Source organism: Streptomyces sp. NBC_01485, from assembly GCF_036227125.1.
Lineage (GTDB): Bacteria > Actinomycetota > Actinomycetes > Streptomycetales > Streptomycetaceae > Streptomyces.
In genome coordinates, this window is the sequence record NZ_CP109435.1 from 860,234 (window position 1) to 917,492 (window position 57,259).

The 57,259-nt window shown below is 71.3% G+C and carries 51 protein-coding genes (2 of these 51 cut by a window edge); 21 read left to right on the forward strand and 30 right to left on the reverse strand.

Annotated elements, in window-relative coordinates:
* The 3 genes from OG352_RS03520 to OG352_RS03530 form a co-directional block, all read left to right on the forward strand.
* Positions 1–1,090, forward strand: the end of a protein-coding gene (locus OG352_RS03520) for a vWA domain-containing protein (RefSeq protein WP_443072145.1). Its footprint begins 2,579 nt before the window's first position; the window shows 1,090 of its 3,669 coding nt (coding positions 2,580–3,669); its start codon lies beyond the left edge, outside the window; its stop codon occupies positions 1,088–1,090.
* Between the two features lie 26 nt (positions 1,091–1,116).
* On the forward strand, positions 1,117–2,907 hold the full coding sequence (locus OG352_RS03525) for a hypothetical protein (protein WP_329223695.1): 1,791 nt from the start codon (positions 1,117–1,119) through the stop codon (positions 2,905–2,907).
* 153 nt (positions 2,908–3,060) lie between these two features.
* Positions 3,061–3,612 carry a DinB family protein gene (locus OG352_RS03530; RefSeq protein WP_329214200.1) on the forward strand — a complete coding sequence of 184 codons (552 nt, stop codon included), beginning with the start codon at positions 3,061–3,063 and terminating at the stop codon, positions 3,610–3,612.
* 344 nt (positions 3,613–3,956) lie between these two features.
* On the opposite strand, the gene OG352_RS03535 is transcribed toward OG352_RS03530, so the two are convergent.
* From OG352_RS03535 to OG352_RS03550, 4 genes are all read right to left on the reverse strand, one after another.
* Positions 3,957–5,384 carry a cytochrome gene (locus tag OG352_RS03535; RefSeq protein ID WP_329214202.1) on the reverse strand — a complete coding sequence of 476 codons (1,428 nt, stop codon included), beginning with the start codon at positions 5,382–5,384 and terminating at the stop codon, positions 3,957–3,959.
* Between the two features lie 335 nt (positions 5,385–5,719).
* A complete protein-coding gene (locus tag OG352_RS03540) occupies positions 5,720–6,988 on the reverse strand; it encodes a DUF3533 domain-containing protein (RefSeq protein WP_329214205.1) in 1,269 nt (422 codons plus the stop codon).
* Positions 6,989–7,219: 231 nt separating this feature from the next.
* On the reverse strand, positions 7,220–8,647 hold the full coding sequence (locus OG352_RS03545; protein WP_329214207.1) for a DEAD/DEAH box helicase: 1,428 nt from the start codon (positions 8,645–8,647) through the stop codon (positions 7,220–7,222).
* 222 nt (positions 8,648–8,869) lie between these two features.
* The gene (locus tag OG352_RS03550; protein ID WP_062705208.1) at positions 8,870–9,073 is read right to left on the reverse strand and encodes a cold-shock protein; all 204 of its coding nucleotides are present in this window, start codon (positions 9,071–9,073) and stop codon (positions 8,870–8,872) included.
* Positions 9,074–9,529: 456 nt separating this feature from the next.
* Here OG352_RS03550 and OG352_RS03555 point away from each other — a divergent pair, with 456 nt between their 5' ends.
* Positions 9,530–9,745 carry a DUF4177 domain-containing protein gene (locus OG352_RS03555; protein ID WP_329214210.1) on the forward strand — a complete coding sequence of 72 codons (216 nt, stop codon included), beginning with the start codon at positions 9,530–9,532 and terminating at the stop codon, positions 9,743–9,745.
* 444 nt (positions 9,746–10,189) lie between these two features.
* Here the strand turns inward: OG352_RS03555 and hypE are convergent, their stop codons facing one another.
* The 17 genes from hypE to OG352_RS03635 form a co-directional block, all read right to left on the reverse strand.
* Positions 10,190–11,272, reverse strand: coding sequence for a hydrogenase expression/formation protein HypE (hypE, locus tag OG352_RS03560; protein WP_329214212.1), 1,083 nt, complete (start codon positions 11,270–11,272; stop codon positions 10,190–10,192).
* Complete coding sequence (hypD, locus tag OG352_RS03565) at positions 11,265–12,395, reverse strand: hydrogenase formation protein HypD (RefSeq protein ID WP_329214214.1); 1,131 nt, start codon at positions 12,393–12,395, stop codon at positions 11,265–11,267. The genes hypE and hypD overlap by 8 nt, the downstream gene beginning before the upstream one ends.
* 316 nt (positions 12,396–12,711) lie before the next feature.
* Positions 12,712–13,017: a HypC/HybG/HupF family hydrogenase formation chaperone gene (locus tag OG352_RS03570; protein WP_329214216.1), complete on the reverse strand. Its 306-nt coding sequence runs from the start codon at positions 13,015–13,017 to the stop codon at positions 12,712–12,714.
* Between the two features lie 31 nt (positions 13,018–13,048).
* Entirely contained in the window at positions 13,049–15,478 is a 2,430-nt protein-coding gene (gene hypF, locus OG352_RS03575) for a carbamoyltransferase HypF (RefSeq protein WP_329214218.1), read from the reverse strand.
* 14 nt (positions 15,479–15,492) lie between these two features.
* Positions 15,493–16,269 carry a hydrogenase nickel incorporation protein HypB gene (gene hypB, locus OG352_RS03580; RefSeq protein WP_329214220.1) on the reverse strand — a complete coding sequence of 259 codons (777 nt, stop codon included), beginning with the start codon at positions 16,267–16,269 and terminating at the stop codon, positions 15,493–15,495.
* A gap of 3 nt (positions 16,270–16,272) precedes the next feature.
* Positions 16,273–16,671, reverse strand: coding sequence for a hydrogenase maturation nickel metallochaperone HypA/HybF (locus OG352_RS03585; RefSeq protein ID WP_329214222.1), 399 nt, complete (start codon positions 16,669–16,671; stop codon positions 16,273–16,275).
* Positions 16,672–16,817: 146 nt separating this feature from the next.
* Positions 16,818–16,922, reverse strand: coding sequence for a DUF6893 family small protein (locus tag OG352_RS39900; RefSeq protein ID WP_371271353.1), 105 nt, complete (start codon positions 16,920–16,922; stop codon positions 16,818–16,820).
* An 11-nt stretch (positions 16,923–16,933) separates the two neighbouring features.
* Positions 16,934–17,509: a hydrogenase maturation protease gene (locus OG352_RS03590; protein ID WP_329214224.1), complete on the reverse strand. Its 576-nt coding sequence runs from the start codon at positions 17,507–17,509 to the stop codon at positions 16,934–16,936.
* Positions 17,506–18,972, reverse strand: a complete 1,467-nt coding sequence (locus OG352_RS03595; RefSeq protein ID WP_329214226.1) for a hypothetical protein — start codon at positions 18,970–18,972, stop codon at positions 17,506–17,508. The genes OG352_RS03590 and OG352_RS03595 overlap by 4 nt, the downstream gene beginning before the upstream one ends.
* A complete protein-coding gene (locus OG352_RS03600; protein ID WP_329214228.1) occupies positions 18,969–19,661 on the reverse strand; it encodes a DUF6084 family protein in 693 nt (230 codons plus the stop codon). The genes OG352_RS03595 and OG352_RS03600 overlap by 4 nt, the downstream gene beginning before the upstream one ends.
* A complete protein-coding gene (locus OG352_RS03605) occupies positions 19,658–20,323 on the reverse strand; it encodes a DUF5947 family protein (protein WP_329214230.1) in 666 nt (221 codons plus the stop codon). The genes OG352_RS03600 and OG352_RS03605 overlap by 4 nt, the downstream gene beginning before the upstream one ends.
* Complete coding sequence (locus OG352_RS03610) at positions 20,320–20,853, reverse strand: hypothetical protein (protein ID WP_329214232.1); 534 nt, start codon at positions 20,851–20,853, stop codon at positions 20,320–20,322. The genes OG352_RS03605 and OG352_RS03610 overlap by 4 nt, the downstream gene beginning before the upstream one ends.
* The gene (locus tag OG352_RS03615) at positions 20,850–22,634 is read right to left on the reverse strand and encodes a nickel-dependent hydrogenase large subunit (protein WP_329214235.1); all 1,785 of its coding nucleotides are present in this window, start codon (positions 22,632–22,634) and stop codon (positions 20,850–20,852) included. The genes OG352_RS03610 and OG352_RS03615 overlap by 4 nt, the downstream gene beginning before the upstream one ends.
* A gap of 90 nt (positions 22,635–22,724) precedes the next feature.
* Positions 22,725–23,798 (reverse strand): hydrogenase expression protein HypE, encoded by a 1,074-nt coding sequence (locus OG352_RS03620; protein ID WP_329214238.1) that lies wholly within the window; start codon positions 23,796–23,798, stop codon positions 22,725–22,727.
* Between the two features lie 63 nt (positions 23,799–23,861).
* Entirely contained in the window at positions 23,862–25,679 is a 1,818-nt protein-coding gene (locus tag OG352_RS03625; RefSeq protein WP_329223697.1) for a hydrogenase maturation protein, read from the reverse strand.
* Between the two features lie 212 nt (positions 25,680–25,891).
* Positions 25,892–26,149 (reverse strand): hypothetical protein, encoded by a 258-nt coding sequence (locus OG352_RS03630; RefSeq protein ID WP_329214240.1) that lies wholly within the window; start codon positions 26,147–26,149, stop codon positions 25,892–25,894.
* Positions 26,136–26,417 (reverse strand): DUF6400 family protein, encoded by a 282-nt coding sequence (locus tag OG352_RS03635; protein ID WP_329214242.1) that lies wholly within the window; start codon positions 26,415–26,417, stop codon positions 26,136–26,138. The genes OG352_RS03630 and OG352_RS03635 overlap by 14 nt, the downstream gene beginning before the upstream one ends.
* Before the next feature lie 275 nt (positions 26,418–26,692).
* On the opposite strand from OG352_RS03635, the gene OG352_RS03640 reads away from it, so the two are divergent.
* Genes OG352_RS03640 through OG352_RS03655 form a run of 4 tightly spaced genes read left to right on the forward strand, consistent with a single transcriptional unit; the run spans position 26,693 to position 32,865 of the window.
* On the forward strand, positions 26,693–28,375 hold the full coding sequence (locus tag OG352_RS03640; protein WP_329214244.1) for a phosphorylase family protein: 1,683 nt from the start codon (positions 26,693–26,695) through the stop codon (positions 28,373–28,375).
* Positions 28,376–28,384: 9 nt separating this feature from the next.
* Entirely contained in the window at positions 28,385–31,405 is a 3,021-nt protein-coding gene (locus OG352_RS03645; protein ID WP_329214246.1) for a DEAD/DEAH box helicase, read from the forward strand.
* Positions 31,402–32,616: a hypothetical protein gene (locus OG352_RS03650; protein ID WP_329214248.1), complete on the forward strand. Its 1,215-nt coding sequence runs from the start codon at positions 31,402–31,404 to the stop codon at positions 32,614–32,616. The genes OG352_RS03645 and OG352_RS03650 overlap by 4 nt, the downstream gene beginning before the upstream one ends.
* 60 nt (positions 32,617–32,676) lie before the next feature.
* Positions 32,677–32,865, forward strand: a complete 189-nt coding sequence (locus OG352_RS03655) for a hypothetical protein (RefSeq protein ID WP_329214250.1) — start codon at positions 32,677–32,679, stop codon at positions 32,863–32,865.
* A 52-nt stretch (positions 32,866–32,917) separates the two neighbouring features.
* On the opposite strand, the gene OG352_RS03660 is transcribed toward OG352_RS03655, so the two are convergent.
* A complete protein-coding gene (locus tag OG352_RS03660; protein ID WP_329214252.1) occupies positions 32,918–33,340 on the reverse strand; it encodes a YjbQ family protein in 423 nt (140 codons plus the stop codon).
* A gap of 123 nt (positions 33,341–33,463) precedes the next feature.
* On the opposite strand from OG352_RS03660, the gene OG352_RS03665 reads away from it, so the two are divergent.
* From OG352_RS03665 to OG352_RS03685, 5 genes are all read left to right on the forward strand, one after another.
* Positions 33,464–33,547, forward strand: a complete 84-nt coding sequence (locus OG352_RS03665; RefSeq protein ID WP_329223698.1) for a putative leader peptide — start codon at positions 33,464–33,466, stop codon at positions 33,545–33,547.
* A 164-nt stretch (positions 33,548–33,711) separates the two neighbouring features.
* Positions 33,712–34,659 carry an ABC transporter permease gene (locus tag OG352_RS03670; RefSeq protein ID WP_329214254.1) on the forward strand — a complete coding sequence of 316 codons (948 nt, stop codon included), beginning with the start codon at positions 33,712–33,714 and terminating at the stop codon, positions 34,657–34,659.
* Positions 34,632–35,582 carry an ABC transporter ATP-binding protein gene (locus OG352_RS03675; protein WP_443072146.1) on the forward strand — a complete coding sequence of 317 codons (951 nt, stop codon included), beginning with the start codon at positions 34,632–34,634 and terminating at the stop codon, positions 35,580–35,582. Before OG352_RS03670 ends, OG352_RS03675 begins: the two co-directional genes overlap by 28 nt.
* Before the next feature lie 174 nt (positions 35,583–35,756).
* Complete coding sequence (locus tag OG352_RS03680) at positions 35,757–36,788, forward strand: ABC transporter substrate-binding protein (protein WP_329214256.1); 1,032 nt, start codon at positions 35,757–35,759, stop codon at positions 36,786–36,788.
* A gap of 64 nt (positions 36,789–36,852) precedes the next feature.
* Positions 36,853–37,929 carry an NAD(P)-binding domain-containing protein gene (locus OG352_RS03685; protein ID WP_329214258.1) on the forward strand — a complete coding sequence of 359 codons (1,077 nt, stop codon included), beginning with the start codon at positions 36,853–36,855 and terminating at the stop codon, positions 37,927–37,929.
* Positions 37,930–37,942: 13 nt separating this feature from the next.
* Here OG352_RS03685 and mltG read toward each other — a convergent pair whose 3' ends face one another.
* The gene (mltG, locus tag OG352_RS03690; RefSeq protein ID WP_329214260.1) at positions 37,943–38,809 is read right to left on the reverse strand and encodes an endolytic transglycosylase MltG; all 867 of its coding nucleotides are present in this window, start codon (positions 38,807–38,809) and stop codon (positions 37,943–37,945) included.
* A gap of 53 nt (positions 38,810–38,862) precedes the next feature.
* Positions 38,863–40,665, reverse strand: a complete 1,803-nt coding sequence (locus OG352_RS03695; RefSeq protein ID WP_329214262.1) for an ABC transporter ATP-binding protein — start codon at positions 40,663–40,665, stop codon at positions 38,863–38,865.
* 94 nt (positions 40,666–40,759) lie between these two features.
* Between OG352_RS03695 and OG352_RS03700 the strand changes: the two genes are divergently transcribed.
* Positions 40,760–41,245, forward strand: a complete 486-nt coding sequence (locus OG352_RS03700) for a MarR family winged helix-turn-helix transcriptional regulator (RefSeq protein ID WP_329214264.1) — start codon at positions 40,760–40,762, stop codon at positions 41,243–41,245.
* A 78-nt stretch (positions 41,246–41,323) separates the two neighbouring features.
* Here the strand turns inward: OG352_RS03700 and OG352_RS03705 are convergent, their stop codons facing one another.
* The 3 genes from OG352_RS03705 to OG352_RS03715 all read right to left on the reverse strand — a co-directional run bounded on the left by OG352_RS03705 (position 41,324) and on the right by OG352_RS03715 (position 45,503).
* Positions 41,324–42,814, reverse strand: a complete 1,491-nt coding sequence (locus tag OG352_RS03705) for a cation:dicarboxylate symporter family transporter (protein WP_329214266.1) — start codon at positions 42,812–42,814, stop codon at positions 41,324–41,326.
* Between the two features lie 172 nt (positions 42,815–42,986).
* Positions 42,987–44,672, reverse strand: a complete 1,686-nt coding sequence (locus OG352_RS03710; RefSeq protein ID WP_329214268.1) for a peptide-N4-asparagine amidase — start codon at positions 44,670–44,672, stop codon at positions 42,987–42,989.
* 87 nt (positions 44,673–44,759) lie between these two features.
* A complete protein-coding gene (locus tag OG352_RS03715) occupies positions 44,760–45,503 on the reverse strand; it encodes a L,D-transpeptidase family protein (RefSeq protein WP_329214270.1) in 744 nt (247 codons plus the stop codon).
* A gap of 272 nt (positions 45,504–45,775) precedes the next feature.
* Between OG352_RS03715 and OG352_RS03720 the strand changes: the two genes are divergently transcribed.
* The 4 genes from OG352_RS03720 (at position 45,776) to OG352_RS03735 (ending at position 50,706) form a co-directional block, all read left to right on the forward strand.
* Positions 45,776–47,668: an ABC transporter ATP-binding protein gene (locus tag OG352_RS03720; RefSeq protein WP_329214272.1), complete on the forward strand. Its 1,893-nt coding sequence runs from the start codon at positions 45,776–45,778 to the stop codon at positions 47,666–47,668.
* On the forward strand, positions 47,665–49,446 hold the full coding sequence (locus OG352_RS03725; protein ID WP_329214274.1) for an ABC transporter ATP-binding protein: 1,782 nt from the start codon (positions 47,665–47,667) through the stop codon (positions 49,444–49,446). Before OG352_RS03720 ends, OG352_RS03725 begins: the two co-directional genes overlap by 4 nt.
* 468 nt (positions 49,447–49,914) lie before the next feature.
* Positions 49,915–50,385: a DUF5709 domain-containing protein gene (locus OG352_RS03730; protein ID WP_093781420.1), complete on the forward strand. Its 471-nt coding sequence runs from the start codon at positions 49,915–49,917 to the stop codon at positions 50,383–50,385.
* Positions 50,386–50,448: 63 nt separating this feature from the next.
* Positions 50,449–50,706: a type B 50S ribosomal protein L31 gene (locus OG352_RS03735; protein WP_329214276.1), complete on the forward strand. Its 258-nt coding sequence runs from the start codon at positions 50,449–50,451 to the stop codon at positions 50,704–50,706.
* A 74-nt stretch (positions 50,707–50,780) separates the two neighbouring features.
* Here the strand turns inward: OG352_RS03735 and OG352_RS03740 are convergent, their stop codons facing one another.
* Positions 50,781–51,575, reverse strand: coding sequence for a metal-dependent hydrolase (locus tag OG352_RS03740; protein ID WP_329214278.1), 795 nt, complete (start codon positions 51,573–51,575; stop codon positions 50,781–50,783).
* 145 nt (positions 51,576–51,720) lie between these two features.
* Here OG352_RS03740 and OG352_RS03745 point away from each other — a divergent pair, with 145 nt between their 5' ends.
* Together OG352_RS03745 and OG352_RS03750 are read left to right on the forward strand one after the other, a co-directional pair.
* Entirely contained in the window at positions 51,721–54,234 is a 2,514-nt protein-coding gene (locus OG352_RS03745; RefSeq protein WP_329214280.1) for a DEAD/DEAH box helicase, read from the forward strand.
* 79 nt (positions 54,235–54,313) lie between these two features.
* The gene (locus OG352_RS03750) at positions 54,314–55,177 is read left to right on the forward strand and encodes an acyl-CoA thioesterase (RefSeq protein ID WP_329214282.1); all 864 of its coding nucleotides are present in this window, start codon (positions 54,314–54,316) and stop codon (positions 55,175–55,177) included.
* A 36-nt stretch (positions 55,178–55,213) separates the two neighbouring features.
* Here OG352_RS03750 and OG352_RS03755 read toward each other — a convergent pair whose 3' ends face one another.
* Complete coding sequence (locus OG352_RS03755) at positions 55,214–56,170, reverse strand: DUF6397 family protein (protein WP_329214284.1); 957 nt, start codon at positions 56,168–56,170, stop codon at positions 55,214–55,216.
* A gap of 139 nt (positions 56,171–56,309) precedes the next feature.
* Positions 56,310–56,723: a roadblock/LC7 domain-containing protein gene (locus OG352_RS03760; protein ID WP_329214286.1), complete on the reverse strand. Its 414-nt coding sequence runs from the start codon at positions 56,721–56,723 to the stop codon at positions 56,310–56,312.
* Positions 56,724–56,842: 119 nt separating this feature from the next.
* On the opposite strand from OG352_RS03760, the gene OG352_RS03765 reads away from it, so the two are divergent.
* Positions 56,843–57,259: the 5' portion of a PPOX class F420-dependent oxidoreductase gene (locus tag OG352_RS03765; protein ID WP_329214288.1), read on the forward strand. 12 nt of this gene lie beyond the right edge of the window; the window shows 417 of its 429 coding nt (coding positions 1–417); it begins with the start codon at positions 56,843–56,845; the stop codon falls past the right edge of the window.

The following is a 57,259-nucleotide window of genomic DNA, read 5'->3' on the forward strand; positions in this document are numbered from 1 at the left end:
CCGCTGGCGCCTCGTCCTGGGCCGCCGAAGTGACCAACTCCCTTCGTCCGCCCGCTCGTTGGCGACCGCGCTGGACGAGCTGTACGGCAGCGGACGCGGCGAGGGCAGCCGGGGGGACCTGACGGGCCCGGGGGCCGGCGGTGGCCGGGAGGCGCCGTATCCCGGGGTGCGGGAGTGGTCGCAGGAGCTGGCGGCGCTGTTCGGGCCGGGCATCCGGGAGGAGGTGCTGGCGGCGGCCGCCGCGTCGGGCCGCAAGGACGTGCTCACGGAGCTGGACGCCGACAGTGTGCGCCCCTCGGTCGATCTGCTGCGCACGGTGTTGCGACACGCGGGCGGTCTGCCCGAGGCCCGGCTCGCCGCGCTGCGCCCGCTCGTCCGGCGCCTGGTGGAAGCACTGACCCGGCAGCTCGCCACCCGGCTACGCCCTGCCCTGCACGGCACGACTCTGCCGCGCCCCAGCCGGCGTCCGGGCGGCGGCCTCGACCTGCCCCGCACCCTGCGTGCCAACCTGGCGACCGCGCGGCGCGGCCCCGACGGCACGGTCCGGGTCATCCCCGAGCGCCCGGTGTTCCGTACGCGGGCGCGGCGGGCCGCCGACTGGCGGCTGATCCTCGTCACGGACGTGTCGGGGTCCATGGAGGCCTCCACCGTGTGGGCCGCGCTGACGGCCTCGGTGCTGGCCGGGGTGCCGACGCTGTCCACGCACTTCCTGGCGTTCTCCACGGAGGTCATCGACCTCACCGACCAGGTGGAGGACCCGTTGTCACTGCTGCTGGAGGTGCGCGTCGGCGGCGGCACGCACATCGCGGCAGGGCTGCGGCACGCGCGCGAGCTGGTCACCGTGCCGTCGCGGACCCTCGTCGTGGTCGTCAGCGACTTCGAGGAGGGCTACCCCCTCGGCGGGCTGCTCGGCGAGGTGCGCGCGCTGGTCGGGGCGGGCTGTCACGTCCTCGGCTGCGCGAGCCTCGACGACACCGGCCGGCCGCGCTACTCCACGGGCGTCGCGGGCCGGCTCGTCGCCGCGGGGATGCCGGTCGCCGCCCTCAGTCCGCTCGAACTCGCCCGCTGGGTAGGGGAGAAGATCGCATGAGCCCGGATCACATGAGCACGGATCGTATGAGCACGGACCTGTTGCCTCCCGTCGCCCCGTCCGTCACCGCCGGACTCGTAGAGGCCCTCTCGCCCCGGCTGCGCAAGCGGCTGGACGCGGGCATCGCCAAGCTGGCGGCACGTCCGGTCGTCCGCGAGGGCGACACCGTGCGGATCGCCGTCGACGACGACACCCACCTCGAACTCCACGCGCCCGGCTCCACGGTGACCAGCGCGGACGCAATCCGCTGCGGTTGCCTGCTCGCCCCCGACTGCCTGCACCGCGCGGCGGCGGCCTCGGCCGCGCCGGTCGCCGACGACGAACCGACCGACACCACAACCACGCCCCCCACGCCCTCCCCGGAAGCCCAGGCGGAGCAGGACCGGGAGGCAGGCTCGGAGGCGGAACCGGAGACCGCCGCACCGGCCCAACTCGCCGCCGCGCGGGCCGTGTTCGACGCGACGGCCGCCGTCCTCGAAGCCGGTACGGACGGCTCCGGCGCCGTGCTCCAGGCGGAGCTTCTGCGCGCCGCGCACACCGCGCGACTCGCGGGACTCCCCCGGGCCGCCGCCTCGGCGGTCTCCGTGGTCACGGGAATACGCGCGGCCCGCGCCGCCGACCCCGCCTACCGGCAACCCGAACTCGCGGACGCCCTGCGCACCGTCCTCGGCGTGGCGCACCGGCTGCCGTTCGCGAGCGGCCCGGACCTGGCCGAACTGCGCGGCACCGTACGGCAGCCGTACACCCCGGACGGCTCGCTGCGCCTGTACGGCCTCTTCTCCGAACCCGTCCTGACGGCGACCGGCTACGCGGGCGCGGTCACCTGGACCGCCGACGCCGAGGGCCGCCTCTACACGGTCTCCGACGTGGCTCCGGGCGGCCCCGGCCGGGCGACCGGCGCCGCCGACCGCGCGGTACGGATCGGCGACACCGCCCTGAGTCACCGTGAGTTGTCGCGTGCGGGGCTCGCGGTCTCGGGTGCGACCGTCTCGCCGACGGGCCGGCTCGGCGCGGGGGCGGGGGTACGGGCGGTACGCGCGTCCGGCGCCGCCTGGAGCGCCGAGCCGCTGGACCGGCTGTGGGCGGTGCCCGTCGGCGAGCAGGTCGCCCGCGCCCTGGGCGGCGGCCACGGCCTGCTCTTCCTCGACGTCACCCTGGCGGGCACGGTCCGTGAGGCGACGGGCGACTGTCTGCTGGCCGACTGCGACGGCCTCGCGCTCCGGCTGGCCATGGCCCACGAGGACCCGGCGCTCCCGTACCGCGACAACCTCCGGCTGCTGGCCGCTGCCCGGGGCAGCCGGCTGCGGATCGTCGCCCGGCTCGCGCCGGGCCCGCTCCCGCGCGCACTGCTGCTCGCCGCCGAACACCCCGCCGGGCCCGACGCCCCACCCGGCGCCCGGGTGGACCTGGGCCTGGACCGCCTCCAACACGCGGACCTGCCCGCGCCGACGACGGCCCCCGCGCCCACCCCCGCTCGCGCCCCCGTGGTGGACGAGGCCCCGCTGCACCTCCTGCGCCGCCGCGTGCACCAGGCCGTGTCCGGGGGCCGTCGGGTGCTGGCCTTCCCGGGCAGCGGGGCGGGCGACGGCAGGCGGCTGCGTCGCGTCGGTCTCACCACCGCGGGCGACCTCCTCGACGACCTCCGGGCCGCCGCCGCGGACCGCTCCCGCGACGCCTTCGGCCGACTGCTCCCCGCCGACACGGACCGCTTCGCCCGCGCCTGGCTGGCCGCCGCCGTCTACACCGCCGAGGTCGAACAGGCGCTGTGCGCGGCGGCGTGGGGGTCGACCAGGGAGACGGTTTCACTGTCTTCCTAGACCAAGGCTTCTTCAGGTCAGGGCTTCTTTGGATCAGGGCTTCTTTAGGTCAGGATCTGACCTCTATCGCTCCTAACGTGGCACTCGACCGCGGAAGAACAGCGGCAGAAGAGCGACGGAACAGCCTTCTCTGAAGAAACGGAAGAAGAGACCATGAGCGACTCCACCACCGACTCCACCACCCTCGGCCAGACCGTCACCGGCGAGCGCGCCGACCTGCTGGAGGCGCTCACCAAGCAGCGCCACTTCCTGCGCTTCACCACCCGCGACCTCACCGACGAGCAGGCCGGTCTGCGGACCACCGCGGGCGAGTTGTGTCTCGGTGGCCTGATCAAGCACGTCACTTCGGTCGAACGGAGTTGGGTGGGCTTCATCCTGGCGGGCTCGTCGGCGATGCCCGACTTCACCAGCATGACCGAGGCGGACTTCGCCAAGCGGGCCGACGAGTTCCGGATGCTGCCCGGCGAGACGCTGGCGGGGGTGCTGAAGGAGTACGACGACGTGGCGGGCCGTACCGACGAACTGGTCGCGTCCCTGCCCGACTTGGACGCGGCGCACCCGCTGCCGTCGGCTCCGTGGTTCGAGCCCGGCGTGCGGTGGTCGGCCCGCCGGGTCCTGCTCCACATCGTCGCCGAGACCGCCCAGCACGCGGGCCACGCCGACATCATCCGCGAGTCCCTGGACGGGTCGAAGAGCATGGGCTGACGTCAGCCGAGGTCGTCCAGGCCCTGGACGACCTCGAAGACGTGGGCCTGCCAGGGCTCCAGGTCCACGAACAGGCCCGGGCCACCCTTCGAAGCCACACCCCATTCCTTGCCCCGAACGGCTGACCCACGACGGATACGGTCCCGGAGGAGCGTCGGCGGGGGGCCTGAACGGGCTGAAGGAGGGCGTCGACAACGTGACTTTCGCAAACGCGGGTGGCTGCGCCCAGGGCGCCGGCCGCGTCCAACTGGCCGCAATTGTCGGCCAGTTGCAGTCCGGTATCGATGTAAACCGGTGCCTCGGAGTGCCCGGAAAAAAGCGCCCCGAGGGTCAACGGCCCGACGTCAGCGGCCGACGCCGATGAGTCCCGTCAGATAGCGCCACAGCGACGACCGGTGCCCGACGGCCGGGTCCGGCAGCACCGACTCCGCCGCCTCGGCCGACTCAGCCGTGTCGGCAGACTCCGCGTCCGGGGCGTTCGCCGACGGCTGCTGCGGCATCGCGGCCAGCTCGTACCGTACGGGCAGCGAGCGCAGGCCGCGCATGAACGGCGAGGAACGCCACGGGAGTTGGTCGACGGGGAGGGCGAGTTCCAGGTTCGAGAAGCGCTCGAAGAGCCGGCCCACGCCGACCGCCGCGACCGTCGACGCCAGCTCACGGGCCGGGCACTGGCGCTGGCCCGCGCCCCACGACAGGTGGGCCCGGGTGCTGACCGCGGTGCTCGGACACACGTTGCCGGCGAAGAGCGGGTCCGCGTGGGCCGCTGCGCAGGAGACCCACACCGGGTCGCCCGCCCGGATCGTGTAGTCGCCGAGCGGGGTGTCCCTGGCCGCGAAGCGCGGCACGAAGTTCACCAGCGGCGGCTTGCGCATCACCACCCGGTTCATGCTCTCCCGGACCATCCCGGCGGACAGACTGGCCCGCACACCGCCCTCCCCCGAGATGACCTCGACCACCGTGTTGGATATGAGGATGCCGACGTGGTCGGACGTCATGCCCAGCAGCATGAACAGCTCACGGGCCAACTCGTCGAGCGAGAGGTCGGGGTGGGCGGCCAGCAGGTACGACGGAAAGTCGTCCCCCGGCTTCTCCAGCTTCACCGCCGCGAGTTCCGCCAGCGCCCCCAGCAGCCGCTCCAGCGCGGGCTCCGCGTCCGGACCGGCGTCCAGTACCCGCCACATGTCCATCAGCGCGTCGTCGCCCTGGGAACCGGGGAAACCGAGCAGATGGCTGGCCACCATCAGCGGCAGCGGACGGGAGAACTGGGCGGACAGGTCCGCCAGACCCGTACCGCCGGCCTGCCCCACCAGGCTGATCAGGTCGTCGGCGTAGGCGGCGACGGCCGTCTTCAGCCGCTTTGCCTGGGCGTGCCGCGGGTCCTGGAACGGCTTGAGCGCCGCGTCCCACGCCGTCCGCAACGGCCGGTACCCCGGCCCGCCCTGGATCAGCACATGGTTGACCTCCAGGGACGGCCCGAGCGGCCAGTCGGCCGGCACCCTGCCCTCCGAGCGGGCCCGCCAGTTCTCCAGCCCCTTCGGCCACCCGGCGTCGTCCTGGAGCACGTCGAGCGCCTCGCGGTAGCCGAGGACCAGCCAGGCGGGCACGCCCAGCAGGTCGACCGGCGCGACCGGGCCGTGCCGCTGCCGCAGCCTCTCGTACACGAGTGAGGGGCGCGTCTCGTAGTCCCTGGTCAGCAGCGGTTCGGGAGACAGCGTCTCCAACCATGCGCCGTCCAGCTCCACGGATCCGCCGTCGCCCGCCTGGGATTCCATCGCTCTGCCGCCCCTCCGACACTCCCCGTACCGGCTCGTCTTCATTCGGTAGCCGGAAACCGGGGGGACCATATCCCAAGACGCGGCCCCCGGTGAACGACGGGGGCGCGCCTCGGGCCATCCCGCCTCGTCGTCCCGCGCCGTACCCCGGTGAGGCGTGACGAGCGGCGCCCCCGCCGCACCGATCCCACGGCGTTCGCAAACGCACTCCCCCCACGGCGCCGCGCAGGGGGGCGGCCCCGCCCAGCGACGCCGCCGTCCGCCAGTCCCTCAGCACGCTCGCCGGCGCGACATCCCCCGGAGAACGTCGGCCTGTCGCCCCGTCGGCCTCGGAGTCACGCGGGTTGCGGCGTCAGACGCTTGTGTCCCTTGCGGTCGTAGTACCTCGCCATCGCGAAACCGAAGAGCAGGGCGAGGACCGTGCCGACCGCGATCATGATCCAGGAGCGGGTGAGTCCGGCGTCGCCGCGGGCGTCGAAGAAGAGGATGGCGCGCACGCCGTCGCTGAGCTGGCGCATGGGCTCGAAGTGGGACAGGAAACGGTAGAAGTCGGGGACCGCCTGAAGCGGGACCGTGGCGCCCGAGGACGGCAGGCCCAGGACGATGAACACGAACATGGAGACCAGTTGGCCGATTCCGCCGAAGGCGGCGTTGATGGCCTGCACGCCCAGGCCGACGGCGAGGGTCGCACAGTAGGAGAAGACCCACAGCAACGGCAGGTGGGACGCGTCCATGCCCAGGAAGGTCACGCAGGAGAGCATCACCAGCGAGGCGCTGAGGAGCGTGATGCCCGCGGTCATGCCCATCTTCAGCAGCAGCGTCTGGGTGCGGTTGATCGGCACGGTGGGGCGGCGGGTGTGCCAGGGGCCGATCTCGTTGTCGGCGTAACCGAGGGCGGTGTCGACGCCGTTGCTGATCACGTTGCCGCCCATGAAGCCGGCCAGTACGAGCAGCAGGGTGTAGTAGAAGGCGGTCAGGCTGAGCCCGCTGTTGGTGCCGATGGGGTGGCCGACCTGGGTGACGACGTTCACCGGGTCGGCGAGCAGCAACTGCGTGGTGGAGTTCGCCTGGTTGCCGACGGCCGCCGTGAGCTGTTCGCCGACGGTCCGCGACGCCTGGTGTGCCGCCTTGCTCGTGATCTGGGCGGCGAGCGAGGAACCCAGGCTGCCCTTGCCGGGGTTGGTGAGCACGGTGAGCACGGGCCGCTTCGTGGCGCCCGTCGTGGTGAGAGCGCTGACGGAGTCGGTGAAGTCGGCCGGGACGACGAGTGCGCCGTAGACCTTGCCCGAGTCGAGCTGCTGCTGGGCCTGGGCGCGGGTGAGCGTACGCCACCCGGCCTTGCCGCCGGCGGTGTCGGCGGCGATCGCGGCGGTGATCTGGGTGCCCAGGTTCTGCTTCTGACCGGCCGGCGGCTTACCGGTGTCACTGTTGACGAGGGCGATGGGCAGGTCGTGCAGGTCCCGGTTGGGGTTGACGATCCCGCCCATGTAGAGCAGGGACAGCAGCAGGGCGAGCAGCCCCGTGAGGATCGCGGGCAACAGCCACAGCTTGGGGCGGCGCAGCAACGCGGCGGCACTGGCCTGAGGGGTGGTGGACTCGGCCATGGTTCTCCGTGGGCTCCGGGCTGTGCGAATACCGAACAGCGGATAATGGCTGTGGCTATGACTGCGGCTATGTCCGTGCCTGCGGTTATGTCTGTGCCTGCGGCTGTGACTGTACGAGCGATCGCGCCGACCGCACGAATCGCCAGGATGCCGGGTGGATGAGGCGCGCACCGACCTGAGCCGCCGCACGCCCCGTGATCGTGAGCGTCGGCGACCGCCGGGTCGCGCAGGCTATGCGCCGCGACGGACGCGGGCGGCCTTGCGGGCCTCGGCCGTCTGACGGAGTTCGGCAGCCCGGCGGGACTCGCCACCGGCGCGGCCGGTCTGCCCCGGGCGGGTGCCCATACCGCGGAAGGGGGCACCGCCGCGCTTGGGGCGCTCCGCGACCGGCGCGCTTCCGTTGAGGGGGACACCGGAGGGGGCCTGGGCGCCGGTGATACGGCTCAGCTCGGCCTCACCGGAGCGGACCCGCGTGATCTGCGCCCGGATGCCCGCATCGGACAGCAGACGGGCCATGTCCTTGCGCTGGTTGGGCAGCACCAGCGTGACGACACTCCCGGACTCGCCGGCACGGGCGGTACGGCCGCCGCGGTGCAGGTAGTCCTTGTGGTCGGCGGGCGGATCGACGTTGACGACAAGGTCGAGGGCGTCGATGTGGATGCCCCGGGCCGCGACGTTCGTGGCCACCAGGACCGTGAGATGGCCGTCCTTGAACTGGGCCAGGGTGCGGGTGCGCTGGGGCTGCGACTTGCCGCCGTGCAGCGCCGCCGCCTTCACGCCGCTGCCCAGCAGGTGCCGGGTGAACTGGTCCACGGCGTGCTTGGTGTCCAGGAACATGAGGACGCGCCCGTCGCGGGCGGCGATCTCGGTGGCGGTGGCGTACTTGTCGGCGCCGTGCACCTCCAGCACGTGATGCTCCATCGTGGTGACCGTGCCCGCCGACGGGTCGACCGAGTGGACCACCGGGTCATGCAGGTACGTACGGACCAGGAGGTCGATGTTGCGGTCCAGCGTGGCCGAGAACAGCATGCGCTGACCGTCGGGGCGTACCTGGTCCAGCAGTTCGGTGACCTGGGGCATGAAGCCCATGTCGGCCATCTGGTCGGCCTCGTCCAGGACGGTGATCTTCACCCGGTCCAGACGGCAGTCCTTGCGCTCGATGAGATCCGCGAGCCGCCCCGGAGTCGCGACGACCACCTCGGCCCCGGCCCGCAGTGCACTGGCCTGCCGGCCGATCGACATACCGCCGACCACCGTGGCCAGCCGCAGCTTCAGCGACTGGGCATAAGGGGCGAGCGCGTCGTCGACCTGCTGGGCCAGCTCGCGCGTGGGTACGAGGATCAGGGCCAGCGGCTTGCGCGATTCGGCGCGCTGCCCTGCCGTGCGGGCGAGGAGCGCCAGGCCGAAGGCAAGCGTCTTGCCCGATCCGGTGCGCCCACGGCCCAGGACGTCGCGCCCTGCGAGGGAGTTCGGCAGCGTGGCGGCCTGGATCGGGAACGGCTCGGTCAGGCCACGGCCGGCGAGCATCGTCAGCAGCTCGGCGGGCATGTCCAGCTCACCGAAGGTCGCGGCCGCGGGGAGGGCGGGCGTGACGGTGAGCGGCTGCGCGAACTCTCCCTGTGACCGGACACGGTCATTCGTGCGAGCTGAACGGCTCATGGAGAACCTTCCTCGACGGGGCGCGCACCGAGGAATTCCCGACAGAAGCGAGCCGGATGAATTGCAAGAACGAGCCGAAAGTGAGACTGAAAGAATTCCGACAGAAACCGGAATGTGAATATAAATACCAAATACAGATATAAAATACGAAAACAAATGCAGAAAGCAGCAAACTGGGGCCCGCCACAAGTGCGGACCCCAGCTACTTCATACGCTTCAGCGTCAGGCAGGCGTGATGTTCTCCGCCTGGGGACCCTTCTGGCCCTGCGTGACGTCGAAGTTCACCTTCTGGCCTTCCTGGAGCTCACGGAAGCCCTGCGCGGCGATGTTCGAGTAGTGCGCGAAGACGTCGGGGCCGCCGCCGTCCTGCTCGATGAAGCCGAAGCCCTTTTCCGCGTTGAACCACTTGACGGTGCCAGTAGCCATGTCACATCTCCTTCGGGGCAGTGCCCAGGGGTTCACACCGTGTGAACCCTTGCGTTGCCACAATGAACCCCGTCCGGATAAGCACCGGAGATACAAAAATGCCCGGCGACATACAGCCGCCAAGGCACTTGAAGTTTCGGGAACCACAACTGCAACTACGTCCAGCTTAGCACGACACCTGGATTCGCACTACCTTTCACCCGCGACACCCGGCGCTCACGCCACAGGACCACCGGATCGGCCGAGCCGCCCTGCACGAACTCCAATACACGTGAAAGGTTAATTTTTCGATTACACAGGGTGCAACAAAGGGAGAATTCGCCGGCGCGGCGGCGGGGGCCGGGAGCAGTGCCGGAGCCGGGCGCGCGTCCGGTCGGCGTGGTCGCGGTGTCCTGCGACGACAAGTCGGCTGGCTCCGGTTCCGTCAGCCACGCCATCCATGGGATGGTCCCAGACATGAGCAACCCGCACGCACTCGAGTACAAGGTCGTCACCTTCCGCGAGTCACTGATCGGAGACGCACTGGACAGCGACAAGCTGGAGAAGGTTCTGAACAAGCACGCCGAGGACGGCTGGGCCCTCAAGGCGATCACGGCCGCCGACGTCAAGGGCCGTATCGGACCCGGTTCGGTCGAGGGCCTGCTCCTCACTCTGGAACGCCCGCGCCGCTGACGGCGGGGACGTTCCAACAGATCGACAGCGCCCCGGGCCCGCCGGGAGTAGGCCAGGGCAGAGGTGTCGAGCCCGGTCGGTCTGCTGCGGGACGCGGTCAAAGGGCCGCGCCCACCGCTCCTTCCGTACCGCTGAGCAGGCCGGCGAGAAGGGCCGGGGCCGGACCAAGTCCCCAGAGGAGACGAAGTCCGTTTCGGGCGACACGGTCGAGATCCGCGGTGCGCGCGGCGAGAAGTACGGCGAAGCGGACGAGAAGGGCAGGCGCGACACCGGACGCAGGGGCCGCTCCCAGCGCCCCAGCGGCACCAAGGACGCTTCGGCCACGACCGGCGTGGATCCGCAGGACCCCCAGGACTCGCAGGAGGACCCGCCGTCCGGGCGCCGACCGCGTTAGCGGTCCATTCGGCGCCCGGACGGCGGGGCTCCTCGACGCGTGAGGCCCCTTCAGCAGATCCGCGGCAGTTGCTCCCCGATCGGTAGGTCCACCACTCGCGTTCCGCCCAGGCCGGTCCGGGCCACGACCATGCCGGGGTGGGTCTCGACGGTCTCGCCGATGATCACGGAGTCCGCGCCCAGAGGGTGAGCTCGCATCGCTTCGAGGACGGCGTCGGCCTGCTCGCGCGGGACGAAGGCGACGAGCTTGCCCTCGTTGGCGATGTACATGGGATCCAGCCCGAGGATGGCGCAGGCGTTGGCCACGGCCGGTGGGACCGGGACGTCGCGTTCCCGGATGACCACCCCGGTGCCGGAAGCCTGCGCGATCTCGTTGAGCGAGGCCGCGAGGCCGCCTCGGGTGGGATCGCGCAGTACGTGCAGATCCGGGGTGACGGCGAGCATGGCGTCGACCAGGCCGCCGAGCGCCGCGCAGTCGCTCTCGATCTCCACACCGAATTCCAGGCCCTCGCGCACGCTCATGACCGCCACCCCGTGGAGACCGATGGCGCCGCTGACGATCACGACGTCGCCGGGGACGACCCGCTGCGGGCGCAGGTCGACGCCCGCCGGGACGAGGCCGATGCCCGCGGTGTTGATGTAGATCCCGTCGCCGTGGCCGGCCTCCACCACCTTGGTGTCGCCGGTCGCCACCTCCACACCGGCGGTGCGCGCGGCGGCGCCCAGCGCCTGGGACACCCGCGTGACCACGTCCAGCTCGACGCCCTCCTCCAGGATGAATCCGCAGGAGAGGTAGGCGGCGCGGGCGCCGCTCATGGCGAGGTCGTTGACGGTGCCGTTGACCGCCAGATCACTGATGCTGCCGCCGGGGAAGAACAGCGGCCGCACCACGTAGGAGTCGGTGGAGAACGCCAGCCGGGCACCGCCCAGGGAGACGACCGCGGCATCGCCCATCTGGGCGAGCACCTCGCCCCCGAAGGCGGGCGCGAAGATCTGCTGGACCAGTTCGCCGGAGAGGACGCCACCGCCACCGTGACCCATGACGACGCGGGGACGGTCGCGCACGGGTGCCGGACACGTCCACGCCTCGATGTCCAGAGCGGCGGGGACGGGGAGATCGGTGATGTCAGACAACGGGGCTCGCCTCCCGGACCGTCGTGGTGGTGGGCATGTCCAGACGCCGGTAGAGGTAGTACGCCGCGCAGGCGCCCTCGCTGGAGACCATGGTGGCCCCCAGGGGGGTGCGCGGGGTGCACAGGGTGCCGAAGGCCTCGCACTCGTGCGGCTTGAGCAGCCCCTGCAGAACCTCGCCGCTGCGGCACTCGGCGGGTTCGGCCGTCTGGATGTCGCCGACCGAGAAGCGGTACTCGGCGTCGTGGTCGCGGTACTTCGCCGACAGCCGCCAGCCGCTGTCGGGGATGACCCCGATGCCGCGCCAGGCGCGGTCGGTGACCTCGAAGACGTCCTCCAGCATGGCCCGGGCGGACGCGTTGCCCTCCGGGCGGACGGCCCGGGCGTAGGCGTTGTCGACGGTGTGCTCACCGCGTTCGAGCTGATGGACGGCGCGGCGCACGCCTTCGAGGATGTCCAGCGGCTCGAAGCCCGTCACGACGATCGGGACGCGGAAGCGCTCCGCCAGTTCCGGGTACTCCCCCACGCCCATCACACTGCATACGTGCCCGGCCGCGAGGAAGCCCTGCACCCGGCAGCTCGGCGACGACATGATCGCCTCGATGGCCGGCGGTACGCGGACATGGGACACCAGCATGCTGAAGTTCGGGACGCCCAGCTTGCGGGCCTGATGGACCGTCATGGCGTTGGGGGGCGCCGTCGTCTCGAAGCCGATGCCGAAGAACACGACCTCGCGGTCCGGGTTCTGCTGCGCGATCCGCAGTGCGTCGAGCGGCGAGTAGACGACGCGTACGTCGCCGCCTTCGCCGCGGACCTGGAACAGGTCCCGTCCGGTGCCCGGCACGCGCAGCATGTCGCCGAAGGAGCAGAAGATCACCCCCGGCCGGGACGCGATCTCCAGGGCCTTGTCGATGACCTCCAGCGGGGTCACGCACACCGGGCAGCCCGGCCCGTGGATCAACTCGACCTCCTCCGGCAGGAGTTGGTCGATGCCGTGCCGGATGATGCTGTGCGTCTGCCCTCCGCACACCTCCATCAGGGCCCACGGCCGGGTCACCGTGGCGTGGATGTCGTCGAGGAGCCGACGCGCCAGCTCCGGGTCCTGGAACTCGTCGATGTACTTCACCGGGTTCCTCCGAGGATGCCTCGGCCTTCAGGCCGGGGAGGAATCGGACTCCTGCGGAGCAGGGCCGTAAGCGGTGTTTCGCCCCTAGGGCGAAACACCGTCCACCTGATCGGGTAAACTGCACGCCGTGCGTTGCGAGAACCAAGCGCGTACGCCGTGCTGATCGAGAGCCAAGACAGCACATGCACCTCCAAGCTTTGCCGTATCAAACCGGGCTGGTTTCAACCCGGCTGGTGTTGATCGTGGAAGACCTGCTGGGTCGCTGACCCGCAGGCAGCGTGAGCCAGGAATCCCCCTGCTCCAGTTGGGGGAGGATTCAATACTTGCGCACCTCTTCCACCGGGTCCGCGCCCGCCTCCGCCGCAGCCGTCTCCCAGGGGTCGCCGAACTCCTCCTGCAACATGCCGAGTTCGGCGAAGAGTTCGAGGGTCTGCCGCGCCGACTCCTCGTCCAGCCGTTGCAGGGCGAACCCGACGTGGACGATGGCGTACTCGCCGACCTGGAGGTCGGGCAGGTACTCCAGGCACACCTCCTTGACCACGCCGCCGAAGTCGACGGTGGCCATCCGGGTACCGTCCCGTTCCTCGATGTCCAGCACTCTGCCGGGTACCGCCAGACACATGAGCCTCTCCTCGCTATGGGTCGCGCATTGCTCAATCGGTGGAAGTGGAGGTGGAAATGGGAGTGGGGGCGGGAGTGGGAGTGGCGCGGGCAGCCACCATCAACTGGCCCAGCGCCAGGCCGCCGTCGCCCGGCGGCACGAGGTGGTGCCGCAGGACCGTGAAGCCGTCCTCGCGCAGAGCTGCGGCGCAGGCGGAGGAGAGCAGCGTGTTGGCGAACACGCCTCCGGTCAGGGCGACCGTGTCCAGCCCGTGCCGCTCACGGGCCCGCGCGCAGATCCGGTGCACCAGGCCTGTCACGCTCCGGTGGAAGCGGGCCGCGACCAGGGCCGGTTCGACGCCCGCGCGCAAGTCGCCCACGATCGCCGCGAGCACGGGTGCCGGATCGGCCCGCACGACGCCACCCCCGTTCTCCCCGTTCTCCTCCGGCACCCGAAGGGCGAAGGCGTACGCCGTGGTGTCCTCGGCGGGTGCGTGCAGAGCCGCGCCCTCCAGCTCGACGGCGGCCTGTGCCTCGTATCCGGCCCGGTGGCACACCCCGGCGAGGGAGGACACGGCGTCGAAGAGCCGGCCCATGCTGGAGGTGGGGACACAGTTCAGGCCGCGCTCCAACTGCCGTTCCAGCAGGCGGAGTTCGTCGGGCGGGCAGGCGGCCGTACAGGCGAGGTCGTCGGACCAGGCGATCCCGGCCGCCCGCAGATGGGCCAGTGCCATGCGGTACGGGCGGCGCACCGCGGCGTCGCCGCCGGGCAGCGGGACGTACGCGAGGTGCCCGAACCGGGTGAAGCGGTCGTAGTCGGCGAGCAGGAACTCCCCGCCCCACACGGCGCCGTCGTCGCCGTGGCCCGTGCCGTCGAAGGCGACGCCGATGACCGGCCGGGTGCCGTCCGACCCGTGCTCGGCCATCGCGGCGGCGACGTGGGCGTGATGGTGCTGGACGCGTACGACGGGCCGGTGCGCCGCGTTTCGGTCGGCCCACCGGGCGGAGCGGTAGCCGGGATGCCGGTCGGCGACCAGGGTCTCGGGCCGCACCCCCGTGATGGACTCCAACTGCGCCGCCGCGCGCTCGAAGGCCCACTGCGTGCCGACGTCGTCCATGTCGCCGATGTGCGCCGACAGCCAGGCGCGCCGGCCCGCCCCCAGGCAGAAGGCGTTCTTCAGGTCCCCGCCGACGGCGAGGGCCGGCCGTACGGGCAGCGGGAGGGGCACCGGCAGCGGGGCGTAGCCACGGGAGCGGCGGAGCATCAGCGGCTCCCCGTCGCAGACGCGGACCACGGAGTCGTCGCACGGGACGTGGATCGGCCGGTCGTGCGTGAGCCAGGCGTCGGCCAGGTGCGCGAGCCGCTCCAGCGCCTCGGTGTCGTCGGTGACGATCGGCTCACCGGACACGTTGCCGCTGGTCATGACGAGCAGCCGGGGGCCGTCCGGGTCGCCGGGCAGGCCGAGCAGCAGATGGTGCAGGGGCGTGTAGGGCAGCATCACGCCGAGGTCGGGGCTGCCGGGCGCGACGGCTGCGGCGGGACGCGGATCCCCGGCGGCGTACGACGGGTGCGGACGCCGCCTCAGCAGGACGACCGGCCTGGCGCGGCCTTGGAGCAGGCTCCGCTCCTCGGTGCTCAGCCGGACGAGGTGCTCGACGTCGGCCGCGCTCCGGGCCATGACGGCGAACGGCTTGTCCCCGCGTGCCTTCCGGTGGCGCAGGAGGGTGACGGCCGCCTGGTTCGTGGCATCGCAGGCCAGGTGGTAGCCGCCCAGGCCCTTCACGGCGAGGATCGCCCCGTCCGACAGCAGTGCGCGTGCCTCGGCGACCGGGTCCGCCCCCGTGACCTCCTCGGACCGCGGGACCAGCAGCCGCAGCCGCGGCCCGCAGGCCGGGCAGGCGACCGGCTGGGCGTGGAAACGGCGGTCGGCCGGATCCGCGTACTCCCGCGCGCAGTCGGGGCACATCGCGAAGCCGGCCATGGTGGTGTGGGCCCGGTCGTAGGGCACGCCGGTGACGATCGTGAAGCGCGGGCCGCAGTGGGTGCAGTTGACGAACGGGTGGCGGTAGCGCCGGTCCGCCGCGTCGGTCAGCTCGGCGAGGCAGTCGGCGCAGGTGGCGGAGTCCGGGGAGACCAGGGTGCGGGCCGGGCCGTCGGTGCGGGAGGTGAGGATGGTGAACGCGGTGCCGCCGGAGGTTCCGGCGGGAGGCATCTCCCGGTGGTGGACGGACTCCACGCGGGCCAGCGGGGGCGCCTGGGCGGCGATCCGGTCGCAGAACCGGGCCACGGCCGAGGCGGTGCCCTCGACCTCCGCGACGACGCCCTCCGGGGTGTTGGTCACGTGCCCGGCCAGGGCGAGTTCGGTGGCGAGGCCGTACAGGTAGGGCCGGAAGCCCACGCCCTGCACCACTCCCCGGACGGTGACCCGGCGGCGGCGCGGAGTGTCCTCGGCGACGGCGGCCGGGGCCTGCGCACCGCTCACGAGTGGGGGACCGCTCACGAGTGGGTGCGGGCCATGGAGCCGGTGGCCTCCGTGTGCGGGTGGGTGTGACCGTTGGGCGCGTGGGTGTGGCCGTGGTCATGCGGCAGCCGGGTCATGACCGGCGCGTGGACGGGTGCGCCGTCCGCGGCCGCCATCGCCCGGTCGAGCAGCGTGCCGACGCCCTGCCCGCGGCGGGCCGAGGTCAGGACCACCTCGACGCCCGGGTTGACCCGCTCCACGTTCGCGCGGAACGCGGCCTCGTCGAACTCGACGGCCTCCGCGATGTCGGTCTTGGTGACCACGACCAGGTGGGCGAGGCCGAAGGCGGTGGGGTACTTGAGCGGCTTGTCCTCGCCCTCCGTCACGGAGGCGAGGGTGACCCGCAGCGTCTCCCCCAGGTCGTAGGAGGCCGGGCAGACCAGGTTGCCGACGTTCTCCACGAACAGCAGCCGGGTGTCGTCGGGCAGCCACCCGTCCAGGTGCCCGGCGAGCATCCCCGCCTCCAGATGGCACAGTCCGTCGGTGAGCACCTGCTTGACCGGGACGCCCGATCGCGCGAGGCGTGCCGCGTCGTTCTCGGTGGCGAGATCGGCGGTCAGCGCCGCGACGGGCACGGACCGCTCCCGTGCCCGCAGCAGTTCGCGCTCCAGGAGCTCGGTCTTGCCGCTGCCCGGACTGGACAGCAGGTTGACGACCGCGGTGCCCCGGGCCGCGAGGTGTGCGCGCAGTTCGTGGGCGCTCGCGTCGTTCTTCGCGAGTACGGCCTGGCGCAGGTCGACGACACGGCACATGGTTCAGCGCTCCTCGGAGATCGGTTCGCGGGTGGTGGCGTGCGTGGGGCCGCCGTCTTCCCAGTGCACGTCGACGATCTGCAGTTCGCGGCCCGCGAGCAGGTCGGTACGCGTCCCGCCGCACTGGGGGCAGGTCAGCCGGGGTGGCATGCCGACGGCCCATTCGTGTGCGCAGGGCGTGCAGCGGGCCCGCCCCGGCACCGCTTCGGTGACCAGCTCGGCGCCTTCCAACAGGGTTCCGGCGCAGGCCAGTTCGAAGGAGAAGGCGAGCGCGTCGGGTACGACGCCGGCCAGTTCGCCGACCTGGAGCCGTACCGTTCGCACCGCCGTGACGCCGCCGGCCCGCTCGGCGGCCTCGGCCACCTGGTCGACGACGGCCAGCGCGACGGACATCTCGTGCATGGGGTCTCCGTCCTTTGGCAGCCTGGCTTCCGACGGCCTCATTAGAGGCGCGCGCACCCGGGGGCATGACCCGGCGCGCCGTCACCCGCCGGGCACGTACGCCGTTCGACGCAACCGCACGGGCACCACCGGGTGGCGCCCACGGTTCACATCCGGCGGATCCGCAGGTAGCGCCTGACATCGGGAAGCACCTCGGCGAACACGGCGACCAGGGCGGCGACGGCCGCTCCGCCGATGACGATCTTCTTCATCCCGGCTCTCCTCATGTCGAAGCCTCAACGGTTGAGGCCTCAGCGGTTGAAGCCTCGACGGTCGAGGCCTGTGCCACGGACGGCTCGCCGTCCCGCAGCAGTTCTTCGATCAGCCGGACGGCCTCCGGTACGGCGTCGGACACCGGCGCGGTCAGACCGATGCCCTCGTCCACCGAGGCCGGTTCGCAGCCGACGACCAGGACGCGGCGTGGTGGTTCGCCGCCGGTGCCGGCGCAGAGGGTGGCCAGCAGCGCCAGGACGGTGTCCGGGGTCATCCGGTGGCCGTCCAGCGCGGGGGCGACCGGCGACGGGCTCTCGCCGCCGACGTCGTGTTCGATCAGGTACAGCGTGCCGGGGGCTTCGCCGCGTGCCGTGGCGTCCACGAGGACGAGGGTGTCGTAGCCGTCCAGGAGCTGGTAGGCGAGGTGGACGCCGCGTACGCCGATGTCCACCACCTCGACGTGTTCCGGCAGTTGCCGTTCGGTCAGCAGGCGCGCGGTCTCCACGCCGAAGCCGTCGTCGCGGAGGAAGATGTTGCCGATGCCCGCCACGAGGGTCCTGGGGCCTGCCGGTGGGGGAAGGTTCATACGTCGTCCTCCAGGTCCTGCGGCAGGTCCTCCAGCGGGGTGACCTCGTCTGGCTGGAAGTACAGGAACCGTCCCTGCTCGCGGCGGATGTCGGCGCCCGGGTCGCCCTCGACCGTGACCGCCAGGTGCACCCCGCCGTCGACGTCGTGCAGCACCGCCTCCACCGTCGCGGTGCGGCCCCGCAGGAAAATGTCCTGGGCGTCGGTGCGCCGCAGGCCCGGGTGCAACTCGACGCGGCTGCCCTTGCCCACCGCCCGGCCGTCCACGACCACCCGGTCCCGTTCCGGGTCGAAGCCCGCGTCGCTCGCGGGGTCCCACCAGGGGGTGTCCGGCCGCTGCACCCCGTACTCGTCGGGGAAGCCGCCGTCCAGGGTGGTGAGGTCCGGGGCGGCGGGGTCCGGGCCGGTCACCTCGCGCAGACTCCGCACCGCCCCGTGCAGGCGCTCCAGCACCTCGGCCGGCATCGAGTCCGCCAGCTCGATCACGGCGGCCGCCCGTTCGTCGGTGCCCCGGGCCTCGCGTTTCTCCTCGTCGGTGAGGGCGGCGGTGCGCAGCGCGAGGATCTCGTCGATCTCGGTGGCGTCGTAGAGCGCGCCGGGGCTCTCCGGTGCGATGGCCGGATGGTCCTCCAGGATGATGGGCGAGGACAGGACGAGGTCGGCGCGGCCGGGTTCGCCGGCGAGTACGGGCCACGTGTGCAGGTTGCGGCAGGCGGCGACCGCGCCCTTCGCCCACTCGGGGGGATCGGTCATCGACAGGAACGATCCGGCGCTGAGGGCCATGAGGAGGTGGGTGGCCACCAGGGCGCGCGGCAGCGCCGCGTCCCGGGCGGCGGCGCGGCCCTCGGGCGGTGTCCAGTCGCTGGTGTTCTCGACGACGGCGGTCAGCCGCATGGCCCGGTAGGGGCCGTCGAGTTCGCGGGCGGACAGCCGGACCGTGCCGCTGATCTCCTCGCACCGCCGGACCAGTCGGCCGACGGTGCGGCCGGCCGCGTCCAGGACCGGTTCGGTGTCCTCGCGGGCGGGGCGCCGGAAGGCATGGGTGACGCCGTCGCCGAGGAGCTCGTCCACCGCCGCGACCACCTCGACCCGCTCCTCGCCGCCCTCGTCCCAGGGCACCAACACCCGGTCGTCGAGGCGGAGTTCAGCGACCGTGTCGAAGCCGCCGTCCGGGCGGGCCCGCTGCACCGTGCGCCGTCGGGCGTGCAGGAAGCGCACCTCGACCGAGAGGGTCGCGCCCGCCTTCGGTTCCATCAGGCACTCGGTGTGCTGGAAGTCGTACTCCTCGCACTCGGCGCCCCAGCCGGGCGGCACGAGCACCCCGAACTGCCAGCGCAGCCGGTTCTTGGCCGCCGAGGCACGGTACGGGTAGAGCACATAGCCCTCGAAGAGGACGGCGTCGGCCACCTGCCGGGCGAGGGCGAACCGCTCCTCCGTCTCGGAGGCGAACGCGGTCACGGTCACGGATCGGTCCTTCCGGTGGTGGCGGTGAGAGCGGTGAGGGCGCGCAGCGGGTCGTGCGCGGGCGGGTCGGCGCCGTCCAGCAGCGCCTGGACGGTCGACTCCCAGGAGGCCAGGGCATGCCGGGAGCGGTAGGCGAGGAGGGCGTCCATGGCGTCGCGCGGCAGCCGGATCCAGCCGCAGCCGGGGAAGTGCTGCTCGACCATCTCCCGCCAGGTGGCGACCGGCATCCGGAAGGCCGCCTCCCGGTCCCACGGGACCGGCTCGACCTGGAAGCCGCCGTCTCCGGTGAACGCCGTACCGGAGAAGAGCATCAGCAGCGGGACCTCACCGCCGGTGAGGGCGGTGAGGTAGCGGGTCGCGGCGACGTCCATGTCGTAGGTGCAGGGCACGACGACGTCGGCTTCGATCTCTCCGGTGAAGCTCGGGACCATGACCGAGACCTGGGCGAACTGCACCGGCTGGAGCGTGCTGCCCCAGCGTGAGCGCTCGCCGAAGAGGTCTGCCAGGCCGCCGGCCTCGGCGGACTCGTAGCCGCGGCGGGCCGGTTCGATGCGGATCTGGCAGCGCAGCGCGAGGGCGTGCACGCGTGCGTTGCCGGCGGCGGTGACGCGCAGCCGGAAGACGAGGGTCGGTCCGGCGGCGTACCGGTCGGCGCGGACGCCGGTACAGGCGAAGGAGAACTCCGTCACGGCCGCACCGCCTCGTCCGGCGCGTGGCGCGCCCCGCCCACGGGCCGGGCGCGGCGTGAGACGTCCGCGAAGAACGCGTCCAGCGCGGCGCGGGCCTCGGCTCCGCCGTCGAAGCCCTGCCACAACAGGCGCATGCGGCCGACGAGTTCGTAGCAGATGTCGATCGGTACGAGGTGGCACTCGCAGTGGCCGTCGGTGCGGCGCAGCAGCAGCGCCTCCACGTCGGGTTCGAGGAGTTCGGCGAGGGGGCTGCCGCCGAGGACGTCCGTCCAGGTGGCCGGTTCGAGTTCGCTCTCGGTGGCTCCGGCCGGGCTGGGGTAGAGGGCGACCAGCCGGTCGAGGGCCGCGTTGCGGAAGAGGAAGGCGACGCCGACCGGGATCTGCAACGCGTCCCACGCGCTGTCGTCGAGGCGGTGTCCGGGGTCGGTGAGGTAGCGGGCGGGGACCGTGCGGAAGCGGCCCGCGGCGGCGCCCGGCTGTGCCATCAGCAGCGCGCAGGGGGTGCAGGCGCAGACGAGGGCGCGTTTCTCGGTGTCGACCAGGTGGCGGTGGTCGTCCTCGGCCACCGCCACCGCGCACAGTTCGCACCGTTCGGGCTGCGGCGGACGCTCGGTGAGGAACCTCCGCAGGCCGGACGGGCGCGTCGCCGGGGACGCCGTCATCGGGCCCCCGCCGGTGCCGTGCCGATCTGGAGGAGCGTGGGCCCGGCGGGCGCGGTCTGTACGTCGACGGCCCTGACCTCCGGTGCGAAGCAGGCGAGCGCCGTCTCCGCGGCCTGTCGGGCATCCGCGCCGGAGCCGCACCCGCAGCCGCCGCTCGACGGGGCCCGCAGCTTCAGGGTGCCGCTGTCCTCGTCGAAGTCCACGACGTCCAGGGCGTGTTCGCGGACGCTGTCGAGGGCGCGGGCGATGCGGGTGTCGCGGTCCTCGGGGTGCAGGTCGTGCAGGACGAGGAGGCTCGCGACCAGGTTGTCGCCGAGCAGTCCCGCCAGGGGGTCGCCCGCGGCGGAGGACTGGAGCTGGAGGATGCGGGCCAGGCCGGCGCCGTAGAAGTCCATGAGGGACCGGACGAGTTCCTCGGCCGCCGCGGCGGCGGCCAGGTCGCCGCTCGCGGTCAGCCGGTCGAGCACCTCCTCGACCCGGCGTCCGGTCTGCTCCGCGTTCACCGGCGCCGCCGCCGTCGGCGCGCTCATCCGCCCAGTCCGCTCAGGCCGGTGGGCACGTGCATGGACTTCACGGTCTTGCCGCCGCCGACGTACATGTGGACGCCGCAGGGCAGACAGGGGTCGAAGCTGCGGACGGCGCGCATGATGTCGATGCCCTTGAAGTTCTCCGGGGTGTTCTCCTCGAAGATGGGCGTGTTCTGCACGGCGTCCTCGTACGGGCCCGGGGTGCCGAAGGTGTCCCTGGTGCTGGCGTTCCAGGGGGTGGGCGGGTACGGGTGGTAGTTGGCGATCTTGCCGTCGCGGATCACCATGTGGTGGGAGAGGACGCCGCGGACCGCCTCGGTGAAGCCAACGCCGAGCCCCTCGTCCGGGACCTCGAACTTCTCCCAGGTCTGGGTGCGTCCGGCGCGGACCTCCTCGAGGCCCTTCTCCGCGAAGTGCAGGGCGATGGCGGCGGTGTAGGCCTGGAAGTAGGTGCGCGCGCGGTTGCGTTCCAGCGCGTTGGACCACTTCGGGATCTTCCACTCGAAGCTGGTCTCCGGCTTGGTCATCGTGCGGGGCAGGTTGATGACCACGCTGTGGCCGGTGGCCTTCACGTACCCGGTGTCGACGAGTCCGGACAGGGCCGTCGACCAGAGGCGGGCGATGGGGCCGCCGCCGGTGTCCAGGGCGAGGTGGTCCTTGCCGTCGAACCAGCGCGGGGACATGACCCAGCTGTACTTGTCGTCGAAGTTCCGCTTCTGCGGGGCCGGGATGGTGTGCTGGTTCCACGGGTGGCGCGGGTCCACCGGGTTGCCGAGCGGGTCGTGGGTGACGAACTGCTCCAGGCCCTGCCAGTCCTCGTAGTAGGAGCTGCCCAGCAGGATGCGGATGCCGAGGTTGATCTCGGTGAGGTCGTTGGTGACGAGCTTGCCGTCGACGACGATGCCGGGCGTGACGAACATGCGCCGGCCCCAGTCCGTCATGTTGGCGTAGGTGAAGTCGCAGTACTCGGGGTCGTTGAGCGCGCCCCAGCAGCCGAGCAGGACACGCCGGCGGCCGACTTCCTCGTAGCCGGGCAGCGCCTCGTAGAAGAAGTCGAAGAGGTCGTCGTGCAGGGGCACGACGCGCTTCATGAACTCCACGTAGCGCATCAGGCGGCTGAGGTAGTCCGTGAAGAGCTGCACGGAGGCGATGGTGCCGACGCCGCCCGGGTAGAGCGTGGAGGGGTGCACATGGCGGCCCTCCATCAGGCAGAACATCTCGCGCGTGTAGCGGCTGACCTGGAGGGCCTCGCGGTAGAACTCGCCCTCCAGAGGGTTGAGCGAGCGCATGATGTCGGCGATCGTGCGGTAGCCGTGCTCGGCGGCGTGCGGGGCCTCGGTGCGCTCGGCGAGTTCGAGGACGCCGGGGTTGGTCTCCTTGACCATCTTCTCGCAGTAGTCGACCCCGACCAGGTTCTCCTGGAAGATGTTGTGGTCGAACATGTACTCCGCGGACTCGCCGAGGTTGATGATCCACTCGGCGAGGTGCGGGGGCTTCACGCCGTACGCCATGTTCTGCGCGTACACCGAGCAGGTGGCGTGGTTGTCCCCGCAGATCCCGCAGATGCGGCTGGTGATGAAGTGGGCGTCGCGGGGGTCCTTGCCGCGCATGAAGACGCTGTAGCCGCGGAAGACCGACGACGTGCTGTAGCACTCCGCGACCCGCTTCTGCTTGAAGTCGATCTTCGTGTGGATGCCCAGGCTGCCCACGATCCGGGTGATCGGGTCCCAGGCCATCTCCACCAGGCCGCTGCCGTCGCCGGCCGCTTTCGTCTTCGGTGCCATCTGTGTGCCGTGCCCTTCGTTGCGCGGGAGGTTCGTGGGGGGGGTGCACGAAGCGGGGAGCGGATTGCTCGCGTCACTCGCGGCGGACGCTCACCAGGGGGGCCGGTAGCCGGTGGTGATCTTCTCTCCGGTGCGGCGCCACCTGGGCTCCTTGTCCACCGTCTTCGCCGTGATCGAGCGCAGCTTGCGGACCACGGCTCCGTAGGCGCCGCTGGCCGTGCTGGAGAGCTTGGCGCCGGGCGGCTCGTCCATGAACGGCATGAACTTGTCGGGGAACCCGGGCATGGTGCAGGCGATGCAGATGCCGCCGACGTTCGGGCAGCCGCCGATCCCGTTCATCCAGCCGCGCTTGGGCACGTTGCACTTGACGACCGGACCCCAGCAGCCCAGCTTGACCAGGCACTTCGGCGAGTCGTACGACAGCGCGAACTCACCCTGCTCGTAGTAGCCGGCGCGGTCGCAGCCCTCGTGGACGGTGGCCCCGAACAGCCAGGTGGGACGCAGTTTGTCGTCCAGCGGGATCATCGGGGCGGAACCGGCCGCCTGGTAGAGCAGGTAGGTGAGCGTCTCGGAGAAGTTGTCGGGCTGGATCGGACAGCCCGGGACGCACACGATCGGGATGCCGGCGTGGGACTTCCAGTCCCAGCCGAGGTAGTCGGGCACGCCCATCGCGCCGGTCGGGTTGCCCGCCATGGCGTGGATGCCGCCGTAGGTGGCGCAGGTGCCGATGGCGACGACCGCCAGCGCCTTCGGGGCGAGCCGGTCGATCCACTCGCTGGTGGTGATCGGCTGGCCGGTCTCCGGGTCGTCGCCGAAGCCGCACCAGTAGCCCTCGGGCTTGATCGCCTCGTTGGGGACGGAGCCCTCGACGACCAGGACGAACGGGTCGATCTCGCCCCGCTCCCCCTTGAAGAACCACTCGATGAACGTGTCCGCGCCGCCGACCGGACCGCACTCGAAGTCGATGAGCGGCCAGTGGACGGCGATCTTCGGCAGACCCGGCAGCACACCGAGCACGATCTCCTCGATGCTCGGCTGCATGGCCGCCGTCAGTGCGACCGAGTCGCCGTCGCAGCTCAGCCCCGCGTTGATCCAGAGAATGTGGATCGTGGGTGTCTCGTCGGCGGGCGCAGCGCCGACCGTCTTCGCCGTCGCCTCAGTCATGGGACCGCCTCCTGGGGAGGTAAGGGATGAAGGTCTGCATTTCGACCCTCGACTTTCTTCGTATCAGCCCATCGGCCGTGACGAGATGCCATCGAGGGCCATTCCGGTGACACCGGCGGCAGAGGGGTCCGGACCGGTTTGCGCAACCGCTGCCGGAACGAGGTGCGGCGGGGTGCACGCCGGCCGCTCCTTGTGGACGAAGGAACGGCGCAGCGCGTGGTACGGGGCGTCCGGGTCGTCGAAGGTCCGCCGCATCCGGGCCAGCTCCCGCTCACGGAAGCCGGCCAGCGGGGTCGTGCTCTCCAGCCGGTCCAGCTCCGTCTTCTTCGCGGTGATCCGGGACGCCGTCGCCGGAAGGGACGCGAGCCGCGCCGCCAGGCCGCCGACCTCCCGCGCGAACGCGTCGGGACCACGGTCGACCACCCGGTCGACGAGCCCGAGACGCAGTGCGCTCGCCGAGCTGACCGGCAGCGCCTCGCCCATGAGGCGTTCGGCCGTCGCGGCTCCCACCCTGCGCGGCAGGGTGTGCGTCCAGTACTCCGAGCCGTACAGGCCCATCAGACGGTAGTGCGGGTTCAGGACGGCGCCCGAGCGGCACCACACCTCGTCGGCGGCCAGGGCGAGCAGCACCCCGCCCGCCGCGGCGTTGCCCGCGACCGCCGAGACCACCAGCCGGTCCGTCGTCGTCAGGACCGCCTCGACCAGATCGTCGATGGCGTTGATGTTCGCCCAGGACTCGGCGGCCGGGTCGGCGGCGGCCTCGATGACGTTGAGGTGGATCCCGTTGGAGAAGAAGTCCCGTTCGCCGCCCAGCACCAGCACCGAGGTGGGCCGCGCGCACGCTTCCCGGTAGGCGTCCAGCAGACGCCGGCACTGCTCCGTGCTCATGGCGCCGCCGGGGAAGGAGAACGAGAGGTGGCCGACGTTCCCGTCCTCCCGGTAGCGGATGTCCGTCCAGGTGGGGTGGCGCACCTCGGACAACAGGGGCAGGGCGTCCTCGGGCAGCGGCGGCAGCCGGTCGCCCAGGGCCCGTACGGCGGGCAGTTTGAACGTGGGCGGCTGCCCGGCCCCCCGCCGGGGCCGCAGCTCGGGGATCCACACGGCGCCGTCCCTGGTGGCCCGGCAGACCGCCCCGGCCCGGGTCGCCAGCAGTTCGCCCGGGCGGCCGCGCAGCACGCTCTCGGGATGACCGCCGTGCAGATACCACTCGCCGCCGAGCAGCGTGTCCAGCACACCGGGCTGCGAGTCCGCCGCCCTCAGCTTGCGCAGTACGGTCCGGGTGGAGTCCTCGGCCCAGTCGATCCGCCGGACGCTCTGGTCGAGATACGGGCGGGTGCGCAGGCGGGCGTCGTCCGCGTACGGCACGTCCCGCTTGCCCGGAACATCTTGCTCGCGTGGTACATCCTGCTTGCGCGGGACATAGGTCCCCCCGGCGAAGCGCTCCACCGCGAGCAGGACGGCCTCGATCGCGGCGTCGGCGATCTCGCCCCGGTACAGCTCGCTCTTGGGCACCTCGGGAATCCGGCACGGGACGCAGGCCCACACGTCACCGGCGTCCATCTCCCCGTCGGCCTGCAGGACGGTGACGCCCCACTGGTCGACGCCCTCGTGGATCGCCCAGTCCAGGGAGGACGGTCCGCGGTCGCCCACGGGCCCCGGATGGACGACGAGGCACGGGTAAGCCGTCCACACCTCCTCGGGAATCGCCGACTTCAGCATCGGCGCCACGACGAGCTGCGGTGCGTGCCGCCGCACGGCGTCCGGCAACGAGCCGCCCGGCAGGGCGAGTTCCACCGCCACACGGTGGCCGCGGTCGCGCAGCTCGGCGTGGGCGCGCTGGGTGAGGCTGTTGAACGCGCTGGCTAGGAGCAGGATGTGCACGGCTGCCTCCGGGCGGGCGAACGGCAGGCAGGGATGACCGCCGACGGCGATCCTCGGCCACGGCGGACCGCCGTCCCCGACGACAGACGGCGAGGTCACCCGAAATCATCTGAAAGCGGGCACAGATCCGCCATCCGGCCTCACCGGCCCCACCAGCCCACGCCCGCGGCGGCACCGACGGCCCGGCTCACCGCGTCAGCCGCCGTGCGTGATCACCGTCGCCGCAGGCCGCTGGTGATGCGCTCCCACGGGGTGCGGGTGGCACCGAAATGGGTCTCGTGGGTCCAGATGTGGGTGCACGACCGGCACTGCAGGTGGAGCAGGCTGCCGACGTTGGAGAGCAGGTAGCGCCAGTGCTCGGAGCAGGTGCGGCCCTGCTCGCAGGTGGCGCACCCGCGGCGGTCGTCGCAGTTCGGGCAGGCCACCCAGGCACGCCGCCCGACGTCGGCCTGCGGGTCAAGCGGCAGCATGGCCGTCCCCTCTCCGCGGCAGCACGCCGGCCGAGACCAGCTCGTCGTACACGCGCTGCTGCTCCGCGCTGAGGCCGGAGTACAGCAGCTCGTACGCCGCTTCCTCGCCGCGCAGTGCGGCGATGGGGTCCCAGTCGGAGCCGAGAGCGTCCAGGACGTGGGCGCGCCGGAGCATTTCGTGTGCGCTCAGGTCGACGGCGAAGTCGACCGTCGGGCGGGCGCCAGGCTGATCCGGTTCGCCGGGGAGAGCACGGCCATCGGGGGACATAGGACCGAACGTAGGTAAGCGTTCCCGGCCCACACAAGAGCAGGTGGGAGAAGTCACAGCAGGCCCGCGCCCCGAGGGCACCCTGCGGCGGTCCTCACCTTGGCCGTCTGTCGGTCCGAGGAAGGCCGACCGTCGCAGTGGCTGCCGGGCTAGGGTGATCCTTCATGCCACCTCAGGGTGCCGGGCGGATTCGCCGGGGGAGCCGTGGGGTCGAGTCGCAGATCCCGTGAAGGTGAGGGGTTCCGTTGGGGGGAGCGAGGAGTCGGCGGCACACCGTGGTCGTGCTCACCGCGTTACAGGTGGAGTACGAGGCGGTGCACCGGCACCTGAAGGACGTCCGCGAGGTCGAGTTACCGCAAGGCACCCTCCTCGACGTCGGCCGGATACCCGGCCTCGACTGGCAGGTGGCGCTGGCCGAGACGGGGCCCACCAACACCCGTGCCGCGCTCGTCGCACAGTCCGCGATCGAGCATTTCGACGCCGAGGCGGTGTTCTTCGTCGGCGTCGCCGGTGCCCTCAAGGACGATGTTCACCTCGGTGACGTCGTCGTCGCCAGAAAGATCTACGGCTATCACGGCGGCCGGGAGAGCGTGGACGGGTTCAGCGCTCGGCCCGACGTCTGGGAATCGGCGTACGACATCGACCAGTTGGTGCGCTCCGCCCGCCGCAACGAGCCATGGGCCTTCCTCGCCCCGCAGCAGCAGCCGGCCGCGCTGCCCCGGGTGCATTTCGAACCGATCGCCTCGGGCGATGTGCTGATCGGCTCCCGCGGCTCCGAGACGGCTCGACGGATCCGCAGTCACTACAACGACGCGGTGGCCGTCGACATGGAGAGCCACGGCGTCGCCCACGCCGCCAGGATGCACCGCTCGGTGCGGATGCTCTCCGTCCGCGGCATCAGCGACTCCGCCGGCCCGGACAAGGCCGTGTCCGACGCCGCAGGCTCCCAGCGGACGGCGTCGCGGCACGCCGCCGCCTTCGCGCTGCGGGTCCTGCGCGACCTACGGCCCACGCGGCGGCCGTCCCGGGAGCAGTCCGAGCGGCCCGCGGTCGTCGTGGTGTCCGGACCCGAACGCGGCCTGGGCCCCGTGGCCTGGAACAGCCGGCCCGTCGTCAGGGTCGAGGAGCAGGAGTACCTGCTGTACGAAGGTCCCGGAGACCTCCTTCACGAGTCGCGCGACGGCGACGTGGTACGGCGCCAGGCGGTGGCACGTGTGGCGTCCGACCGGGACTCCCGCGGCTCCTACGTCTGGCTGCGCCAGGTCGAACGGGAGCAGTCCGGGTCCGGCTCGGCCTTCGACCCCCTGGCCGCGCTCGAAGAGGAGGCCAGGTTGTGCCGCGCCTTCCGCGGCCCCGGGATCGTGCAACTGACCCGCCGCGGGAACACCGCCACCCTCGCCCTGACCTGGCCGGCCGACCCGAAGCTCGGCAGCCCCCTGGAGACCCTGCACGAACTGCTGCCCGAGCCTCCCTCGCGGCCCGACCCGCTGCGGCTGCGGTCGATCGTGAAAGGGCTCACCGAAGTGGCCGAAGTCCTGGATGGACTGCACAGCCAGGGGTTCTCGCACCGGGCGCTCCGGCCGACCGCGATCGTCATGCACCGGCCGCGCATGGTGCTGCGCGACTTCGGCCTCGCCGCCGTCGCACCACGCCAGGGCGAGAACGCCGGGCCCTACCAGGCCCCGGAGCAGCGACACGGCTCTGTCGGCCGTCCCGGACCCGCCACCGACGTCTACCAGTTGGGCGCGCTGCTGCACCATGCGCTGACCGGCCGGCCACCCGTTCCCGGGCTGCCCGCCTACCGCGCTTCGCCCTCCGTACCGACCGGCCTGGCCCACGCGGTCACCGGTGCGCTACGGCAGGACCCGGCCGGGCGCCCAGGCGTCCGTACGCTCCGCCTCGCCTTGCTCGCAGCGGTCCGCGAGCTGTCCGCCGTCCCGCCTCTACCCCGGCGCTGAGGATCACCGATGCCTTTCACCACTGTCGCCTTACGCGCTCCGCTGGTGCTCGTCCCGGGAATCGGGCTGGACGAGCAGCTCCGCACGAAGGCAGGGTCCAGCGCCGGGCTGCCGCCCGACGTCCCCCAGATCGTCCACGACCTGAACCAGCTCGACCGCGGCGCCGCCGTGCGCCTCGACCCGGGTAACAGCCAGTACAAACCGTCCTTGCTGGTGTACACGCGTACGTACCGGCTACGCCTCGAGGCGACGAAGCGAGGCACGGGCTACCTCGTCAAGCACATCGACCCGCTGCGCTTCGCAGACCGTGCTCACCTTGCCCGGTCCTGTCTCCTGGTGCGCCCGCCCGCCTGGAAGATGGTGCTCGAGCTGAGGGCGGTGCCCGAGGGCTCGGAGGCCCAGTGGCAGGTTCTCCAACAGGCCTGGCAGAGTCTCGGCCAGGTGCCTGCGCAGCAGGGAGGGGCCTCCTCCGTCAGCGAAAGCCAGTCGGAGTTCCTCGACACCGTGGACCGGCTGATCGACGCGGCCGAGGAGATCACCACCAGGGAGGATCGCAAGGCCGCGCCCTTCCCTTATCAGCGCCTGACAGCCACCGGCGGCAAGCGCCGCAGCAGCACTCCGCAGTCGGCCTACGAATTCCAGCTCGTCGGACCCGAGTTGCCGCCGCTGGGCGCCTTCGTCCGGATCCAGGGTGACACGGCGACCCGCGGCAAGGTGAGGCGTGCCTCGGGGCAGTCCGTCACCGTCCGCTTCGATGAGCCCGTGTCGTGGGAACGGCTGCCCGCCCGCGGCGCCCTGGAACTCATACCCAGCACGGTGGTCTTCAGCAAACAGCGGCAGGCGGTAGCGCGTCTGCGCGCGCGGGACACGCAGAACCCGGGCCTGCTCCCGGCGCTGGTCGAGCACCAGGTGCGCACCATCCCGGCCACGGCCGCGCAGCCGCATGAGGGCCTCGACCCCGAGCAACTCGCCGCCTTCCGCAAGGCGTTGACCACGGAAGACCTCCTTGTGGTACTCGGCCCGCCCGGTACCGGCAAGACCCGGACCATCACCGAGATCGCCCACACGACCGCGCTCACGGCCGCCGGCGACAGCGGCCGGGTCCTCGTCACCTCCCACACCAATCGCGCCGTGGACAACGTGCTCGCCCGCCTGCCCCGGGATCTCGTGGTGATCCGGGTCGGAGACGAGAGCAAGGTCCACGCCGATGTGAAGCCGCTGCTCCTGGAGGAACAGTCGGAGAACCTTGCCGAGGGAATCCGGCACACCATGGTCCTGCGCGAACAGGCCTACCGGGAGGCGGAGGCCGCCGCGCCGTGGACGGCGGAACTCGCCGCCCTGCTCCACCGGGTCGACGACCTCGCCCGGAACGAGAAGGCCGCGGCCCAGCGTCTCGACAACGCGATCCGAGCGGCCACCGCACCGGCCCGGGAACGGCTTGCGGCACTCCGAAGCGAGGAGAACGAGCGGGAGTCGGCGCGGCTGCGGCTCACCGAACGGGCGGCTCGGCTCCAGTCGAAGGTGCGGTCCGGGCGGCAGCGTTCCGACGCTTGGCTGACCGGCTGGCTGCACCGCTCCAGGGCCCGCCGCGGAGAAGAGGAACTCACCGCGGTGGGGCACGAGATTCAGCGGCTCGAGGCACTGGGCCCTGAGCTGCGCCGGCAGGCCGAAGCGGCCGGCGCCGAGGCGGACCGCGCGAAACGGGAGGACCCCGCCGTCAGCGCGGACCTGGCTGCCCGTCAGGCAGCAGGGCGTCAGCTCGGCAAGGGCCTTCAGTCCGCCTACGAGGCCGCCGACATGGCGGTCCACGCGCTCGGCGCGGCCGTGCCGGGCGTGTCGGCACCCACGCGGCTGTCGGACCCGGCCGATGCGGCAGGCGCCCTGCACACTCTGCACCGGCAGTTGGAAGCGTGGCTGCCGCTTGTCTCCGAACGCCGGAAACTCACCCGGCAGTGGCAGGCCGCCATCGCCCAGGACCCGGGCCAGCTGGTGCCCGAACTCGTCCGCTATGCCCAGGTGGTCGGCGCCACCTGTATCGGGGCCGCTTCCTGTGCCGAACTGTCCGGAGTCGACTTCGACTTGGGGATTCTCGACGAGGCCGGCCAGATCGGCGTCCCGGACGCGCTGGTGCCGTTGACCCGGGTCCGCCGGGGTGTCCTGGTCGGCGACGACCGGCAGCTGCCGCCCTTCCTCGACTCCGAGGTGGCCGAATGGGCCCAGGGCGCCGGCGACCCCAGACTGCTCCGGTTGACGTCACACAGCGCCTTGGAGCTGCTGCGGGCCGGGCTGCCGTCCTCCCACATCGTCCAGTTGACCCGACAGCGCCGGATGCCGGCCGAGATCGCCGACTTCATCTCGGCCTCCTTCTACCGGGGAGAACTGCTCACAGAGAAGGAACACCGGCACACCGACCCGATGTTCGCGAGCCCGATGGCCTTCGTCGACACCGCCGCGCTGCCCGATCGCCAACGTCACGAGACGGGCGGACGGCGTGCCGAGAGCCGAGGCCGTAAAGGCGTCTTCAACACCTGTGAGGCGCGTCTCCTGGCCCGCCTCGCCGCCTTCTACCACCGGCGGGGTTCCGAGTGGGTGGTGATCGTCCCCTACCTTGCGCAGCGCCTGGAGGTCGTGCGGCACCTCACCCCCTTGATCGGCGACTCACAGCTCGCCGACGCCTCGGTCGGCAGCGTCGACTCCTACCAGGGCGGAGAGCGCGAGGTCGTCCTGTACGGCTTCACGCGCAGCAACCCCGAGGGCCGGATCGGCTTCCTCAAGGAGCTGCGGCGCGCCAATGTCGCCTTCACCCGCGCCAAGAGCCAGTTGGTGCTGACGGGCGATCTGAGCACCCTGCTCCGCGCGGACGACCCCGGATTCCGCGCTCTGGCCGACGATCTTCACCGGCATCTGCTCGACCGCGGCGACCTGTGGGACTACCAGGACGTCATGGCGGCGCTCGACGAAGCACTCGACGACACCGCCCCGAGCCTGGACGAAGAAGCCGGCCCGTCCCCGGAAGGAGGCCGACCGTGACGACAGCGCCGCGCCTGATGCCGTTCCCCGAGGAACGGGTCCTGGAGGATGCCGCCTTCGGCCAGGGCATCGTGCCCACCCGGCTCCACGCCCTGCTGCTGCCCGTCTGGCAGGTGGAGATCCGTGCCGACATCACCGAGGGCGAGGACTTCTTCCTCATCGACCGCTTCCTGGAGCGCGGGCTGCGCCACGGCGCCTTGCACACCGTCGACGAACTGTCCACGTTCTTCGCCCTGGACCGTGCCCTGGTCGCTCAGGCCGTTCGCGTCCTGACCGCGATCGGCCATGTGCAGGAGTCCGCGGGTCGTCTCTCCTTGACACCGCTGGGGCAGCGCTCCGTGGACGACGACGTCCGCTACGTGATCACCCGTCAAGATCGCCGCAGGCTGTACTTCGAGGCTCTGAGCTGCACCCCGCTGACACGGGTCCACTACGACGAAGAGGTCGTGACCCCGTTGTCCGGCGACGAACTGGACAGGGCACTGCGGAGCGACCGCTACCCCCGTTTCACCCCGATCCACGTGACCTCCGGCTTCGACCGCGCGGCCCTCGACCGCCTCACGAGCCGCACGGACCGGGCCCGGTTCAATCTGCCCGTCGCCCTCGACGCGCTGGAGAGCCTGAACGAGGAGATCGTCTTCCTTCCGGTCTATCTGGTGCGCGGCAAGGCGGGGCTCCTGGTCTACGGCCAGGCGGGGGCGGGCGCCACCCATGACCCGGAGCTCAGCGAACTCTGCACCCGTACGCCAGAGGTGATCAGCGCACTCGACGACGGGACCACGGCCGAGGAGGCGGACGAGCGGGTCCTGCGGGCCGCCCGTAAGTGGCTCCGCGAGCAGCAACTCGACTCGGTCGCTCCGGAGAAGGACGACGACGGCACCTGGTCGGTCTCCCTGCCCGCCACCGCCTTCGGCGAGAAAGGGCTCCCGGCGTCCCGCATCGGCACCTACCGCATGGCAGGCAGTGGCTTCTTCCGCTTGTGGTGCCCGGACGACAGCCTGCGCAAGCGCGCCCTGCTGGACCGCCTGGACCAGCGCCTCGGGTCTCGACGGCAGGTCACCCGGCAGGAGGTGGAGGAACTCATCGCTCGCCTGGCCCGCCAACTGCGTCTGGAGATCCCCGATCTGTCCCGGCTCCGCGGCGGCGCCAGGAAGACCGGCCTCAGCGGCCTCGAGGCCCAATTGGCCCGACTGGAGAACGAACAACAGTGATCACCGCTTCCAAGGGGGAAAGAGCACGTTGCCTCGTCGCCCGCGAACTGGGCGTCCATCTTGGCGCGCAGCTCGTGCACGTTGAGGCAGGGCCTGCGGCTGCACTACCCGGACGGCGGCATCGAGCACGTCGGTCCGCGGCTGCGGCGCGACGTACACGACGACATCGCCCAAAGCCTGGAGCGGGACTGGCCGCCCTACATCCAGGGCCTCATCGACGACGGCGCCTTCCATACCCGGACCCGGTGAGTCCGGTGGACCCGGTGAATCCGAGATTTCGCGCCCCTCAGGATGATCTTGCTCAGCCCAGGAAGCTCAGTCGAACCTGACGGTTGGGATTGTCCTTGTTGGTGTCCACCAGGCACACCGACTGCCAGGTCCCCAGTTCCAGCCTGCCGTGCAGGACCGGCAGGGTCGCGTGGGGTGGGACGAAGGCCGGGAGGACGTGGTCGCGGCCGTGGCCGGGGCTGCCGTGGCGGTGCTGCCAGCGGTCGTCGGCGGGGAGGAGCGTGTGCAGGGCGGCGAGGAGGTCGTCGTCGCTGCCGGAGCCCGTCTCGATGACCGCGATGCCGGCCGTGGCGTGCGGGACGAAGACGTTGAGGAGGCCGTCGCGACCGGCGGCCACTTCACGGAGGAACGCCTCGCAGTCCCCGGTGAGATCGACGACTCGCTCCCGGGAACCGGACGCCACGTGCAGAACTCGGGTGGTGAACGCATCTGACATGCCCCCATCCTGACCCATACGCCGCGTTCCGCACCCACCCGACCGCCCGCACCGTGATACCAGGGGTCCGATCCGCGAGACGCCCGTTGACCGTGGGCATGGAGGCTGACTACGTTCAGCCGCATGTTGCGTTCAGCCCTGCTCACCACGCGCGGTCACATCGACCTGCTGCGGGTGGCCTCTGCCGCGTGTTGTCGCGGCCGCTGACGCCCTTTCGGCTTCTAGCCTCACCTTTCGCACCACCCTTCCTCACTCCCGCCTTCGCCCGCCCTGCCCGCGCGCCCGGTCACCCCTGAACCGACCGTGACGCGGCGGTGCCGAGGTGCGCCCGCCCGTACTCGCAGGCCGCCGTTCCTCTCCGTGGAGCCCCGATGAGCATCAGTCACGCCCCACCCGAAGCTTCTGAGCCGGATATTTCTCCTATATCCGCCCAGCTCCAGTACCAGTCCGTCGCCGAGCGGCCCGACATCGACGCCAAGGGCGAGGGCGAGGGCGACGGTGAGGCCGAGGCCGACCTTGACCTCGTTCCCCTCGTCCCCCGTTCCTCCCGTCGCGCCCGCGTCCCCCGCTGGCTCCGCAGGACCACCGGCCCGGTCCTGCTTCTCCTCCTGTGGCAACTCCTCAGCGCCACAGGCGTGTTGACCTCCGACGTCCTCGCCTCACCCGGGCGCATCGCCCAGGTCGCCGGTGATCTCGTCTCCGACGGCTCCCTGTCCTCGGCCATGGGCACCTCGCTCCAGCGCGTGGCCGGGGGGCTGCTCCTGGGCACCGTCATCGGCACCGGACTCGCCCTGGTGTCCGGGCTGTTCCGGATCGGCGAGGATCTCGTCGACGCCCCGGTGCAGATGTTGCGGACCGTGCCGTTCGTCGGCCTCATCCCGCTGTTCATCATCTGGTTCGGCATCGGCGAGACCCCGAAGATCGCCATCATCACGCTCGGGGTGACCTTCCCGCTCTACCTCAACGTCTATGCCGGGATCCGGGGCGTGGACGCGCAGTTGATCGAGGCCGGGGAGTCGCTCGGGCTGTCGCGCCGGGGCCTGGTACGGCATGTGATCCTGCCGGGCGCGCTGCCCGGCGCGCTGACCGGCCTGCGCTATTCGCTCGGTATCGCCTGGCTCGCGCTGGTCTTCGCCGAGCAGATCAACGCCGACTCCGGCATCGGCTCCCTGATGGTGCAGGCGCGGGACTTCCTGCGCACCGACGTCATCGTGGTCTGCCTCATCGTCTACGCCTTCCTCGGCCTGCTCGCCGACTTCATCGTCCGTTCCCTCGAAAGGCTGCTGCTGCAATGGCGACCGACGTTCACCGGCCGGTGAGCCCCCAGGCGGAGCGGACGTCCCACCCGTCCCCGGCCTCCGAGTCCTCCCCGATATCTCCGACGACCGCGACCACTGCGCCGAACGCGACGACTTCGACGACTTCGACGACAGTGTCCCCAGCGCCCGCGCCCGACGCCTCCCCGGTGGCCCGAGCAGCCCGCGCGACCCACGCGCCACTGGCGACCCGCGCGCCGCTGACGCCCCCCGCCCCGCTGGCGGTCCGCGTCGAAGGGCTGACGCGCTCCTTCGACGGCCGCGCCGTCATCGACGACCTCCGACTCGACATCCGGCCGGGCGAGTTCGTGGCCCTGCTGGGCCGCAGCGGCTGCGGCAAGTCGACTCTGCTGCGCATCCTCGCCGGGCTCGACCGCGACATCGAGGGCACGGTGCTGGTGCCGCGCCGCAAGGCCGTCGCCTTCCAGTCGCCGCGGCTGATGCCGTGGAAGAAGGTGTGGCGCAACGTGCTCCTCGGGCTGCCGGGCCGACCCGAACGCCCCGTCGCCGACAAGGCCCTGGCCGAGGTGGGGCTCGGGCACCGCTCCGACGCCTGGCCGAAGACTCTCTCCGGCGGCGAGGCCCAGCGCGCCTCCCTGGCCCGGGCCCTGGTACGCGAACCCGATCTGCTGCTGCTCGACGAGCCGTTCGGCGCGCTCGACGCGCTCACCCGCATCAAAGCCCAGCAACTGGTGGGCGAGTTGTGGCAGCGCCGCGGCTGCGCCGTGCTGCTCGTCACGCACGACGTCGAGGAGGCGGTGCTGCTCGCCGACCGGGTCCTGGTGATGGACGACGGGATCATCGCGCACGAGCAGGAGATCGGCCTCGACCGCCCCCGCGACATCGCCGACCCCCGGTTCGCGGAACTACGTGCCGGCCTGCTGCGCCGCCTAGGCGTGAACCCCACGGCCACCGAAGCCACCTGACGCTCCATCAGTACCACCCGTCCCGTCTCCCGTCCCCCCTCCCCCGCACCATCCGCTCCGCTCTCTCACCCCATCACTCCCAACGCCCCTCCACCCTCTACTCCCCCTCTGCTCACCCTCGCCTCACACGATCTCTCACGCCCTCATCTGGCGCTTCCCTCAGAACGGACTCCCATGCGACGACGCCTCGCCCCCGCCGCCCTGCTGCTCCCCCTCGCCCTCCTGCTCACCGCCTGCGGCGGGAACTCGTCCGCCAGCACGGGCATCGGCGGCGGTGCCGACACGGACGGCAAGGGCTCTCTCACACTCAACGTCGGAGACCAGAAGGGTGGTTCCGAAGCCATCCTGCGAGCTGCCGGGGAGCTGAAGAATCTCGACTACAAGATCAAGTGGTCCACCTTCACCTCCGGACCGCCGCTACTGGAGGCGGTCAACGCCGGCGCTGTCGACGTCGGCGGCGTCGGCAACACGCCGCCCGTCTTCGCGGCCGGGGCCGGTTCGAAGATCACGGTCGTGTCCGCCTTCCACGGCACGTCCAAGGGCGACGCCGTCCTCGTGCCGAACGACTCCAAGCTGACGAAGCCCGAGCAGCTCAAGGGCAGGTCGGTTGCCGTGGCGCAGGGCTCCTCCGCGCACTACCAACTGGTGGCCTCCCTCAAGGCGGCCGGGCTGAGTCTGAGCGACGTGAAGGTCAAGTACCTCCAACCGGCCGACGCGCTCGCCGCGTTCACCTCGGGCAAGGTCGACGCATGGGCGGTGTGGGACCCGTACACGTCGCAGGTGCTCCAGGCGAAGCAGGGCCGGGTGCTGACCACCGGCGACGGCGTCACCAACGGGCTCACCTTCCAGGTGGCCGCGCCCTCCGTGCTGAAGGACACGAAGAAGGCCGCCGCCGTCAAGGACTACCTTGACCGGCTGCGGCGCGCCACGACCTGGGTGCACGACCACCAGGAGGAGTCGGCCAAGGTGTGGGCGAAGGACACCGGACTGCCGTACGAGGTGGCGTCGGCCGCGGTGAAGCAGACCTACGCCTCCCGGATCCCGGTCGCGGTCGACAAGCCGCTGATCGCCTCCGAGCAGCGGATCGCCGACACGTTCACGGAGCTGAAGCTCATCCCCGGCAAGGTGGACTTCGGCGCCTTCGTGGACCCGCGCTACAACGGCGACCTGCCGCCCCCCACCACTCCCGCGCGCGTGTCCTCGTAATCACAGCCGACAGGACAGCCGCCGCCCCGGGAAGATCCACGCCCGTCGTTCCGTTGGTAGAGGCGTGAACAACTTGCGTGAGGTCGAGGTGGTCGTCATAGGTGCCGGCCAGGCAGGTCTGGCCGGCGCCTATCACCTGCGGCGCACCGGTTTCGAGCCGGAGCGCGACTTCGTGGTGCTCGACCACGCCCCCGCCCCGGGCGGCGCCTGGCAGTTCCGGTGGCCGTCGCTGACGTACGGCAAGGTGCACGGGATGCACGCGCTGCCGGGCATGGAGCTGACGGGAGCGGATCCGGCCCGGCCGTCGTCCGAGGTCGTCGCCGAGTACTTCGACGCCTACGAGCGCAAGTTCGACCTGCGCGTACGGCGGCCGGTCGACGTGACGGCCGTACGGGAGGGGGCCGGGGGGCGGCTGCTCGTCGAGACGTCGGACGGTACGTGGTCCGCGCGGGCCGTGATCAACGCCACCGGCACCTGGGACCGGCCTTTCTGGCCGCGCTATCGCGGGCAGGAGGCTTTCCGTGGACGGCAGTTGCACACCGCGCAGTACCCGGGCCCCGAGGCGTTCGCCGGGCTGCGGGTGGTCGTGGTGGGCGGCGGTGCGTCCGGCACGCAGCACCTGCTGGAGATCGCGCCGTACGCGGCCGGCACCACGTGGGTGACGCGGCGGCCTCCCGTCTTCCGCGAGGGGCCCTTCGACGAAGGCGTGGGCCGTGCGGCGGTCGCGCTCGTGGAGGAGCGGGTGCGGCAGGGGCTGCCGCCGAAGAGCGTGGTGTCCGTGACGGGTCTGCCGCTCAACGACGCGATCCGGCAGGGGCTGGCCGACGGGGTGCTGGACCGGCTGCCCATGTTCGACCGGATCACTCCGGACGGCGTGGCGTGGGCCGACGGGCGGCGGGTGGACGCCGACGTCGTCCTCTGGGCGACCGGTTTCCGGGCCGCCATCGACCATCTCGCGCCGCTGCGGCTGCGGGAGCCGGGCGGCGGGATCCGGATCGAGGGCACGCGTGCGGTCGCCGATCCGCGCATCCACCTCGTCGGCTACGGGCCGTCGGCCAGCACCATCGGCGCGAACCGGGCCGGACGCGCGGCCGTACGGGACGTCAGGCGGCTGCTCGCGGAAGAGTCGGTCGCCGCCTGATGCCCCCGCCAGGTCACTTCGCCGCCGCCGACGTGCTCTTCGGGGCCTTCTGGTTCCGGTTGAACTCGGCGACGTTGCGCTGATGCTCCGCGTAGTTCGCCGTGAAGCGGGTGTCACCGGGCTTGACGGTGACGAAGTACAGCCAGTCGCCCGGGGCGGGGCTGATCGCGGCGCGCATCGCCTCCTCGCCTGGGTTGTCGATGGGCGTCGGCGGCAGACCCATGCGCTGGTAGGAGTTGTAGGGGCTCTCGATGCGGGTGTCGTTCTCCGTCGTCCTCAGTGTGGAGCGGTGCATCGCGTAGTTGATGGTGGAGTCCATCTGCAACGGCATCCCGCGCTCCAGCCGGTTGAACACGACCCGGGCCACCTTGCCCATGTCCGCCTTGGTGGCGGCCTCGGCCTGGACGAGGCTGGCGACGGTGACCGCCTGATAGACGTTCATGGCGTTGCGCTGGGCGCCTGCCGCGATGGGCGCCCCGTTGAACCTCTTGTTCGCCGTGTCGACCATGTACGACAGCAGCGTCTGCGGGGTCGCCTTCTTGTGCAGCGGATAAGTCGCCGGGAAGAGGTAGCCCTCCGGGTTGCCGTCGGCGTCGTTCGGCAGTTTCAGACCGGCTTTCGGCAACGTCTTGGCGGTGGTGCCGGTCGGCAGGGCGAGCGCCTTGTCGACGGCCTCGTAGATCTGGCTCGCGCGCCAGCCCTCCGGGATGACCAGGGCCGTCGGCTTCGGCTCCTCCTTCTTCGGGCTCTCCAGGCGCTCCAGGCTCAGCAGCGGCACCGCCACGGCGGTGCCGGCCACGACGGCTCCGGTCGCGATGAGGACGAGACGGCCCCGGCGCGTCAGTCGAATCGTGCTCCGTGGCGGAGTGTTCATCTGCATGCGGGCACGGTAACCCTCATATCGTCACAAACCCGACATCGCTTGCCATACTTTCATCTTGTCGGCTCCAGGCGGGCGTCTCGTCGCACCAGGGCCGCATAGCGCCCGTTCCGCTCCAACAGGTCGTCGTGCGTGCCCCGTTCGGCCACCTGCCCGGATTCGAGGACGACGATCTGGTCGGCACCCCGAATGGTGGACAGCCGATGGGCGATGGTGAGGGTGGTGCGGTTGGCCGAGAGCGCGTCGATGGCCTCCTGGACGGCCCGTTCCGTACGGGTGTCCAGGGCGCTGGTCGCCTCGTCGAGGATCAGCACCGGCGGGTCGCGCAGGATGGTGCGGGCGATCGCCAGCCGCTGCTTCTCACCTCCGGAGAACCGGTGGCCGCGCTCGCCGACGACCGTGTCGTACCCGTCGGGCAGGCCGGCTATGTGGTCGTGGATCTGCGCCGCCCGCGCCGCCGCGTGCAGTTCCTCGTCGGTGGCGTCCGGCTTGGCGAAGCGCAGGTTGTCGGCGACCGTGGCGTGGAAGAGGTACGTCTCCTGCGAGACGACGCCGACCGCGCGGGCCAGGGTGTCGAAGTCGAGGTCGCGGACGTCGACACCGTCGAGGGTGACCCGGCCGCCCGTCACGTCGTACAGGCGCGGCACCAGGTAGCCCAGCGTGGACTTGCCGGCGCCGGTCGGGCCGACCACGGCGAGGCTGCCGCCGGCGGCGACGGTGACGTCGATGCCGTCGAGGACGGGCCCGCCCTTGCCGTCGTACCGGAAGGCGACGCCCTCGAAGCGGACCTCGCCCTTGATCTGGTCGAGGTGGACCGGGTCGGCGCGCTCGGTGATGTCGATGGGGAGGTCGAGGTACTCGAAGATGCGCTGGAAGAGCGCGAGGGAGGTCTGTATCTGCACCCCCGTCGACAGGAGGCCGACGGCGGGGCGGAACAGGCCCTGCTGGAGCGAGACGAAGGCGACGATGGTGCCGAGGGAGACGTCGGGGCCGCCGAACTGGAGGGCCATGCCCGCGGCCCAGTAGATGACGGCCGGCATGGCGGACATGACGATCCCGATCACGGCCATCCGCCAGCGGCCGGCCATGTTCGCCCGCACCTCGAGGTCGACGAGTTGCTCGGACTCCTCGGAGAAGGACCGGGTGAGGGAGTCGGAGCGGCCCATCGTGCGGCCGAGCAGGATGCCGCTGACCGACAGCGACTCGGTGACCGTGGCGGCCATCTCGGCCATCTGCTTCTGGCGCTGGGTGGTGATTTTCTTGCGTTCGTTGCCCACGCGGCGGCTGATCCACACGAAGACCGGCAGCAGGAGCAGCGAGACCACGGTCAGCCGCCAGTCGAGGGCGACCATCGCGATGATCGTGGCGACCACGCTGGTGAAGTTGGAGACCAGGGAGGTGGCGGTGGAGGTGACGGTGGCCTGCATGCCGCCGATGTCGTTGGCGATGCGGGACTGCACCTCGCCGGTACGCGTGCGCGTGAAGAAGGCGAGGGACATGCGCTGCAGGCGGCCGTAGACGGCCGTGCGCAGGTCGTGCATGACGCGCTGGCCGACCGTGGTGGAGATCAGCGTCTGCAGGACGCCGAAGACGCCGCCGAGGACGGCGCTGAGGATCATACCGAGGGCGAGGAGGCTCAGCAGGCCGGTGCGCCCCTCGGGGATCGCGACGTCCAGCGTCTCCTTCAGCAGGAACGGGGTGGCCACCGTGACCAGCGACGAGGCGGCGACCAACAGGCCGACGACCGCGAGCCGGGCGCGGTAGGGCTTGAAGAGCGTGAGGATGCGGCGCACCTGCCGGGGCTGGTCGGTCGAGGTGCCGGACGAGGGGGTCCAATCGATGTGGTCGCGGGGCATGGCTCCTACGGAGGGTGAGACAGTGAGGACTTGACGGAGCATAGCTCATTGTTACCTATACTCACAATGAACGGCGTCCTGATATTGTTCCCACATGACCACCCCAGATTCCGACGGACTGCTCGCCGAGCAACTGCTGCGACTCACCCGCCGGGTACACCGCATCCAGAAGCGTCATCTGGAGCAGCGCGGGCTGGGCGTCACCCCGGCCCAGGCCCGGCTGCTGCGTACCCTGGCGCACTGCGACTCACCACCGCGCATGGCCGACCTCGCCGAGCGGCTGGAGGTGGTGCCCCGGGCCGTGACGACCCTGGTCGACGGGTTGGAGGCGAGTGGCAAGGTCCGTCGGATGCCCGATCCCACCAACCGGCGGGTGATCCGGATCGAGCTCACGGAGGACGGCGGCAAGGCCCTGCGGGAGCTGCGCGGCGCGCGGCTGTCCGCCGCGCAGGAGATCCTGGACCCGCTGACGGACCTGGAACGCGGGGTGCTCAGCGGGTTGCTGGACGCGCTGGTGGACGGAACCCCGGAGCGGGAGCAGGGGCAGGAGCGGAAGGCAGGGCAAGGGCGGGTCTGCTGAACGACGTGGGAACGGGCCGTGGCCGCCCCTCCGTACTGCTGGAGGGGCGGCCACGGCCCGTTGCGTTGTCGCCGTCCGTCAACTCGCCTCGGGGGCGGTCTCCTTGGTGAGCTGGGCGGGAACCGCAGCCCGGCCCCCGGCCGCTTCCGGGCTCTCGGCGCCTTCCGGCTGCCCGGCGCCCTCCGGCTTCACGGACCCCTCGGGCTTGGCAAGGTCCTCGGGCTTGGCGGGGCTTTCCGGCTCGGCGGGGCTTTCCGGTTCCTCCTCCGTCGCGGCGACGTCCTCGCCGTTCAGGACCTTCTTGGCCCGCTCCAGGTCCAGCGCGCCCTCCCAGCGGGAGACGGCGAAGACCGCGACGCAGTTGCCGAGGAGGTTGGTGACGACGCGCATCGAGTCCATGATGCGGTCCACGCCCAGCAGCAGCGCGACGGCTCCGGCCGGGATGGCCCCCAGCGAGGAGGCGGTCGCGGACAGCGCGAGGAAGGCCGAGCCGGGGATGCCGGCCATGCCCTTGCTGGTGAGCATGAGCACCAGGATCACGGTGATCTGCTGGCCCAGGCTGAGGTCGACGCCGACCGCCTGGGCGATGAACAGGGTGCCGATGGACAGGTACAGCGAGGCGCCGTCCAGGTTGAAGGAGTACCCCGTCGGCAGCACCAGGCCCACGGCGTCGTCGCGGGCGCCGGCCTTGCGCAGCTTCTGCATCACGCGCGGCATGACGGCCTCGGTGGAGGCGGTGCCGAGCGCGAGCAGCACCTCCTCGCGGATGTAGCGCAGGAACTTCCACAGGCTCAGTCCGGTGACCAGCTTCAGGGCGACGGCGAGCAGCGCGATGAACAGGGCCGCGGCCGCGTAGCACAGGATGATCAGCTTGCCGTAGGTCTCGATCACGCCGAGCCCGTAGTTGCCGATCAGGACGGCCATCGCGCCGAACACCGCGATCGGCGCCAGCCGCATGACGAAGCCGACGATCGCAAAGATGATCTCCTGGGCCTGCTCGATGGCGGGCAGCACCTTCGGCACCTTGGTGTGGCCGAGGTGCAGCAGTGCGGCGCCCACCAGGCAGGCCAGGATGAGCACCTGGAGCAGGGAGTTCTCCGCGAAGGCGCCGATGAAACTGGTGGGCAGCGCGTTCACGATGAACTCGGTCGTCGAGGGCAGCGAACCGCCGCCCGTCTTCGCGTCGACCGCCGAGGTGTCGAGCGTGGACGGGTCGACGTTCATCCCCGAGCCGGGGTGGACGAGGTTGGCGGCGACGAGTCCGATGAGCAGGGCGAGCGTGCTCGCGATCTCGAACCAGATCAGCGCCTTGAGCCCGATCCGGCCGAACGCCTTCAGGTCACCGGCCTTGGCGATGCCGACGACGACCACACAGAACACCAGGGGCGAGATGATCGTCTTGATGAGCCGGGTGAACCCGTCACCGAGCGGCTGGAGATCCGTGGCCACGTCGGGCCACAGTTTTCCGACGAGGATGCCGAGGACGAGCGCGCAGGCGACCTGCGCGAAGAGTGAGGTACGCAGTATGCGTGCGACGCGTCGCGGCAGGGACGGGGCGGACGGCGGCACGGGCACTCCTTGGGGGACGGGTGGGACACAGAAGTCAAGGACGGGGACTTCTGCGATACGGAAAGCGGCTTCCGTGGCGATCACTTTGGAGGTGCCGTTGATCGCACGCAAGACCGTCGCGTTTCCGCAAGGTAAATCCCGTCACGAGTGACGCATCGCACGCAACTCCGTCTCAGCAGCCGTCGCGGTCCTGGGCCAGCACCCCCTGAACGGTGGTCAGCCGGCGGTCGTGGCAACCGTCCGGGCCGACCAGCCGGTAGCGCTCGCTCGTCGTGCCGACGGCGTGGCGCTGATCGCGGGGCACGTTGACGGTGAAGGTCGCGTCACCCGTGTAGGTGTCGTCGAGCCGCGACCACCCCGTGCGCCGGCCGCCCCGCACCGTCACGGCGTCGGCCCGGTCGCCGAGGGTCAGCACGGTGCGCAGCCGGCCGTCCGTGCCGAGGGTGGTGGTGCCGTTCATCGTGTACGTCCGGTGGGTGCGCGTCGTACGGGCCGGTCCGCGGCCGTCGACGGTGACCGACTCGTCGTCCGTCCAGGCGGCGTCGAGGCCGTCGACGGTCTCGCCGTCGGTCCAGCGGTGCGCGGAGGTGGTCGCGAGGGTGCGGGTGACGGTGGTCCGCACGCGCCCGTGCGAGGTGTCGAGGTAGCCGGCGACGGCCAGGCGGTGCCCGCCCTCGGTGTCGACGCGGTGCTGCGTGCCGGGCGTGTAGACGGTGGAGTCGGTGAGCCCACCCGCTTCGTGCGTGACGAGTCTCCCGCCGACGACGGCCTTCCCCGGGTCCTGCCAGACGAGCACGTTGACCGGTGTGCTCCAGCCGCTCTGCCCCGCGGGCACACCGACGACGGACACTTCGACGCGGTGCGGGCGGCCGTCGTTGAGGATCCCGGCGAAGGGGGTCAGGTCGTATTCGATCGGCTTGATGTCGAGAGCGCGGGGGCCCGGGATCACGTACCAGAGAAAGGGGTTGGACCAGCCGCCGGTCCAGACGGTCGGGAAGGGAGTGGCGATTCCGGCCAGCCGCCCGTCGACCTTGACCTGCACCTCCCGGTAGGGGCCGTCGTCGGCGTGGCAGGAGTACGGCGCCGCCGCGGGCACGGTCAGGTACCAGTACTCCTCGCACCCGCCGCCGGAGCCGGTGGCGTACACCTCGGCGACGACGCGTTCGCTGTTGCGGGGCGTGGTGAGGGTCTGGCCGTCGGGGCCGTCGGCCAGGGTGAGGACGCGGTCGGGGGCGGCGGCCGGTTTTCCCTCGTAGAAGGTGAGGGTCACCTTGACGTCGATCACGCCCGTGTAGGTGTCGTCGACGACGTTGCCGATGAGCATCTCCACGTCCTGGGCGTCGCGGAACGTGTCGCTGTAGCGGGTGACGTCCTTCTCGACGGACCACTCGATCCCGTCGGGCGACGGCTCGGGCGTCGAGGTACGGAAGACCTCCACCCCGCCGACGCGCAGATAGCCCAGCCGGTCGAACTGCCGCCCCGCGACCTTGCCGTCGAGCCGCAGCACCACCTTGCTCCAGCGGTCGCCGCAGCCGTCCGGCGGGGTGTACGAGCCCCGGTACGGCGTGAAGTCCCGGAAGCGCGCCTCGGCAAGGGTGACCTGGCAGGACTTGCTGTCGGGCGGGGTCACGGGCGGGGCGGCGGTGAGGGGGTCGTGCCAGTCGCTGCCGAACTCGGCGGGAACCTCGCCCGACACGGACGTCGGGGACGTCGGGGAGGTGGCGGATGCCGGGGAGGTGGCGGCTGTCGCGGAGGCGGTGGATGCGGAGGCGGCCGCCTGTGGCGCGCCGCCCCCGAGAACGGTGCCCGCCAGGAGAATCGCTCCGATGAGCATGGACATGACTATCCGACTTCTCATGGCCGGTGTTCTACGGCGAGTTGCCCCTCCCCCGCAATGAGGCATCCGGGCGCCTCCCGCCACCTCCTGACTCCTCCGCCGGAAGTGCTAACCCTTCAGCGCGGCCCTGTCTCCCATGAGCACCACGGGATGCTGATCCGGGTCGAGCGTGCGCAGCAGGTATTCCATCGCCGCCTTGGACAGGCTGACGCAGGCCGACGTGCCGCTGCCGTGGTCCATGTGCAGCCAGATCCCGCCACCCTTCTCCTCGCCCTCGGGTTGGGTCGGATCGTCGGGCGGCGTGCCCTTGACGCGGTTGTAGTCGATGGCGATGACGTAGTCGAAGTCGTGCCAGTGCGAGCGCTCCCACCAGTGCGGCGCCCCGAAGTCCTCGGACTGCGTGTACGGCAGCCTGGCGCCGGGGTCGTCCAGGACGCCGCCCGCGGCGGTGAGCGTGAACACGCCGACAGGGCTGCGGTTGTCGCCGAGGTGGTGGTCGGCGGTCCAGCCCTTCTTGCCGTTGTGCCCCGGCCAGCTCCGGACCCGCTCCCAGGCCGTGCCGCGCTTGGCGTAGAACACGACGGTGGCGTCCGCGGAGTCCTTTCCGTCGCCGTACACCGCCAGGACCTGGCGTGATCCAGCGGGAATCCGCCCTTGCAACCGGTCCCCGACGCCCGGGAGGCGGGTCGCCGCGGCCGTGCTCGACGGGGTGCCGCCGCCTTCGGCACCCGCTCCCGCCGTACCACCTCGCCTGTGTTCCGTGCCCGAACCACCACAGGCGGCCAGGGCCGCGAGCAGAAGACCACAGGTCACCGTCGCGGCCCCGACGCGCCGCACCTCGCCATGTCGCATCGGGCCATGCTCGCATCACTTTCCGGTCATTTGCGGCAGATTCCGGACATCCGGGCCGCGTCGATGGCTGCCGGATCCGGTCGCCGCAGCGGAAAACAGGTTGATTTCCACCACGCTGCGACGCGAACCTTGCACGGTTTGTTGCCGCTCCCCGCGGGCCTTCCCGCACATCCACTCCCTTGTCTCCCCCTCCCCCTTCCCCCTCCCCGACCCCCGCCTCTCTCCGCCCTCCCCGCCTATCCCCCTCCCCTGACTCGAGCCACTGGGACGTCATGCAGATCCAAGACCTTCCGTACCGCGACCCGGGTGTGCCGGACGCCCGCTCGGGCCCCCGCTTCCTGTGGTGGCTCGGCCGCAATCAGTTGGGCGGCCAGCTCAAGGCCCTGGCCTGGGGGCTGCTGCACTTCGTCGCCGTCTCGGCGCAGCCGTTCTGCGTCGGATTCGCCGTCGAGGCCGTCGTCGACCGCTCCGGTACCCGGCTCGCCCTCACCGGCGGGCTGATGGCCCTGTGCGGTGCCGCCACCGCGATCGGCGACACCTTCCTGCACCGCGCCGCCGTCACCAACTGGATCACCGCCGCCGCCCGGGTCCAGCAACTGCTGGCCCGCAAGGCCTCGCAGCTCGGCTCCGCGCTGACCCGGCGGGTCGCGGCCGGTGAGGTGGTGGCCGTCTCCACGGGCGACGTCGAGAAGATCGGCTGGTTCGTGGAAGCCGTGTCCCGCTTCACCGCCGCGGCCGTCACGGTCCTGCTGGTCTGCGTCGGCCTGGTCGTCTACCAGCCGGCCCTCGGCGTGGTCGTCGCCGTCGGCCTGCCCGTCGTCGCGCTCGCGGCGCTGCCCCTGCTGCCCGCGGCGACGCGACGGGCCGACGTCCAGCGCGAGAAGGCCGGACGCGCCACCGAGCTCGCCTCGGACACCGTGGCCGGCCTGCGGGTGCTGCGCGGGATCGGCGGCGAGGAACTGTTCCTCGACCGCTACCGCAGCGCCTCCCAGGAGGTCCGGCACGCGGCCGTGCGCAGCGCGCGCATGTGGTCCCTGATCAGCGCCATCCAGGTGCTGCTGCCCGGCCTGCTGCTGATCGCGGTCGTCTGCTACGGCGTCCACCTGGCCCGCGAGGGCCGCATCACCGTCGGCGAACTGGTCACGGTCTACAGCTCCGTCATGGTCCTGGCCTACCCCCTCAGGCACTTCGAGGAGATCGCGATGGCCTACTCCTTCTCGCGTCCGTCGGCCAAACGTGCCGCACGCGTGCTGTCCCTGGAGCGGGTCACCGACGTCGGCGGATCGCGCGCGGCCGACGCTCCCTCGGGTGACCTGTACGACCCCGCCACCGGCCTGCTCGCCCCGGCCGCCCGGCTCACCGCCGTGGTGTGCGGCGACCCGGACGTGGCCGGACAACTGGCGGAACGGCTCGGCGGACACCCCCCGGAGGACAGCCCGTCGGTGCTGCTCGGCGGCGTCCCGCTGGACGAACTGCCGCTGGACTGCGCGCGCACGGCCGTCCTCGTCCAGGACAAGGACCCGGTGCTGCTGTCCGGAACCCTGCGCGACCTGCTCGACGTACCTGCCTCGGGTGAGGTCGACGCCGGTGCGGCGCTCGCCGCCGCCCAGTGCGGGGACGTCCTCGACGCGCTCGTCCAGGGCTCGTTGGACGCCGACGACCCCTTGGACGCCCGCATCACCGAACGCGGCCGGTCCCTCTCCGGTGGCCAACGGCAACGGCTCGCGCTGGCCCGCTCCCTGTACACGGACCCCGAGGTGCTCGTCCTGGACGAGCCGACCTCCGCCGTCGACTCGCACACCGAGGCACGGATCGCCGAAGGGCTGCGCGAACTGCGCGCGGGGCGCACGACGGTCGTGTTCACCTCGTCCCCCCTGCTGCTGGACCGGGCCGACCGGGTCGTGCTCGTGCACGAGGGCGAGGCCGTCATGGTCGGCGTGCACCGCGAACTGCTGCACACCGAACCCCGGTACCGGGCCGTCGTGACCAGGGAGACCGACGACGAGGCCACCCTGAACGGCGTGTTGAAGGACCTGGAAGACGGCGAACGCCAAGCCGACGGACTCACGGCCGGCGAACTCGAAGCCGACCGTCTCGAAGCCGACACACTCACAGCCGACAGTCTCGAAGACATCGAACGCGAAGAGATCGAGGAGACCGCATGATCGGCGTGGCGCCACCCGCGTTCGACCCGGCGGCACCGACGACGGCGAACACCCTGCCCGTCGGCGCCCCCGCGACCGTACGCGCCTACGTGGCCGAACTCCTGCGCCGGCACCGCCGCGCCTTCCTGCTCCTCCTGCTCGTCAACACGGTCGCCACGGTCGCCTCGATGGTGGGTCCGTGGCTGCTCGGCGATCTCGTGGAGCGGCTGTCGGACGAAGCGCGCGAGCTCCATCTCGGCTTCACCGCCTCGCTGTTCGTGCTCGCCCTGGTCGTCCAGGCCGCCTTCGTACGGCAGGTGCGGCTGCGCGGCGCGATGCTCGGCGAGCGGATGCTGGCCGACCTGCGCGAAGACTTCCTCGTACGGTCGGTCCGACTTCCGCCGGGTGTGCTGGAGCGGGCCGGGACGGGCGACCTGCTGTCCCGCATCACGACGGACATCGACCGGCTGGCCAACGCGATGCGGGAGGCCGTGCCCCAGCTCACGATCGGCGTGATGTGGGCACTGCTGCTGCTCGGCGGGCTCGTCGTCACGGCACCGCCACTGGCGCCCGCCGTACTGGTCGCGGTGCCGCTCCTGGTCGTCGGGTGCCGCTGGTACTTCAAGCGGGCACCCGCCGGCTACCGCTCGGAGGCTGCCGGGTACGCCGCCGTGGCCGCCGCCCTCGCCGAGACCGTGGACGCCGGCCGCACCGTCGAGGCCCATCGCCTGGGCGACCGCCGCGTCGCACTCTCGGAGCAGCGCATCCAGCAGTGGACCGCCTGGGAGCGCTACACGCTGTGGCTGCGGTCGGTGCTCTTCCCCGTCATCAACCTCGTGCACGTCACGGTGCTCGGCTCGGTCCTCATGCTCGGCGGGGTGTTCGTCCTGCAAGGCTGGATCGGGGTCGGCCAACTGACGACGGGCGCGCTCCTGGCCCAGATGCTCGTCGACCCGGTCAACCTCATCCTGCGCTGGTACGACGAGCTGCAGGTGGCCCAGGTGTCGCTGGCCCGCCTCGTCGGAGTGCGCGACATCGAGCCGGACGGCGGGGACTCCGGGCTGGCGCCGGACGGCCGCGACGTGCTCGCCGACCGAGTCCACTTCGGCTACCGCGAGGGCGTCGACGTGCTGCGCAAGGTGTCCCTGGAGGTCTCCCCCGGGACCCGGCTGGCCCTGGTCGGCCCTTCGGGCGCGGGCAAGTCCACGCTGGGGCGGCTGCTCGCCGGGATCTACGCGCCGCGCGACGGCCGGATCACCCTCGGCGGCGCCGAGCTGTCGCAGATGACCGCCGAACGGGTCCGCTCGCACGTGGCGCTCGTCAACCAGGAGCACCACGTCTTCGTCGGCTCCCTGCGCGACAACCTCCGGCTCGCCCGCACAGGCGCGGGGGACGCCGAGCTGTGGGCGGCGCTGGGCGCGGTCGACGCGGCCGGCTGGGCACGGGCACTGGACGACGGCCTCGACACCGAGGTCGGCTCCGGCGGTGTCGCGCTCACCCCGGCGCAGGCCCAGCAGATCGCGCTGGCCCGCCTGGTGCTGGCCGACCCGCACACGCTGGTGCTGGACGAGGCGACCTCGCTGCTCGACCCGCGTGCCGCCCGCCATCTGGAGCGGTCCCTCGCCCGCGTCCTGGACGGCCGCACCGTCGTCGCCATCGCCCACCGCCTGCACACCGCCCACGACGCCGACGTCATCGCCGTCGTCGAGAACGGCCGCATCAGCGAGCTGGGCAGCCATGCCGAGCTGGTCGCGGCGGACGGAGCCTACGCAGCACTCTGGCGGTCGTGGCACGGGTGAGGAGAGAGGGGGCCGGCACCGAAGGGCGGTGCCGGCGCGAGGCCTGAGACCGGTGCGGGTCCGGGGCCAGGTCCGGGTATCACGGTCGGCACTGGTGCCTGTAGGGCGGGTGGCGGCGCCGTAGATGGTGGTCCTGGCACTGGTGGCGGCACCCTCGGGAGAGCCGCCGTGGGTGGCGGCGTACGCGCCGGGAGCGGAGTAGGCGACCGGGCCCGGGGCGACGCTCAGGGGCATGTGGGCAGCCGCAGGTCGAGGGCCCGACGCTCCGGCCGAGGCGACCCGACCCCGGCCCGGTGCGTGCTTTGGCGTTGCGCGGTCCCGAAGCGGAGTGGAACGCTGGATAGCGTCACCCGCGCGGGAGGCAGCCGGACACCATCCGGAACACGCCGCGCCCGGCCGGTGCTCCGTCCGGCGGTATCCCATCGCCGACCACGGAGAGTACGGGCCCGTCACCCCCTGGAGGTACCCGTGAACAGCGCCGACGGATGGGGAGACGACGTCTACCAGCCCGACGCGTCCGACATCCAGGAGGACGCGGGACTGCTCGACGTGGAGGACACCCTGGAGAACGACGGCGTCGGGGACCCCCTCGACCGCGGCTGGTCGCCTCCGGACCGCCCCTGGGCCGTGGAACACACCGGTGTGACCGCCGCGGAGCGCCGGCAGGGGGAGAGCCTGGACCAGCGGCTCGCGGAGGAGCTCCCCGACCTCGACGTCCCCGACGGTGACGGCCTCGGCGACTGCGACGGCACCGACGGGGAACTCCTCGACAACGAGGTCGGCGCCGCCCGCTCCGGCCGGCTCGTGGCACCGGACGAAGGCGTCCACGAGGACGAGGAGAGCGCGCTGATCGCCACGGACGTGGGCATCGACGGCGCGGCCGCCTCCGCCGAGGAGGCCGCGATGCACATCGTCGACGAGGACGCCCTGTCCGGTTGACCCGCCCGCGGCCGGCCCGGCCGTTCCCGGCCCGTCGCCGCCTCCACTGCACGAGGAGCACGCATGCAGCAGGACAAGCAGCCCGACTACCACCCGGTCGTGTTCCGCGACCGCACGGCCGGTTACGCCTTCCTGACCCGGTCCACGGCGACCAGCGACCAGACCATCGAGTGGGACGACGGCGAGACCTACCCGGTCGTGGACGTGGAGATCTCCTCGGAGAGCCACCCCTTCTACACGGGCACAGCGCGCACCGTGGACACGGAGGGCCGAGTCGCCCGCTTCGAGCGGCGCTACGGCGACGGCGGGGCGATGACCTGAACCGGCACCGACACCGCTGTCATCGCCGTCATCGCCGCTGTCACACCGGCCGGCAGCACCCGTCGCATCGCCCGTCAGATGTAGTTGAGGGCGGCGGCCCCGCCCACTCCCCCGAGCACCATGAACACGGGCATCAGCACCTTCAGCTCGACCCAACTGCCCGCCCGGAACCGCATCACCTTGGGCGGACCGATCGGGTACCAGCGCCTGCGCCCGATCGGGATGGGCCACAGGACCGGGCAGCCTGAGACGGTCAGCGCGTCCCCGATGTCGTGCACCAGCGCTCCCAGCACGATCGGCAGCCCCAGCCACAGGTACTCCTGGCCCGGGTCCGTGAACAGCCAGCCCGAGCCGTTGCCCGGCTTGTCCAGCACACCGGCGAGGATCCACGCGCTGGTCGCGGCCAGCAGCCACACCAGCACGTCGCTGCTGGAACCCCGGGCCGCCCGCCACAGCAGGCCCTCGATCGCCAGCACCATGTGCACGAAGAGGATCGCCAGCACCGCCCAGCGGCCCCCGGTGATCGCCAGCGCCGAGGCCCCCCCGCCGATCATGACCGCCCACAGCCAGGTATGGGTGAGCGTGCGGTGCCCACCGGAGCGACGCGGGTCGCCCTGCTTCCTCGTGGACTTGTAGACGGCGTAGGAGAGCTTGTCGACGATCTCGCACAGCCAGCGCGAGACGGGGCCGAAGGCCCGGGAGATCGTGGCGGCCTTGTGGTCGAGGTCCGGGGCGAGTGCGGCGCCGGCGCAGATCAGCGCACCGACGAGCACAACCGGCCAGGGCATCGTGTGCCCGGCCGCCGCGGCGGCCGCACCGACGCCGAGCCAGGCGGCGGCGCCCGACAGTGAGTGTGCTGGTCCCATCATGGCCGTTGCCCGCCCTATTCCTCGTGTGCCGCTGTCCAGTTGACCGGGTGCGATGACGCTCCGTCGGCGACACAGCGTAGCGGTCGTGATCTTCGGGCCGGCAGCCGATTCCCCCATCAAGGGCGAGGGCAGGCAAGATGGGGTCGTGACCCTCATCGATCAGTTGCCGCCGACCGCAGATCCCGACGCCCTGTACGAAGCCTTCGAGTCCTGGGCGCAGGAGCGCGGTCTGACGCTGTACTCCCATCAGGAGGAGGCGCTGATCGAGGTGGTCTCCGGGGCGAACGTGATCGTGTCGACGCCCACCGGCTCCGGCAAGAGCATGATCGCGGCGGCCGCGCACTTCGCGGCTCTCGCCCGCGACGAGGTCACCTTCTACACGGCCCCGATCAAGGCACTGGTGTCGGAGAAGTTCTTCGAGCTGTGCAAGATCTTCGGCACGGAGAACGTCGGCATGCTGACCGGCGACGCGTCCGTGAACTCCGACGCCCCCGTCATCTGCTGCACCGCCGAGGTCCTCGCGTCGATCGCGCTGCGCGACGGCAAGAACGCGGACGTCGGCCAGGTCGTCATGGACGAGTTCCACTTCTACGCGGAGGGCGACCGCGGCTGGGCGTGGCAGATCCCCATCCTGGAGCTGCCGCAGGCGCAGTTCGTCCTCATGTCGGCCACGCTCGGCGACGTGTCCTTCTTCGAGAAGGACCTCATCCGGCGCACCGGCCGCCCCACCGCGGTGGTCCGCTCGGCGACCCGGCCCGTACCGCTGTCCTACGAGTACCAGTACACGCCGATGACGGAGACGCTCACCGACCTGCTGGCGACGAAGCAGGCGCCCGTCTACATCGTGCACTTCACGCAGGCGCAGGCGGTGGAGCGGGCGCAGGCGCTGATGAGCATCAACATGTGCTCGCGCGAGGAGAAGGAGCAGATCGCCGACCTGATCGGCAAGTTCCGCTTCACCACGAAGTTCGGCAGCAACCTCTCGCGCTACGTACGGCACGGCATCGGCGTCCACCACGCCGGGATGCTGCCCAAGTACCGACGGCTGGTGGAGAAGCTCGCCCAGGCCGGTCTGCTGAAGGTGATCTGCGGTACGGACACGCTGGGCGTGGGCGTCAACGTGCCCATCCGCACCGTGCTGTTCACGGCACTGACCAAGTACGACGGCAACCGCGTGCGCACCCTGCGGGCCCGTGAGTTCCATCAGATCGCGGGTCGGGCCGGGCGGGCCGGCTTCGACACGGCGGGCTACGTGGTCGCCCAGGCGCCCGAGCACGTCATCGAGAACGAGAAGGCGCTCGCCAAGGCCGGCGAAGACCCGAAGAAGCGTCGCAAGGTGGTGCGGAAAAAGGCTCCGGAAGGCTTTGTGGGCTGGACGGAGAACACCTTCGACAAGCTCATCGAGTCGGATCCGGAGCCGCTGACGTCGCGTTTCCGGGTGACGCACACGATGCTGCTGTCGGTGATCGCCCGGCCCGGCAACGCCTTCGAGGCGATGCGACACCTGCTGGAGGACAACCACGAGCCGCGCAAGCAGCAACTGCGGCACATCCGGCGCGCGATCGCGATCTACCGCTCGCTGTTGGACGGCGGGATCGTCGAGAAGCTCGACGAACCCGACGGCACGGGCCGTGTCGTCCGCCTCACCGTGGACCTCCAGCAGGACTTCGCGCTGAACCAGCCGCTGTCCACCTTCGCGCTGGCCGCGTTCGAACTGCTCGACCCGGAGTCGCCGTCCTACGCGCTCGACATGGTCTCCGTCGTCGAGTCCACGTTGGACGATCCGCGGCAGATCCTGGCCGCCCAGCAGAACAAGGCGCGCGGCGAGGCGGTGGCCGCGATGAAGGCGGACGGCGTCGAGTACGAGGAGCGCATGGAGCGTCTCCAGGACGTCACGTACCCGAAGCCGATGGAGGAGCTGCTCTTCCACGCGTACAACACCTACCGCAAGAGCCACCCGTGGGTCGGCGACCACCCGTTGTCGCCGAAGTCCGTCATCCGTGACATGTACGAGCGGGCCATGTCCTTCACGGAGTTGGTGTCGCACTACGAGCTGGCCCGCACCGAGGGCATCGTGCTGCGCTACCTGGCGAGCGCCTACAAGGCCCTCGACCACACCGTCCCCGACGACCTCAAGTCCGAGGATCTGCAGGACCTGATCGAGTGGCTGGGCGAGATGGTGCGCCAGGTCGACTCGAGCCTGCTGGACGAGTGGGAGCAGCTCGCCAACCCGGCGGAGATGACCGCCGAGGAGGCCCAGGAGAAGGCCGACGAGGTCAAGCCGGTCACCGCCAACGCGCGCGCCTTCCGGGTCCTGGTCCGTAACGCGATGTTCCGCCGTGTCGAGCTCGCCGCACTCGACCACGTCAACGCGCTGGGCGAGTTGGACGCCGAGTCCGGCTGGGACGCCGACGCGTGGGGCGAGGCGATGGACAAGTACTGGGACGAGTACGACGACCTCGGTACCGGTCCGGACGCCCGGGGTCCCAAGCTGCTCGTCATCCAGGAGGAGCCGCAGAACGCCCTGTGGCGTGTCCGCCAGATCTTCGACGACCCGAACGACGATCACGACTGGGGCATCAGTGCGGAGGTCGACCTCACGGCCTCCGACGCCGAGAGTCGCGCGGTCCTCCGCGTCACCGCCGTCGGCCAGTTGTGACCAGCGAAACAGGCTGCCAAGCAGGCGGCCGAGTACGTACAGAACAAGGCATGGCAGAGGGCACAGGAGAAGCACACCGATGACGAATCCGGCCGAGAGACTCGTCGACCTGCTCGACCTGGAGCAGATCGAGGTCAACATCTTCCGTGGCCGCAGCCCGCTGGAGTCCCTGCAGCGGGTCTTCGGCGGCCAGGTGGCGGGCCAGGCGCTGGTGGCGGCCGGGCGGACCACCGACGGCGACCGGCCCGTGCACTCGTTGCACGCGTACTTCCTGCGCCCGGGCCGGCCGGGTGTGCCCATCGTGTACCAGGTCGAACGGGTGCGGGACGGGCGGTCCTTCACCACCCGCCGGGTCACCGCCGTGCAGCAGGGGCGCACGATCTTCAATCTCACCGCCTCCTTTCACAAGCCTGAGGAAGGTCCCTTCGAACACCAACTGCCGCCGCGCGATGTCCCGGACCCGGATTCCCTGCCGACGGTCATGGAGGAGGTCCGGGAGCATCTGGGCGCACTGCCCGAGCAGTTGGAGCGCATGGCGCGCCGACAGCCCTTCGACATCCGGTACGCGGACCGGCTGCGCTGGAGCGCGGAGGACGTCAAGGGTGCCGAGCCGCGCAGCGCGGTGTGGATGCGCGCGGTCGGGCCCCTCGGCGACGATCCGCTCGTCCACACCTGCGCCCTCACGTACGCCAGCGACATGACGCTCCTGGACGCCGTCCGCCTCCCGGTCGAACCCCTGTGGGGTCCGCGGAACTTCGACATGGCGTCGCTGGATCACGCGATGTGGTTCCATCGGCCGTTCCGCGCGGACGAGTGGTTCCTGTACGACCAGGAGTCGCCGATCGCCACCGGCGGACGAGGGCTGGCCCGTGGGCGCATCTACGACCTGGAAGGGCGCCTGCTGGTGTCCGTCGTCCAGGAGGGGCTCTTCCGGGCGCTGTAGCTGCCGTTGCCGTGCATCACACGGACGTCACGTGCGTCACGTGCTTCGGCGGCGGCGCAGCCGGCTCAGCAGGCCACGTGTCGGCCGACCCGGCTCGTCGCGCCCGTCAGGCGTGTCCGGTCGCGGCGCCGGGTGTGTGGGGGCCGGTTCCGGCAGGGAACTCGATGCGCCCGGGTTCGGCGGAACAGGTGTCGACCGGAACGGTTTCGGCGAGGGGCGCGGCGCGGGCTGGTCGGCACGGGCTTCTTCCAGGGTGCGTTCCAGGTCGGACCTCAGCCAGGCGATCTCGTCGGGGTCGTCCGCCGTCATGATCTTCTCGGCGAGGTGCGCACCCGGCGTGCCCGGGGTGCCGTGGGCCGGGGGTCCGGGGCGGAACCGGTTCAGGTGGGCGCGTTCGTAGGGGTCCTTGACGATCTCCGCGACCTGGAGCGGGTCGAGGAACCCGGCCAGGACTCCGGCGTGCTGCCAGGGGCCGTCGGCCTGGCGGAGCAGGAAGCCCAGGTGGCGTCCCCGCCAGTTCCGGGCCCGCAGGTCGACGCCTGCGGCCAGTTGACTCCGCAACGTCTCGGGTGTCCGGCCGGTGAGCAGGAACGAGTTGGTCTTGTCGGCGGCGAACTGCCGCAGTTCGTCGGCGAGATACATCCAGACGACGGCCCGGTACCGGTTGAGATAGAACCTGACGGGCACCACCAGTCCCACCCGTGCGAGGCGGGTGAACCGGGTGGGTGGCACCTCCAGGATGGCGGCTCCGTCGCCGGTGCCCACGGCCAGCACGCTCTCGCGCAGTGCCTCGGGGAAGCCGGGTTCCGAGCGCAGACGGTCGATCTCCGTGCGGGGCACCCGACGGCCCCCTCCTCCTTCGTCAGGCGTGGTCCTGATGCGCCCGAGGTGCACGGCGAGGTCGAACTCGGCTCGCTTCAGATCCAGTTCCCGCGCCGCCCGACTCGGCGTGCAGGAGACGGAGTGTGGTTGCGTGACGGTGTTGTCGGACATGGCAGATCTCCCCCGTGGAGTGAAGTGGACTGAAGCGGGCCCGCGCTGTCCGCGGTGGCCTCGGAAAAAACCGTAGCCGGAATCGCCGATCTCGTGGCGAGCCTGTGGATAACTCCACGGAGGAGAACAAAAATGCAGGTCAGAGGTCTGTCAGTGGGGTGCGTTCGGGCTGTCGGGCGTCCACGGTGAGGTGTTCACCGACCCGGTTGACGAGCAGGGTCATCTCGTAGGCGATCTGGCCCATGTCGGCCTCCGCCGCGCTGAGCACGCACAGGCAACTGCTGGTGCCCGCGGCGGTGACGAACAGCACCGCGTCGTCGAACTCGATCATCGTCTGGCGGACTCGGCCCGCGCTGAAGTGGCGTCCTGATCCCTTGGCCAGGCTGTGCACTCCGGACGAGACGGCGGCGAGGTGCTCCGCGTCCTCCCGGCGCAGTCCCGTGCTCGCGCCCGCCACCAGCCCGTCGTTGGACAGGACGAGCGCGTGCCGCACATGGTCGACGCGCTCGGTCAGATCGTCCAACAGCCAGCCCAGATCCTGGTCCTGCGCCATGTCCCACTCCCCGTGTGACGTTCCTCGTGTGACGTTCCCCGTGCGAATCTCCGCCTCGCCGGAGAACCTGTCCGCCACCCTTCCCCAGGACCGACCGCCGGAGCAAGGAGGATGGCGGCATGGCACAGAAGATGACCGATGAGGAATGGCGGGCGTTCGTCATGTACGGAACCCGCACCGGAAAACTGTCGACCGTGCGGGCCGACGGAAGTCCGCACGTGGCACCGATCTGGTTCCTGCTCGACGGGGACGACGTGGTGTTCAACACCGGCAAGGACACGGTGAAGGGGCGAAATCTGGCGCGGGACGGCCGGATCGCCCTGTGCGTGGACGACGACCGGCCGCCGTTCGACTACGTGGTGTTGCAGGGCCGGGCCCGGATCTCGGAGGACCTCGACGAGGTCCGGCACTGGGCTGCTCGGATCGCGGCCCGGTACATGGGTGAGCAGCGTGCCGAGGAGTTCGGCGCCCGCAACGGGGTTCCGGGGGAACTGCTCGTCCGCGTCGGGATCGACAAGGTCCTGGCGCAACGGGAC

Coding starts and splice junctions, on each gene's coding strand:
- OG352_RS03620 (WP_329214238.1), bottom strand. CDS start 23,798: ATGACTGAGGCGACGGCGAAGACGGTCGGCGCTGCGCCCGCCGACGAG.
- OG352_RS03550 (WP_062705208.1), bottom strand. CDS start 9,073: ATGGCTACTGGCACCGTCAAGTGGTTCAACGCGGAAAAGGGCTTCGGC.
- OG352_RS03700 (WP_329214264.1), top strand. CDS start 40,760: ATGACCACCCCAGATTCCGACGGACTGCTCGCCGAGCAACTGCTGCGA.
- OG352_RS03750 (WP_329214282.1), top strand. CDS start 54,314: ATGACGAATCCGGCCGAGAGACTCGTCGACCTGCTCGACCTGGAGCAG.
- OG352_RS03680 (WP_329214256.1), top strand. CDS start 35,757: ATGCGACGACGCCTCGCCCCCGCCGCCCTGCTGCTCCCCCTCGCCCTC.
- OG352_RS03605 (WP_329214230.1), bottom strand. CDS start 20,323: ATGACGGCGTCCCCGGCGACGCGCCCGTCCGGCCTGCGGAGGTTCCTC.
- OG352_RS03635 (WP_329214242.1), bottom strand. CDS start 26,417: ATGTCCCCCGATGGCCGTGCTCTCCCCGGCGAACCGGATCAGCCTGGC.
- OG352_RS03610 (WP_329214232.1), bottom strand. CDS start 20,853: ATGAGCGCGCCGACGGCGGCGGCGCCGGTGAACGCGGAGCAGACCGGA.
- OG352_RS03555 (WP_329214210.1), top strand. CDS start 9,530: ATGAGCAACCCGCACGCACTCGAGTACAAGGTCGTCACCTTCCGCGAG.
- OG352_RS03695 (WP_329214262.1), bottom strand. CDS start 40,665: ATGCCCCGCGACCACATCGATTGGACCCCCTCGTCCGGCACCTCGACC.
- OG352_RS03760 (WP_329214286.1), bottom strand. CDS start 56,723: ATGGCGCAGGACCAGGATCTGGGCTGGCTGTTGGACGATCTGACCGAG.
- OG352_RS03645 (WP_329214246.1), top strand. CDS start 28,385: ATGCCTTTCACCACTGTCGCCTTACGCGCTCCGCTGGTGCTCGTCCCG.
- OG352_RS03735 (WP_329214276.1), top strand. CDS start 50,449: ATGCAGCAGGACAAGCAGCCCGACTACCACCCGGTCGTGTTCCGCGAC.
- OG352_RS03530 (WP_329214200.1), top strand. CDS start 3,061: ATGAGCGACTCCACCACCGACTCCACCACCCTCGGCCAGACCGTCACC.
- OG352_RS03525 (WP_329223695.1), top strand. CDS start 1,117: ATGAGCACGGACCTGTTGCCTCCCGTCGCCCCGTCCGTCACCGCCGGA.
- OG352_RS03615 (WP_329214235.1), bottom strand. CDS start 22,634: ATGGCACCGAAGACGAAAGCGGCCGGCGACGGCAGCGGCCTGGTGGAG.
- mltG (WP_329214260.1), bottom strand. CDS start 38,809: ATGCAGATGAACACTCCGCCACGGAGCACGATTCGACTGACGCGCCGG.
- OG352_RS03715 (WP_329214270.1), bottom strand. CDS start 45,503: ATGCGACATGGCGAGGTGCGGCGCGTCGGGGCCGCGACGGTGACCTGT.
- OG352_RS03540 (WP_329214205.1), bottom strand. CDS start 6,988: ATGGCCGAGTCCACCACCCCTCAGGCCAGTGCCGCCGCGTTGCTGCGC.
- OG352_RS03720 (WP_329214272.1), top strand. CDS start 45,776: ATGCAGATCCAAGACCTTCCGTACCGCGACCCGGGTGTGCCGGACGCC.
- OG352_RS03585 (WP_329214222.1), bottom strand. CDS start 16,671: ATGCACGAGATGTCCGTCGCGCTGGCCGTCGTCGACCAGGTGGCCGAG.
- OG352_RS03590 (WP_329214224.1), bottom strand. CDS start 17,509: ATGAACCTTCCCCCACCGGCAGGCCCCAGGACCCTCGTGGCGGGCATC.
- OG352_RS03710 (WP_329214268.1), bottom strand. CDS start 44,672: ATGAGAAGTCGGATAGTCATGTCCATGCTCATCGGAGCGATTCTCCTG.
- OG352_RS03660 (WP_329214252.1), bottom strand. CDS start 33,340: ATGTCAGATGCGTTCACCACCCGAGTTCTGCACGTGGCGTCCGGTTCC.
- OG352_RS03670 (WP_329214254.1), top strand. CDS start 33,712: ATGAGCATCAGTCACGCCCCACCCGAAGCTTCTGAGCCGGATATTTCT.
- OG352_RS03675 (WP_443072146.1), top strand. CDS start 34,632: ATGGCGACCGACGTTCACCGGCCGGTGAGCCCCCAGGCGGAGCGGACG.
- OG352_RS03665 (WP_329223698.1), top strand. CDS start 33,464: ATGTTGCGTTCAGCCCTGCTCACCACGCGCGGTCACATCGACCTGCTG.
- OG352_RS03755 (WP_329214284.1), bottom strand. CDS start 56,170: ATGTCCGACAACACCGTCACGCAACCACACTCCGTCTCCTGCACGCCG.
- OG352_RS03545 (WP_329214207.1), bottom strand. CDS start 8,647: ATGAGCCGTTCAGCTCGCACGAATGACCGTGTCCGGTCACAGGGAGAG.
- hypB (WP_329214220.1), bottom strand. CDS start 16,269: ATGTGCCGTGTCGTCGACCTGCGCCAGGCCGTACTCGCGAAGAACGAC.
- OG352_RS03740 (WP_329214278.1), bottom strand. CDS start 51,575: ATGATGGGACCAGCACACTCACTGTCGGGCGCCGCCGCCTGGCTCGGC.
- OG352_RS03535 (WP_329214202.1), bottom strand. CDS start 5,384: ATGGAATCCCAGGCGGGCGACGGCGGATCCGTGGAGCTGGACGGCGCA.
- OG352_RS03725 (WP_329214274.1), top strand. CDS start 47,665: ATGATCGGCGTGGCGCCACCCGCGTTCGACCCGGCGGCACCGACGACG.
- OG352_RS03570 (WP_329214216.1), bottom strand. CDS start 13,017: ATGTGTCTGGCGGTACCCGGCAGAGTGCTGGACATCGAGGAACGGGAC.
- OG352_RS39900 (WP_371271353.1), bottom strand. CDS start 16,922: ATGAAGAAGATCGTCATCGGCGGAGCGGCCGTCGCCGCCCTGGTCGCC.
- OG352_RS03630 (WP_329214240.1), bottom strand. CDS start 26,149: ATGCTGCCGCTTGACCCGCAGGCCGACGTCGGGCGGCGTGCCTGGGTG.